At 53.3% G+C, this 57,671-nt stretch carries 53 protein-coding genes and 2 tRNA genes (1 of these 55 running past the window's edge); 35 read left to right on the top strand and 20 right to left on the bottom strand.

The window, feature by feature from the left end:
- Positions 1-196 precede the first annotated feature (196 nt).
- Positions 197-272, bottom strand: a tRNA-Met gene (locus tag GH663_RS14155).
- A 68-nt stretch (positions 273-340) separates the two neighbouring features.
- Positions 341-1,045 (bottom strand): nucleotide-binding protein, encoded by a 705-nt coding sequence (locus GH663_RS14160; protein ID WP_246181592.1) that lies wholly within the window; start codon positions 1,043-1,045, stop codon positions 341-343.
- A 12-nt stretch (positions 1,046-1,057) separates the two neighbouring features.
- On the opposite strand from GH663_RS14160, the gene GH663_RS14165 reads away from it, so the two are divergent.
- Together GH663_RS14165 and GH663_RS14170 are read left to right on the top strand one after the other, a co-directional pair.
- On the top strand, positions 1,058-1,858 hold the full coding sequence (locus tag GH663_RS14165) for an IclR family transcriptional regulator (RefSeq protein ID WP_153132371.1): 801 nt from the start codon (positions 1,058-1,060) through the stop codon (positions 1,856-1,858).
- Between the two features lie 247 nt (positions 1,859-2,105).
- Positions 2,106-3,470 carry a tyrosine-type recombinase/integrase gene (locus GH663_RS14170; RefSeq protein WP_153132372.1) on the top strand — a complete coding sequence of 455 codons (1,365 nt, stop codon included), beginning with the start codon at positions 2,106-2,108 and terminating at the stop codon, positions 3,468-3,470.
- 179 nt (positions 3,471-3,649) lie between these two features.
- Here GH663_RS14170 and GH663_RS14175 read toward each other — a convergent pair whose 3' ends face one another.
- From GH663_RS14175 to GH663_RS14200, 6 genes are all read right to left on the bottom strand, one after another.
- On the bottom strand, positions 3,650-5,134 hold the full coding sequence (locus GH663_RS14175) for a YfjI family protein (RefSeq protein ID WP_153132373.1): 1,485 nt from the start codon (positions 5,132-5,134) through the stop codon (positions 3,650-3,652).
- Positions 5,135-5,519: 385 nt separating this feature from the next.
- Positions 5,520-6,371 (bottom strand): hypothetical protein, encoded by an 852-nt coding sequence (locus GH663_RS14180; RefSeq protein ID WP_153132374.1) that lies wholly within the window; start codon positions 6,369-6,371, stop codon positions 5,520-5,522.
- A gap of 425 nt (positions 6,372-6,796) precedes the next feature.
- A complete protein-coding gene (locus tag GH663_RS14185; RefSeq protein WP_153132375.1) occupies positions 6,797-7,078 on the bottom strand; it encodes a type II toxin-antitoxin system RelE family toxin in 282 nt (93 codons plus the stop codon).
- Positions 7,068-7,316: a type II toxin-antitoxin system Phd/YefM family antitoxin gene (locus tag GH663_RS14190; protein ID WP_153132376.1), complete on the bottom strand. Its 249-nt coding sequence runs from the start codon at positions 7,314-7,316 to the stop codon at positions 7,068-7,070. Before GH663_RS14190 ends, GH663_RS14185 begins: the two co-directional genes overlap by 11 nt.
- Before the next feature lie 156 nt (positions 7,317-7,472).
- The gene (locus GH663_RS14195) at positions 7,473-8,345 is read right to left on the bottom strand and encodes a MobA/MobL family protein (protein ID WP_211371159.1); all 873 of its coding nucleotides are present in this window, start codon (positions 8,343-8,345) and stop codon (positions 7,473-7,475) included.
- A 341-nt stretch (positions 8,346-8,686) separates the two neighbouring features.
- Positions 8,687-8,968 (bottom strand): H-NS histone family protein, encoded by a 282-nt coding sequence (locus GH663_RS14200; protein WP_153132377.1) that lies wholly within the window; start codon positions 8,966-8,968, stop codon positions 8,687-8,689.
- Between the two features lie 190 nt (positions 8,969-9,158).
- Between GH663_RS14200 and GH663_RS14205 the strand changes: the two genes are divergently transcribed.
- Positions 9,159-10,082, top strand: coding sequence for a serine/threonine-protein kinase (locus GH663_RS14205; protein WP_153132378.1), 924 nt, complete (start codon positions 9,159-9,161; stop codon positions 10,080-10,082).
- Positions 10,079-11,266, top strand: a complete 1,188-nt coding sequence (locus tag GH663_RS14210; RefSeq protein ID WP_153132379.1) for a hypothetical protein — start codon at positions 10,079-10,081, stop codon at positions 11,264-11,266. Before GH663_RS14205 ends, GH663_RS14210 begins: the two co-directional genes overlap by 4 nt.
- Here the strand turns inward: GH663_RS14210 and GH663_RS14215 are convergent.
- A complete protein-coding gene (locus GH663_RS14215) occupies positions 11,246-11,791 on the bottom strand; it encodes a MarR family transcriptional regulator (protein ID WP_153132380.1) in 546 nt (181 codons plus the stop codon). The genes GH663_RS14210 and GH663_RS14215 overlap by 21 nt on opposite strands.
- 305 nt (positions 11,792-12,096) lie before the next feature.
- On the opposite strand from GH663_RS14215, the gene GH663_RS14220 reads away from it, so the two are divergent.
- Positions 12,097-12,234 (top strand): hypothetical protein, encoded by a 138-nt coding sequence (locus GH663_RS14220; protein ID WP_153132381.1) that lies wholly within the window; start codon positions 12,097-12,099, stop codon positions 12,232-12,234.
- Positions 12,235-12,343: 109 nt separating this feature from the next.
- On the opposite strand, the gene msrA is transcribed toward GH663_RS14220, so the two are convergent.
- The 4 genes from msrA to GH663_RS14240 all read right to left on the bottom strand — a co-directional run bounded on the left by msrA (position 12,344) and on the right by GH663_RS14240 (position 14,895).
- Positions 12,344-13,006, bottom strand: coding sequence for a peptide-methionine (S)-S-oxide reductase MsrA (gene msrA, locus GH663_RS14225; RefSeq protein WP_153132382.1), 663 nt, complete (start codon positions 13,004-13,006; stop codon positions 12,344-12,346).
- 138 nt (positions 13,007-13,144) lie between these two features.
- On the bottom strand, positions 13,145-13,426 hold the full coding sequence (locus GH663_RS14230; RefSeq protein WP_153132383.1) for a pentapeptide MXKDX repeat protein: 282 nt from the start codon (positions 13,424-13,426) through the stop codon (positions 13,145-13,147).
- 71 nt (positions 13,427-13,497) lie between these two features.
- Positions 13,498-14,286, bottom strand: a complete 789-nt coding sequence (locus GH663_RS14235; RefSeq protein WP_153132384.1) for a molybdopterin-dependent oxidoreductase — start codon at positions 14,284-14,286, stop codon at positions 13,498-13,500.
- A gap of 12 nt (positions 14,287-14,298) precedes the next feature.
- Complete coding sequence (locus tag GH663_RS14240) at positions 14,299-14,895, bottom strand: cytochrome b/b6 domain-containing protein (RefSeq protein ID WP_153132385.1); 597 nt, start codon at positions 14,893-14,895, stop codon at positions 14,299-14,301.
- 146 nt (positions 14,896-15,041) lie between these two features.
- On the opposite strand from GH663_RS14240, the gene GH663_RS14245 reads away from it, so the two are divergent.
- The 4 genes from GH663_RS14245 to GH663_RS14260 all read left to right on the top strand — a co-directional run bounded on the left by GH663_RS14245 (position 15,042) and on the right by GH663_RS14260 (position 18,798).
- On the top strand, positions 15,042-15,614 hold the full coding sequence (locus GH663_RS14245) for a sigma-70 family RNA polymerase sigma factor (protein ID WP_153132386.1): 573 nt from the start codon (positions 15,042-15,044) through the stop codon (positions 15,612-15,614).
- Entirely contained in the window at positions 15,611-16,252 is a 642-nt protein-coding gene (locus tag GH663_RS14250; RefSeq protein ID WP_153132387.1) for an NrsF family protein, read from the top strand. Before GH663_RS14245 ends, GH663_RS14250 begins: the two co-directional genes overlap by 4 nt.
- A 96-nt stretch (positions 16,253-16,348) precedes the next feature.
- Positions 16,349-16,702 (top strand): cupin domain-containing protein, encoded by a 354-nt coding sequence (locus GH663_RS14255; RefSeq protein ID WP_211371160.1) that lies wholly within the window; start codon positions 16,349-16,351, stop codon positions 16,700-16,702.
- Between the two features lie 80 nt (positions 16,703-16,782).
- On the top strand, positions 16,783-18,798 hold the full coding sequence (locus GH663_RS14260) for a PAS domain-containing protein (RefSeq protein WP_153132388.1): 2,016 nt from the start codon (positions 16,783-16,785) through the stop codon (positions 18,796-18,798).
- A gap of 40 nt (positions 18,799-18,838) precedes the next feature.
- On the opposite strand, the gene GH663_RS14265 is transcribed toward GH663_RS14260, so the two are convergent.
- Positions 18,839-20,710 (bottom strand): sensor histidine kinase, encoded by a 1,872-nt coding sequence (locus tag GH663_RS14265; RefSeq protein WP_153132389.1) that lies wholly within the window; start codon positions 20,708-20,710, stop codon positions 18,839-18,841.
- A 139-nt stretch (positions 20,711-20,849) separates the two neighbouring features.
- On the opposite strand from GH663_RS14265, the gene GH663_RS14270 reads away from it, so the two are divergent.
- The 11 genes from GH663_RS14270 to moaA all read left to right on the top strand — a co-directional run bounded on the left by GH663_RS14270 (position 20,850) and on the right by moaA (position 32,654).
- Complete coding sequence (locus tag GH663_RS14270) at positions 20,850-22,256, top strand: sigma-54-dependent transcriptional regulator (protein ID WP_153132390.1); 1,407 nt, start codon at positions 20,850-20,852, stop codon at positions 22,254-22,256.
- A 266-nt stretch (positions 22,257-22,522) separates the two neighbouring features.
- Positions 22,523-22,810 (top strand): hypothetical protein, encoded by a 288-nt coding sequence (locus GH663_RS14275; protein ID WP_153132391.1) that lies wholly within the window; start codon positions 22,523-22,525, stop codon positions 22,808-22,810.
- 508 nt (positions 22,811-23,318) lie between these two features.
- Positions 23,319-26,102, top strand: a complete 2,784-nt coding sequence (locus tag GH663_RS14280) for a molybdopterin-dependent oxidoreductase (RefSeq protein WP_153132392.1) — start codon at positions 23,319-23,321, stop codon at positions 26,100-26,102.
- A gap of 36 nt (positions 26,103-26,138) precedes the next feature.
- Entirely contained in the window at positions 26,139-27,140 is a 1,002-nt protein-coding gene (locus GH663_RS14285) for a 4Fe-4S dicluster domain-containing protein (RefSeq protein WP_153132393.1), read from the top strand.
- A 66-nt stretch (positions 27,141-27,206) separates the two neighbouring features.
- The gene (locus GH663_RS14290; RefSeq protein ID WP_153132394.1) at positions 27,207-27,917 is read left to right on the top strand and encodes a cytochrome c family protein; all 711 of its coding nucleotides are present in this window, start codon (positions 27,207-27,209) and stop codon (positions 27,915-27,917) included.
- 62 nt (positions 27,918-27,979) lie between these two features.
- Positions 27,980-28,666, top strand: coding sequence for a molecular chaperone TorD family protein (locus GH663_RS14295; protein ID WP_218121098.1), 687 nt, complete (start codon positions 27,980-27,982; stop codon positions 28,664-28,666).
- Between the two features lie 79 nt (positions 28,667-28,745).
- Complete coding sequence (locus GH663_RS14300) at positions 28,746-29,594, top strand: chlorite dismutase family protein (RefSeq protein ID WP_153132395.1); 849 nt, start codon at positions 28,746-28,748, stop codon at positions 29,592-29,594.
- Between the two features lie 169 nt (positions 29,595-29,763).
- Positions 29,764-30,339, top strand: a complete 576-nt coding sequence (locus tag GH663_RS14305; protein WP_153132396.1) for a NapC/NirT family cytochrome c — start codon at positions 29,764-29,766, stop codon at positions 30,337-30,339.
- A 53-nt stretch (positions 30,340-30,392) separates the two neighbouring features.
- Positions 30,393-31,253: an ethylbenzene dehydrogenase-related protein gene (locus GH663_RS14310; protein ID WP_153132397.1), complete on the top strand. Its 861-nt coding sequence runs from the start codon at positions 30,393-30,395 to the stop codon at positions 31,251-31,253.
- A 72-nt stretch (positions 31,254-31,325) separates the two neighbouring features.
- On the top strand, positions 31,326-31,490 hold the full coding sequence (gene tatA / locus GH663_RS14315; protein ID WP_153132521.1) for a Sec-independent protein translocase subunit TatA: 165 nt from the start codon (positions 31,326-31,328) through the stop codon (positions 31,488-31,490).
- A gap of 192 nt (positions 31,491-31,682) precedes the next feature.
- Positions 31,683-32,654, top strand: coding sequence for a GTP 3',8-cyclase MoaA (moaA, locus tag GH663_RS14320; RefSeq protein ID WP_153132398.1), 972 nt, complete (start codon positions 31,683-31,685; stop codon positions 32,652-32,654).
- Between the two features lie 477 nt (positions 32,655-33,131).
- Here moaA and GH663_RS14325 read toward each other — a convergent pair whose 3' ends face one another.
- The 5 genes from GH663_RS14325 to GH663_RS14345 form a co-directional block, all read right to left on the bottom strand.
- A complete protein-coding gene (locus GH663_RS14325; protein WP_153132399.1) occupies positions 33,132-34,031 on the bottom strand; it encodes a recombination directionality factor in 900 nt (299 codons plus the stop codon).
- Between the two features lie 75 nt (positions 34,032-34,106).
- Entirely contained in the window at positions 34,107-35,114 is a 1,008-nt protein-coding gene (locus GH663_RS14330) for a YqaJ viral recombinase family nuclease (RefSeq protein WP_153132400.1), read from the bottom strand.
- Between the two features lie 86 nt (positions 35,115-35,200).
- Positions 35,201-36,169 carry a DUF932 domain-containing protein gene (locus GH663_RS14335; RefSeq protein ID WP_153132401.1) on the bottom strand — a complete coding sequence of 323 codons (969 nt, stop codon included), beginning with the start codon at positions 36,167-36,169 and terminating at the stop codon, positions 35,201-35,203.
- Positions 36,170-36,347: 178 nt separating this feature from the next.
- On the bottom strand, positions 36,348-36,686 hold the full coding sequence (locus GH663_RS14340) for a hypothetical protein (protein WP_153132402.1): 339 nt from the start codon (positions 36,684-36,686) through the stop codon (positions 36,348-36,350).
- A 465-nt stretch (positions 36,687-37,151) separates the two neighbouring features.
- Positions 37,152-37,225: transfer RNA gene (locus GH663_RS14345), tRNA-Thr, on the bottom strand.
- A 46-nt stretch (positions 37,226-37,271) separates the two neighbouring features.
- Between GH663_RS14345 and GH663_RS14350 the strand changes: the two genes are divergently transcribed.
- The 14 genes from GH663_RS14350 to GH663_RS14415 all read left to right on the top strand — a co-directional run bounded on the left by GH663_RS14350 (position 37,272) and on the right by GH663_RS14415 (position 54,565).
- On the top strand, positions 37,272-39,032 hold the full coding sequence (locus GH663_RS14350) for a GGDEF domain-containing protein (protein WP_153132403.1): 1,761 nt from the start codon (positions 37,272-37,274) through the stop codon (positions 39,030-39,032).
- Positions 39,033-39,301: 269 nt separating this feature from the next.
- Complete coding sequence (gene rfbF / locus GH663_RS14355) at positions 39,302-40,075, top strand: glucose-1-phosphate cytidylyltransferase (protein WP_153132404.1); 774 nt, start codon at positions 39,302-39,304, stop codon at positions 40,073-40,075.
- Positions 40,072-41,130 carry a CDP-glucose 4,6-dehydratase gene (gene rfbG / locus GH663_RS14360; protein WP_153132405.1) on the top strand — a complete coding sequence of 353 codons (1,059 nt, stop codon included), beginning with the start codon at positions 40,072-40,074 and terminating at the stop codon, positions 41,128-41,130. The genes rfbF and rfbG overlap by 4 nt, the downstream gene beginning before the upstream one ends.
- Positions 41,123-42,523 carry a lipopolysaccharide biosynthesis protein RfbH gene (rfbH, locus tag GH663_RS14365; RefSeq protein WP_153132406.1) on the top strand — a complete coding sequence of 467 codons (1,401 nt, stop codon included), beginning with the start codon at positions 41,123-41,125 and terminating at the stop codon, positions 42,521-42,523. Before rfbG ends, rfbH begins: the two co-directional genes overlap by 8 nt.
- Positions 42,520-43,089, top strand: coding sequence for a dTDP-4-dehydrorhamnose 3,5-epimerase family protein (locus tag GH663_RS14370; protein ID WP_153132407.1), 570 nt, complete (start codon positions 42,520-42,522; stop codon positions 43,087-43,089). Before rfbH ends, GH663_RS14370 begins: the two co-directional genes overlap by 4 nt.
- Positions 43,089-43,994 carry an NAD-dependent epimerase/dehydratase family protein gene (locus GH663_RS14375; protein WP_153132408.1) on the top strand — a complete coding sequence of 302 codons (906 nt, stop codon included), beginning with the start codon at positions 43,089-43,091 and terminating at the stop codon, positions 43,992-43,994. Before GH663_RS14370 ends, GH663_RS14375 begins: the two co-directional genes overlap by 1 nt.
- A gap of 57 nt (positions 43,995-44,051) precedes the next feature.
- Complete coding sequence (locus tag GH663_RS14380) at positions 44,052-44,771, top strand: FkbM family methyltransferase (RefSeq protein ID WP_153132409.1); 720 nt, start codon at positions 44,052-44,054, stop codon at positions 44,769-44,771.
- An 81-nt stretch (positions 44,772-44,852) separates the two neighbouring features.
- Positions 44,853-45,881, top strand: a complete 1,029-nt coding sequence (locus tag GH663_RS14385; RefSeq protein WP_153132410.1) for a radical SAM/SPASM domain-containing protein — start codon at positions 44,853-44,855, stop codon at positions 45,879-45,881.
- Positions 45,878-46,705: a methyltransferase domain-containing protein gene (locus tag GH663_RS14390; RefSeq protein WP_153132411.1), complete on the top strand. Its 828-nt coding sequence runs from the start codon at positions 45,878-45,880 to the stop codon at positions 46,703-46,705. Before GH663_RS14385 ends, GH663_RS14390 begins: the two co-directional genes overlap by 4 nt.
- Before the next feature lie 93 nt (positions 46,706-46,798).
- Entirely contained in the window at positions 46,799-48,448 is a 1,650-nt protein-coding gene (locus GH663_RS14395) for a B12-binding domain-containing radical SAM protein (protein ID WP_153132412.1), read from the top strand.
- Between the two features lie 55 nt (positions 48,449-48,503).
- Positions 48,504-49,790 (top strand): glycosyltransferase family 4 protein, encoded by a 1,287-nt coding sequence (locus tag GH663_RS14400; protein ID WP_153132413.1) that lies wholly within the window; start codon positions 48,504-48,506, stop codon positions 49,788-49,790.
- Positions 49,787-50,950 (top strand): FkbM family methyltransferase, encoded by a 1,164-nt coding sequence (locus GH663_RS14405; protein ID WP_153132414.1) that lies wholly within the window; start codon positions 49,787-49,789, stop codon positions 50,948-50,950. The genes GH663_RS14400 and GH663_RS14405 overlap by 4 nt, the downstream gene beginning before the upstream one ends.
- A 10-nt stretch (positions 50,951-50,960) precedes the next feature.
- Positions 50,961-53,744 carry a glycosyltransferase gene (locus tag GH663_RS14410; RefSeq protein ID WP_170291431.1) on the top strand — a complete coding sequence of 928 codons (2,784 nt, stop codon included), beginning with the start codon at positions 50,961-50,963 and terminating at the stop codon, positions 53,742-53,744.
- The gene (locus tag GH663_RS14415; protein WP_153132416.1) at positions 53,741-54,565 is read left to right on the top strand and encodes a glycosyltransferase; all 825 of its coding nucleotides are present in this window, start codon (positions 53,741-53,743) and stop codon (positions 54,563-54,565) included. The genes GH663_RS14410 and GH663_RS14415 overlap by 4 nt, the downstream gene beginning before the upstream one ends.
- On the opposite strand, the gene GH663_RS14420 is transcribed toward GH663_RS14415, so the two are convergent.
- Positions 54,562-56,988 (bottom strand): tetratricopeptide repeat protein, encoded by a 2,427-nt coding sequence (locus GH663_RS14420; RefSeq protein WP_153132417.1) that lies wholly within the window; start codon positions 56,986-56,988, stop codon positions 54,562-54,564. The two genes, GH663_RS14415 and GH663_RS14420, sit on opposite strands and share 4 nt — an antisense overlap.
- 176 nt (positions 56,989-57,164) lie before the next feature.
- Here GH663_RS14420 and GH663_RS14425 point away from each other — a divergent pair, with 176 nt between their 5' ends.
- Positions 57,165-57,671, top strand: the 5' portion of a protein-coding gene (locus tag GH663_RS14425) for a flagellin N-terminal helical domain-containing protein (protein WP_153132418.1). 306 nt of this gene lie beyond the right edge of the window; the window shows 507 of its 813 coding nt (coding positions 1-507); it begins with the start codon at positions 57,165-57,167; its stop codon lies beyond the right edge, outside the window.

Raw genomic sequence — 57,671 nt, forward strand, 5'->3', positions numbered from 1 at the left:
TTTAATACTTTTGTGCAACTTGCGTTGCTAGCATCAAGGCACCCACACCTATCGGTTGTTCAAGTTGTTAAAGATCAATTCCGCCGCGCCGTCGTTTTCACTTCGTCTGCAGCAGAGAGGCGAGATTATGAAGAACTTCTTACAAACCGTCAAGCTTTTCTTCAAATCTTTCTTGCCACTCTTCACTTCTACTTTCTGGTTGCGGGGGCAGGACTTGAACCTGCGACCTTCGGGTTATGAGCCCGACGAGCTGCCAACTGCTCCACCCCGCGTCCGTCAGAGGGGCGCATTATCCGGAGTTACCGTCTCCACGTCAAGACATATCAGCAACCGAGCTAGCCTACCCCCCCAACCACTCCAACAAAGGTGCCCACTGCTCAACATCACGCTTATGTTTTGCTCGAGGCGGGTCAAATACCGTCTGTCCACGAGCAGCAACGTTTACGTAGTTTTGGGTATTCCGTAGATACGCAACGATCGGGATATCAAAATGCTTGAGAAACTCTTCCAACATGCCCGCCGCCTTGGTCCGCGGGTCGACGCGCATGGCGACAATACCGACCTTGCCCCTACTTGCCCGCATTTCGCTGCGGATGGAATTCAGGAAATCCTCGGTTGCTGCCATGTCAAACACAGAAGGCACCAACGGCACGACAACCTTATCAACAACACGAAGATAGTCAGTAAGCTTATACCCCTGCAAACCGGCCGGCGCATCAACCACCACCCAATCAGCCTCCTTAGGCAGATTCAGTACAATCTGATTTCCCGCAAAGTAGCCAGTAACCGGCGGAAGTACTGGGTCACGAAAGGCCATCCAGCGCAAAGCTGATTGCTGGCGATCCAAATCGCACAGCGTGGTCTTTTTACCCTGATTAGCAAAATAACCTGACAAATTCGTCGCCAGCGTTGTCTTACCCGCCCCACCCTTTGGATTCGCCACCATAACAGCACGCATATAACCCCTCCCCTGAATATTTATGGACTGATTATATTCGGCCGACGCAAGGCCGTCATAGATGCATAGAATGTCGGTTTTGCTCAATCTAGAAAAATCATGATCACCAAAGTCGCAAGCGAGCGGCAGGGCATACAGTCTGTTGAGGTCGGGTTCCGTTTGCTGAAGGTTCTGGCCGCCGCCAACCGCCCAATGATGTTGCGTGACATCGCCAAGGGCGGCGGCATGCCAGCCGCCAAGGCTCACCGCTACATGGTCAGCTTTCTTCGTATCGGTATCGTTGAACAAGATATAAGCAGCGGCCGCTACGACCTCGGCGCCTACGCACTGGAACTAGGGCTTTCAGGACTGGGACGACTAGACCCCGTCCGCCTGGCCGGTCCGATTCTGGAATCCCTATGCGAAGAGATACATGAAACAGTCGGCCTTGCAGTCTGGGGAACTTACGGGGCAACGATCGTCCGCATCGTTGACGCTGGAGCTCCGATCACCATCACCGTTCGCCCAGGAACCGTCCTTTCGCTTTCCAAATCTGCCACGGGACGGGCTTTTGCGGCGTTCTACCGCTCGCCATTCCTCAAAAAAATACTCGATGAAGAACTACGCGAAGCCGCTGAGACTAATGACACCGCAATCACCACATTACGTAGACAGCTTGAAAAAACGCTGACTGAATTCCGTAATCACGGTATCGCCCGCGCCACAGGCAGCCTGACGCCCGGCATTAATGGCTTCAGCGCCCCCGTATATGACCATACCGGCAGCATGGTGGCAGCAATCACCTCGCTGGGGTCCGTCGGGGAATTCAATGTGGAGTGGGATAGCCCGGTGGCTAAAGCAATGATTGATGCTGCACTCGCTCTATCTCACCGCCTTGGTTTTGGCAGCGTAAAGGAGTGAACCGCTGGTGCCCCCGAACGGAATCGAACCGCTACCTGATGATTACAAATCATCAAACACAGACGATTATCAGCATTGATACAGATTGACTCCAGTAGCAAAAAAGCATTAATACATTGTAAATACGTTAATTTTTGTAATCAACAGGTTGCTTTATGTTGAGCTACGTTGATACACTCGGGAGCAATGGGGGAGCAAATGATTTAAAGCACTATTCCATTGCTCCCGCCCCCCAAGGAGTATCGTCATGGCTCGCAATACAGAACGACTGCACCTAACGCTTGAACGCATCCGCAAACTGCAACCGCCACCTGGAAATCAAGCGACCTATGCCTTTGACGACGACCCGAAGCAGCTATGCGTTCGCACTACCCCTGCCGGAGCAAAGTCGTTCGTCTATGCTGGGAAACTGAGCGGCACACCGCTCCGCATCACCATCGGATCAACTAACGTATGGAACTTGGACGACGCACGTGAAGAAGCGCGCCGACTGCAAACGCTGATCGACAAGGGAATCGACCCAAGAGAACTTGAGCGAGAGAAGGCAGCAGCCAAAGCTGCTGAAATCGCTGCCAAAGAAGCTGAGCAAGCAGCGACAGATGGGAAGAAGCAATACACCCTAAAGGCCCTTTGCTGCGCCTACTGTGACCACCTGAAAGCCAAGGGCAAGACAGATAGCGCTCGGCAAGCCCGTTCAATCTTGAATGTGCATGTATTCGAGGCGTTCCCTGACATCGCCACCCTACCCGCCTCAGAGATAGATTCAGATCACGCGGCCACAATGATTCGGAAAGTGATTGAGCAAGGCAAGGAGCGAACAGCAGGGGTACTTCGAAGCTATCTATCAGCCGCATTCAACGCGGCCAGAAAAGCCCGTTTCGACGCCAAGCTGCCATCCGAACTGATCGCCTATGGCGTAAAGGACAATCCCGCTGAAATCATCGCCACTATCGCCGTGCAACGAGGCAACCGTACGCTGAATGCCGAGGAACTGAAAACCTACCTTGCTGCCCTATCTGACACGAACCTATCTGACCAAGCATTAAAGCTAGCCCTGTTCTCTGGCGGGCAAAGAATGGCGCAATTACTACGCGCTAAGGCAAGCGACTACGATCAGGAAACACAAACGCTTCGCTTATGGGATAGCAAGGGAAGGCGCACCACCCCTCGTGAACATCTATTGCCACTGGCACCGAAGGCCGCCGCCATTGTGGAGAAATTGATAGAGCGCGCCCATAGCCTGGAAGCGGCCAGAACCAAGAAGGAAGACAGAGAAGCTGTGCACAGCAAACTTTGGCTATTCTCATCATCCGGGAAGACACAACTGGTCGATACAACTCCAGGTAAACGTGCAGCCGAAATCTGCAAAACCATGAAGGGTGAAGCATTCGACCTGCGTGATATTCGTCGGACTTGTGAAACGATGCTGGCTGGTTTGAAAATTAACAAGGATACCCGCGGCCAACTTCTGAGCCATGGCCTTTCTGGGGTACAGGCAGCCCACTATGACCGATGGGAATACATAGCAGAAAAGCGTGCCGCCTTGGCAGCCTGGGAACAGCGCTTAGACGCTATAGCCAATGGAAAAAAGCCTTCAACCCGAAGAAAATGAAGCACGAAACGTAAAGTATCGTGCAATTGAGCAAATCAGAAACGGCGCCAAGACACAGAAAAGAACAAAACCAAAACATCACAGTTCAAGCGTAGATAAGCTACGGCCATCGCAGGGGAGCGCAATGGCCGTAATATTTGTTAGCACAGGGCTCAGCAGACAAGCCCCACTATCAAGACTCAAGACGCAAATAAATTTGGCGTAACAGGCTTCGCTTGCGCGACCATCGGCATCATGGGCGCAGTCGAGGTGACCTGACCAATCTGAATCCAGCGAACTTTCCCGACGTAGTAGAACCGGACTACGCCCCAGTTCGCCAAGACTTGGAGTGCTGCCGCGAAGCGCTGGTTCCGCAGGCGATTCGGCGCATACTGACGGAGATCGTTCTGGCGAAACTGCCAGCAATTTTGGCGCATTGCCATTTCGAACAAGAAATTGCGAAGCAACTCGGCGTCCTGCTGCCAGCCGGGAACAATATTCACCTCGCCAAAAACGCGCTTGAAACCTCCGAGGTACCAATCGCTGACCGCACATGCCTGCTTCACTGTCGCACTGGGTATTTCGTTTAACTCGGGGTCATTGCAGAGATGGAACAGGCCTGCCAACCGCGCCATGTTGTCGGCGATTTTCGATGCCGCATCACGGACATCGGACAGCAATGCATTCGGTTGCAAGTGCATTTCGATTGAATTGGTGTACTCCCGTGCGCACTCCTTGGCCGAGTAGTCGAATTGGAGCAGGCGCTTCGCGGCGTTCGGATCATGCTGGGCCCCGAAGCCCACTTCTAACAGTTCGCGAATCCTGGTGTGGAACCTTGCCAGCCCTTCGGTCTGAATCTCGGAGGCGCTGTATTCGAAACGCTGGCCCTGTGTCGAGGTCGGCTGGGATACCAAGCACCTTGCCATAAATCCGCTATTGCGTGCCTGGGCACCTTTGTTCTCTGAGAACTGTTTCAGCGGACCTTCTTGAATCATAACGGATAGCGTTAGGCTCGGGTCCTTGACCACCAAGGGTGCTTGACTCTTCCGATCGACCGACAGGCTCCCGGATTCCCATATGATGTTGAAAAGTCCCAAATTGTTAAACGTCCGGGCACTGCATAACGCACCACCTTCGCTGGAGAAGACGCTGATTGTCGGCTGGACGCTGAGGCGCTGGATCAAAGCATCGGGCGTAATATCCCGAAGGATGAGCGAGCGACGTACGGGCTCCACCGGCTGGCGCTCAAGCACGTCCATCAAGCGCCGCCTCTGCATCTCGCAGTCTGAGCCCGCCGCGATGGCGCGTTTCAATGCGATCTTCGCCCCATTGCGCTCAGTCGCCCAGATAGTCATCGCCGCTTGGTATTCTGCGAACGCTTCCCGCCAGCGCGCCAGCAATTGTTCGTCGAACTCCAGCAGCGGAAGGATCGCCAAGTTGTCAGATGACGTCTTGCGTTCGCCAGACTCTGCAATGATGAGAAGGTACAGCGCCAAGCCGGTAACAATGCCATTGAAGCGCTTCACACGATGGCGTCCCGAAACAACCAGGCTCAAGGCAGCCAAGACCGAGGCCACGGCAATCGGGATCGGTGCCTTGATCACCTCATGCAAGTCTAGTACCGCATCGCGGAGCAACGGCGGCAAGGCATCAATCGGAAAATTGTCTGGATTGTAAATAGCCATGGCTTAACCCCCTAACGGCCAACGGAGACGGCCACTGGGCAGTTTTTCGGGAACAACCCCGAAGTAACTGCCCGTCAGGCACAAACGTTTGCGAACGGACTGGGCGCGAACCAATTGGCTGGAAGCGAATTGCTCTGTCGTTCCATAAACGACACTCGGCGTGGAGTGACTGGTATTGCGGCGAAGCATGTGAATCTCCTCGGAAAGTTAAAAAGCACGCCAATGCATCAAGCAACACCGGAAGCGTGCTGCTTACCGATGACTTCTGCGCATTCGCGTGCCAAAACCATAATTTCCGTAACGTTCCAGGCAGCCCTCTACGGATTTGAGATCCCGTGCCAGTCAGCGTTTTCAGAGATTTATTGAAGCAATCTACGGATATTGCCTACGGATTTTCGTCGTACCATCTCCTGTTTTCTTCCACTTCGCGCCACGCTTCCAGCCAAGGCTGCAGTAGTTCCTGATACCGAAACGCTTTACCGAAGTCATCAAGTTCGCCCAAGTCATGCCCAAGAGCAGCCAAGGCAAGTCGGATCGGGCGCCAGAGTGCGGTACCATTGCGTCCCTGCTTCCCCGGTTGAGCCAGAGCACCATCGACTTTCGCCCAGTCGCCTCGTGTAATATTCTCCGACCATTGCTCCGCAGTCCATTCACCAATGCCTTGGAACGCTAGGCTTATTTCTGAGGTGGTTAATGAACCAATACTATCGGGCGAAAGCTTGTCGACTTTAGCCAACAAGGCTTCACTAGATATTATTTCTACGGGATCGATATCCCGCTGTTCATCCGATTCAGGTAAATTTACCGTGATTCGTGCTTTGATCGGGCGCCCCAAATAATTCAGAGGGGGAACAGGATTCTCCTTGAACCATCCGAGAAAATATTCTGGCGAAATAGGCTTGGCAGGGTCATGGGCTTCACACCATTGTTCAAACACATACTTGGCATGGCGCACTCGGACGGCAGGTATATTAGCCACATGGCGCATAACGTCAAATAAATCTTCATCCAATCGACTGCCGCCATCATCCATATTAATTCCAGAAACCAGCAACGCGCCCTCGATCGGTCGCCAGTGAAAGTTTCCCATTTTTTCCATGGGAATATCTCCGGAAAACTGCTGAAACATAAACATGTTTTCTTTAGGAATCTGATAGCCAGGGTTTGGGTTGCTTGAATCTTTTGGTTCGTCCAGAGTCACGGGGGTGTCTGGCAAAGGGGGTATTTTTTTGTTCACTTTAGGCTCCCGTAGTTCCAAACCGAGGTCGGCACTACTCGCTTGACCGAGCCAGTACCTTCTCACAGGCCCCACGATCAAACAACAGGAATCCTGCTATACCTGCTACGAATAGCAGGTATAGCAGGATTTTCTCCATTTACATGAGTAGATTTGCCGCATTGGGCAGTGGTTCTGAGAAGGGCGTCAGCCACCCTGGTTACCGGTCATATCTATGCTCAAAACCAAGACAGTGAATTTCAAGGTTACGTTGAGCGTCAAAATTCCCGAGCATGGTAGTACCAGCGCTCAGATTATTCACTAGTCACTATTCTGTACGTTCCATCCTTGCCACGAGCATCCCGCTCATTGAGGAATGAGGGGCTGACAACAACACCCAGCCGGACCTAGTCCGGCTTTTTCTTTGGCTCGGAATTCGTGTCGAGTCAACGCCCCTCGGCAGCCCTATAGACCGCATTCTTGTCGCGCTTGCCTATGGCAACAACCAGCACGACCAATCGATCATCCTGGACTTCGTATACGAGCCGGTAGCCGATACTGCGCAACTTGATTTTGTAGCGGTCGGGGTGCCCCGAAAGCTTGGCGGATGGTAGTCGCGGCTCAACTAAGCGCTCCGCCAGCTTCTTCTTAAACTGAGCCTTGATTGAGCCATCCAGCCGGTGCCATTCGGCCAAGGCCTCTTCAAGAAACTCCAGCTCATAGCTCATCGAGCTTGACCCTCACTCGCTTCTGGCCTGCGCGAGCATCCGCAACAGCATTCAATTCCAAATCCTCCAGTCGATCCATCATGCTCTCGAATGCGCGAGCCGGAACACAATAGAATGCTGGCTCGTTCCTATTCAGGATCGCCACAGGGAAGCCCTCTCCAGCTGCAACGGTGCCCATGGGGTTGCGTTTTAGCTCGGAAATACTTGCTGCCGTTTCAGACAATATTTGGTGGGCCATAATCGCCTCCTGTTTTCATTAGCACCAATGGTAGCACTTTTAACAATACCATTCCGTGTGCTTTGAGTAGCATCACATACAGCTGGTTCCACACAACTACCCGAAGAGTTTTTTCCGGAGAACACTCGAGCGATCAAGGCAGATGTCGTTAGGCACTTAAGCAGAACGACGCTTGCTTTGATACCCCGACCGCTCCTCTGGCGTCATCTTCTTAATGCCGACATGCCCCAGATGACGTTCTGCCGTAGCCTGAATGCCGCGATCCTTATTGCTTCGGTGATCAACGCTCGCTGGATGGCCATTGGCTTCGAGAAACTCATTTTGGAGATTGGCCCACCTTTCGCGCCTGGAGATCAGTTCATTCTTCAGTTCTTCAGGCGCTTTACCGCCACTGTCTTTCTTACAGCCACCCCGCTCTGGATTCGTCGGGTTGTGCCGTTTGAAATACTGACTTGGGGTTCGCTCGATGCCATCGGGTTTGCGATCGGAAAACATGATGTGAGCGTGTGGTTGTTTCACCCCACCCAGCGCAGCGATAGGCTCGTGTATGGCTAACTGATAGGGTTTCCCAGGGAGTTCAGCATTTACAAACGCCTGAAGAAGCGCGACCTGTTGGTCCGGGGCGAGCTCTGCCGGCAACGCAACCTCCAGTTCTCTATAGGCAGCCCCATTTTTCCGCTCGTTTTGATCGGCCATTTTCCACAACAACGACGGATTGCCATATGCCCAATCAGGTAGGTTGCCGTGCTCAGTGGCAATTAACTCTTCTTTCTTGTCAGCACGTCCATGCTTCCCTTCACGGGCAATATAAGCCGCATGTTTAGCGGCCTTACCACGCTTGCCGCTCTTAATGCTTAAATGATAACTAGCCATGATATTTACTCTACATATAAAGTTAATTTGAAATTGCGTTGAACAAGCGCAATCATCGATTTGTTGTAGAGGGAAATGGCTAGACTTCAGGCAGACATTGAGTGTTCTTTTATTCAATAAATTAGAAAGGGTAAGTGCGCCTCCCTTATTATCCATGTCTTCTTAGCTCAGTGAAGGTAACTAGCTAATCATCTCTACATACCATAGAGTGTATGTAAGAAAATACTTTATCCAACAGAACAACGATCATGCAATGAACAGCATGTCGTTAGTCGTCAATATCAGATACAACACAGATGCTAATCACCAATCAGCATCTGTTTAATTGATCTATCAGCCTAAACAAATTTTGACAATTGAAGCCGATTAATCATAGACTGCCTAGCTCTAATGGGTGAGCATTATGCTTATTAACAGACGTAAAAAAATCCGTTTCTTGTTAAGGAAGCGGATTGTTGTCTTAGCTTATAAGCAGGGTCTTTAAGACCCCGCTTACCTCAGACTGAGAAGTCGTCTTTATTCTTGCCCTCTAGCCACTTTGGACTACGACCACGTCCTGTCCATTCACTACCACTAACTGGATCGCGATACTTTGCTTTTATAGGGGATGTCTTACGGGATTTCTTGGTAACACCTTGAAGGTCTTCGATGGTAATTCCATGTTGATCCATCAGCGCTTTGACCTGGGCAATGGCTGAGGTCAACTCTTCTTTTCGTACCCTTTCAGCCTGAGCCTGTAGCTCTGCGATCTGTGCTTGGATTTCTGCGTATGATGCCATTGAAGCTCTCTCCCCTAATGAATCGAACTGCCAGTATATCTCTACCGAAAGGATGCTCCTGCTTTCTGGCAACTTTCGCAGTCTAGGCATAGCCGCCAGAACATGAGATTGGAGCAAGACTGTAAGAGCCCTCACTAGAAATATGCAAATGCGGTAGAATTATTAGCTCGACACCTTATTTTGATCGTATATGCCTGCCACAAACTGGGCCACAGAACTACTAACCGCGATTTTTCCAGAAATCAGCGTGCTAGATATCGCAAAAGCATCAGGGCAACGTGTCGTACTTTATTGCGAGATTGGCGATAAAAAATCTAGGCTGGCAACAAAATATGGCTGCCCTCAACAAATAGTCGCGAAGCTGACTGCAAATGTTAGCCACACCGCAATCGCCTACTATGAACGTGAAGTAGAGTTTCTATCGACGACGGAGTCAATTTCGTTTCCAAAACTCTACCACTACAGTCTAATTACGGAAGACCCGAGGACAGAGACGCCGCTAAGCGCCAAGGTTTTCCTAACAATTGAAGAGTTTTTGGATGGGGAGCCTCTTTCCGCGTGTCCAGAAAAATACGGTGACCCCGAGACTGTAATTGATCTATTGGCGGACCTGGTCACTGCTCTAACGCCGCTTTGGGACCACCCGAAGCGTTTCGTTCATAGAGATCTAAAACCTGACAACATAATAATCAAAACTGATGGCTCTCCAAGCATCATCGATCTTGGAATAGTTCGCGAAGCTGGAGCCACAGGGGTTACAGCAACTGTGTTTCCGCATGGGCCGATGACACCTCGCTACGCAAGCCCAGAGCAAATTGCAAACTTAAAGCGCGATATCTCGTTCAAGAGTGATTTTTTTGCGCTTGGAATCATTGCCTACGAACTGCTTGCAAAGAGGCACCCGCTTGTCGAGGGAGACGAGCCCTTTGACGAGACTCTTTCCAAGATGGTTAGTGCGCAAGCATCGCCGCTACATAAGGTAACAAGCGCAAGCGAAGAGTTTTCTGCTGTGATCGGACAAATGATTGAGAAAGCCCCCTACAAAAGACAACGAACAATCGAGATGTTGGCCCAGCAAATCCACAATTGCAGAAAACAGGGAGAACAGATATGAGTTTTTACGTATTTCACCAAGCAGGCCATAACGCCACTTGGAGCGTTGATTCGTTAGAAAAAGACCACACCGCTCAAGGGCTAATAATTAGCCCCGTCCATCAATCAGCTGACTCCGTAAAACGACTCAAAGCGAAAATTCGCGAATGCTCGCTATTCGACCCGCAGTTTTATCTTCCAAACTCTCAAAAAAACAAGTTCAAACAGTACTCTTTTTTTCCAGAGACAGCGACGGATGGGTTTTCAACCATTGACTATTCAGCAGTAGCTGACCACGCTGCGACTGAATGCGTAAAGTTTCAGATTGAACAAAATTTCGCTGCAATCGTTATACCAACCCGATATCTTGATCAAATGTATCCGGACTACAGGGAGCGACAAGATGCATTCACTGTAGCACCATTTGTTAAGGCAATTAATAGCTCAGGCTCAAAAAAAGCGGTCTTCCTCACGTTAGCGGTTACTCCGCACATGATCGAAGCCGGTGCCTTTCGAACACAATTACTAAATTGGATAACAAGCTATCCCGAAATAACAGGGGTGTACTTGATCACAACGCTGGAGCGGCCAACTAAGCAAATTCAGAGCGATGCTTTCTTGGTTGAAAAAATGACATTCATACAAGAACTGCAAAATTCCGGCATGGACGTAGTGCTTGGATATTTGAATACTGAATCACTTCTGATGACAGTATTCGATAACGCAACATTGACAATTGGAACTTTCGATAACACTCGTATATTCTCGATTGACAAGTTTGTTGCAAATGACGAAGACAAGCGCGGTCCGCGTCCAAGAATTTATCTCAATGGATTGATGAACTGGGTGCGCTTCGATCAAGCAAAAGCAATTCGCGATGCTCTACCAAAAGTTTGGGCTGAAATATACGAAGAGACTGACTATGGCAACGGCGCATTAACGGCACCTACAGATCCTCATTTTTCTCAGGCACCACTTTACAAACATCACCATGTAGCCATCTCTCGGCAATTTGATGCTCTAAAGGGAATTACAGCGTCGGACCGTGTCGAATTGCTAAATGAATGGCTAGATAGCGCTTCTGCCGCCTATCGATCCATCTCAAAGGCAGGTATCGAACTTGACCCACACGGTGCCGGAACACACATCACACCTTGGAGTAAAGCGCTCAACAAGTTTGCGAAATTAGGAGGCCTCATTTCTTAGCAGGCGCTGCGCAACTACCGTATTTGCATACCAAAAACGGAGCTCCGACCGAGGGCTCCTTAATGTTGGTTTTGCATGAATTTTTGCATCTCCGGCGGTAGCTATCGACGCTAGCCCTATATTCAATCTGGAAAATTCCGCCAAATTCCGAAGCGCTGGGGAGACATCTCGGTCATCCATAACCACCCAAGCTTGGTGTGCAAAATCTCTATACCGAGATGCTTGATACAGTGCGCGACGCCAGTTTTTAAGCTTCGTTTCAATGGCGCAAAATTCAGCAACCAAGGCCTTAGGGCTTTCAAGCTTTTTCCAGTGCTTTCTCTCAGAATTAAAGTTACAAAACCCTGCTTCCTCGTATGACTTTAAAACTCGCTTTGCTGTTGCTTTTGTAACGCCAACAAACGAAGCAAAATCCTCTGCTGAGCAACCTTCGTCGGAGAGTTGCAATAACGCATACGCCCAAGCAGGCTTAATTCCCCCAAGTCTCAGCCTATCTTCCCAACCATCTGTAAGGGTGGCTAACACAACATCTGCAATCCCATTTGGGGACTCAAACTCTATTTGGCAAACCTTCCCCCCGCTGTCAATGCGAGGCGCCAGAATGCCTAGCAGCCGCTTACGGAGTTCTTCTTCAGATTCGAATCGCACAACTAACCTTGTTTCTTTTGAGCGGCGAGTTTAGCTAGATCGGGCCTTGAAAACTACTGTTTCAGATATTGATGAAGGGGCAACACAAGCTCCGTGCAGTGGAAACGCGGGGCCGTCCTCGGCAACTCATGATTCAGGGAGAGAAGGTCTCTGGGCTAAGCTCCCAGGAAAGCATGCAACCAATGGCGAGTATCGCCCTGGTTCTCCTGGTCAACACCCAAATGCTCTATCACGGCATGGATCAAAAGTTGGTTGGCATGCTGATGGCTTTCCCCTCGGGGGTTTTGCAAGATGGGCAGTTTTCCCAATCAGCAAGCTGAACTTGATATCTCTCAAGCTGTGCATTCAGTGTTGAAGCAGAATCACCTCCAGATGACTGAGCAGATTGAAAGCCACCCTATAGCGGTCAACATAAGATTTCCAACTTGCTTATTGATACAGGGCCGGGAACTGTTTTCGGAGATGCTCGATCTTGGGCTGGTCGTTGATGACAATGTAGGGCTGGGTAGGATGCAGGGCCAGATAGTTCTGGTGGTAAGGTTCGGCGAGATTGAACTGTTGCAACGCGGTGACTTGCGTCACGACGGGTTTGCCATACGTACGATCGGTGGAGAGTTGCTGGATCTGCGCTAAGGCAAGTTTTTGCTGTTCGGTATCGGTGAAGAAAATCGCCGAACGATATTGGCTGCCAACATCCGGGCCTTGCCGGTTGAGTTGCGTCGGGTCATGGGCGACGATAAAGAAGACTTGCAGCAACTGCGGATACGTGACCTGCGCCGGATTGAAGCGCACGCGCACGGCTTCGGCATGACCTGTCCGTCCGCTGCTAACCGCTTTGTAATTGGCCTTGCCGGCGCTGCCGCCAGCGTAGCCCGACTCGACGCTGGCCACGCCCTTGACGTGCTTGAACACCGCATCGACGCCCCAGAAACAGCCGCCAGCGAAAACGGCGGTCTGCAATCCCGTCATGGCGCTCTCCGCCTTGCTCTCGGCCAGCGCCGAAACGGCATGGGTGGGTATCAAGACAGCGAGAACCAGCCTTGCAACCAGCGCCAGGATGCCGAACTTCGTTGATCTGGACTTAAAAAACATATTTCACTCCTGATTCGCCTTGCGCACCCGCTAGGCTTGGCATCGTTTTAACAGCAGGCCAGGCTTGCCAACGCGATGGCGGGGTCAGTTGCTTACCATGTCGCTAGGCAAACCTGTTCTGACCCCCACCTTCGGCGCCTACTTCTTCATTTCGTCCTTGCCCATCGCGTCTTTGGCCATCGGGGCCTTCTTCATGGCGTCCTTCTTCATGACATCTTTGGCCATCCCATCCTTGGTCATCGCATCTTTTTTCATACCGTCCTTGGCCATGTGGTCCTTGGACATCGGATCTTTCTTCATGCCATCCTTGGCCATGCCGTCGGCAGGCATCGCGTCTTTTTTCATCATATCGTCGGCAAAGGCGGTGGTACCGGCAAGCATCAAACAGGCGGCAAAAATGCTGGAAATGATCGTTTTCATGGTGGACTCCGTTGTGGTTGATAAGTGAGCGGCAGAAATGCCGGGTATTCAGGACAGTTGTGCGGGATTGCTCAACTGCCGCCGAACCAGTTGTACCCCTGATCTTCCCAGTAGCCCCCGGGGTAGGTATTGGTAACAAAAATGGCTTGAATGTGTTTCGGGTTCTTGTAGCCGAGCTTGGTCGGCATGCGCAGCTTCATCGGGAAACCGTAACGCGGTGGTAGCGGCTGGCTGTCGTAGGTCAGCGTCAGCAGGGTTTGCGGATGCAGGGCCGTCGGCATGTCGATGCTGGTGTAGTAGTCATCGGCGCATTTGAAGCCAACATACTTGGCACTCAGATCGGCGCCGACCCGACGCAGGAAACTGGCAAACGGCACGCCCCCCCATTTGCCGATGGCGCTCCAGCCCTCGACGCAAATATGGCGGGTGATCTGGTTGGTTTGCGGCATGGCGCGCAACTCGGCAAGTGTCCAAGCGTGCTTGTCGGCGACAAGGCCAGTCACTTCCAGGCGATAACTTTCCTCCTCCACCTCCCGGATCTCGTCCTCGCCGTAGTAGGCGTTGAACGGGAAAGGGCGGGCAATCATCGAATCCGGATAGGTTGGGGCCAGCCGGTTGGGGTCGAACAGCCAGGCCTGGACCTTGTCGTTGAAACGGGAGACTTTCATCAGTGCTTCTTCGACGCTGCTTTCATCGACCACGGCGCAACCGCTGAGCAATGAGAGTCCACCGAGGCTCAGCGAACGTTGCAGGAAGACGCGCCGGGTCGGCTGGTCGAGATGACGCCCCATATCCTTAATAGCGTCCTTGAGCAGAAGCTCGCCATTGAAGCCGAGTTGCCGGGAAGGTTTCTTGATCATGTCGATTTCTCCCTAACGACCGCGGATCATGGCCAGCAGCGTGCGCGGAACCAGCGCCACCATGAGCAGATGGATGCCGGCGAAGGCCACCAGCGCAGCCATCGCCAGGAAATGTTCCCGCCGCGCCGCTTCGTAGCCGCCGAGTAGTTCGCGCAGGAAAGGGAACTGCACCGATTTCCAGAGCACCAGGCCGGACAGCACCAGCAGTACTGAATCGAGTATCACGAAAAGATAGGCGGCCCGTTGCACCATGTTGTAGTGACTCAGATCGTCATGCGACAGCTTGCCTCTCAGGGCGGCCAGAACATCGGCCAGAAAGGCGCGCGGCGACCACGGCAAGAACTTGCGCCACAGGCGTCCGCTGACTATGTTGCACGTCAGGTAGATCAGGCCATTGCCGACCAGCAGCCACATCGCCGCGAAATGCCACTGAATTGCGCCGCCCAGCCACCCGCCCAAGGTGATCTGCCCGGAAATGACGAAGGGAAAAAAGGGCGAGGCGTCGTATATGCGCCAGCCGCTCATCGCCAGAATGACTACTGCGAGCGCATTGACCCAATGCGTGATGCGTATCCAGAGCGGGTGAATGAGATTAGTGTTGTTGGCCATGCTAACCATTTCAAGGCTTGCCCGTTTGCTATCCTGTATGCAAGGTAGTTCGGCAGAAGGTGGCGAACGGTTACAAGCTCAGGCAAAATTTGTTTCCCCAAGACATCGGCCGGTATTTTTTCCGGCTGCTGTAACCAAAGGCATCGATGCAACGAATAAATAGAGAAGTAGGGTTTCGTGCCAGGGAAGATCGCCTGAAGGATCTGCTGGTACGGGGTCTTGCCGGCGACAACGCCGCCTATCAGGTGTTTTTGACGGAATTGAGCGCGCATCTGCGCGCCTTTCTGCGACGACGCCTTGTTCGCTTGCCAGACGAAATCGAGGATCTAGTGCAGGAATCTCTCCTTGCCGTGCATAACCAGCTCCATACCTATGATGCCGCTCAGCCCTTGTCGGCCTGGGTGCAGGCCATCGCCCGCTACAAGCTGATCGATCTGCTTAGGCGGCGGGCTGCGCATGACCTGTTGAACGATCCGCTGGATGAGGAAATGGAACTATTCACCACGGCTGATTCGGAGGCCGCCGAGGCACGTCGGGATCTGAACAAATTGCTGGCCGATTTGCCCGATCAGTTCCGTCTGCCGATTGTGCACACCAAGCTGGAAGGATTGTCGGTCAAGGAGGCGGCTGATTTGAGCGGGATGTCGGAATCGGCCATCAAAGTCGGCGTCCATCGCGGCTTGAAGGCGCTCGCCGCCAAGATACGAGGTGTCCTATGAAAACTGAAGACCTGATCACCATGCTAGCTACTGGCGCCGATGCCGTCGAGGCACCAGCCGCCGCGCAGCGCTACGCGGTGGCCATCGCCTGGGGTGCTGCGGGCGCCATGCTGCTCATGCTCGCCCTCTTGCAAGTCCGTCATGATCTCGGGCAAACGCTTCTGATGCCAATGTTCTGGATCAAAGTCGGATTTGTCGCCTGGCTTGCCGCTGGGAGCCTGTTCGCCGCGCTCCGCTTGTCGCGGCCGGGCGCAGAAATCAACTGGGTGCCAGTCGCGCTCGGCCTCCCTGTCCTGGGTATCTGGGCCATTGCTGCCTTCTCGCTGATCGAGGCCGAACCGATGGAGCGCTCGAAGCTTTTCTTTGGCGATACCTGGAAATCCTGCCCCTTACTGATTGCCATGCTCTCAGTGCCGGTGTTTGCCGCCGTGCTGCGCACCATGAAGGACCTCGCCCCGACCCGACCGCGGCTGGCCGGTTTTGCTGCCGGTCTACTTTCCGGATCCGTTGCTGCCGTCGTTTATTGTTTGCACTGTCCCGAACTGGGGGCACCCTTCGTCGGTTTCTGGTACTTGTTGGGGATGCTAATTCCGGCAGGTGCTGGAGTTTGGGTGGGAAATTCATTGCTGCGCTGGTAGCCTTTTTGAAACAATGGATACCGATTTAAATGTGACACTTACGTTACCGTCCGACGATACCCTTCAAAATTTGCTACTTTGTTAAAGGAATCTAACGTGCCCCTTAAACGCATCTTTCAATCTTCTGATTTTGTGCAACCCACGATGGATGAAGAACCTAAGCGATCGATCATTACCGAATCCGCCGATGCTGTCGTTGTTATGTGGCACCTGCTTCCGGGGCAGCGCATTCGACCTCACGTTCATCCTGACGGACAGGACACATGGATTGTTATTTCTGGTAGCGGAGAATATTCATTCGACGAGGGAAAAACGACCGCGCCAATATCCCGTGGACAGATTGTGGTGGCGCACTTAGGGCAAGTGCACGGTGTCCTCAATAACACCAACGAGCCACTTCAAATTCTTTCGGTTGTTTCTCCGGCGGATGCAGGTTATTTTTTGGTCTGAGGTGCGGCTAGCATGAATTTAACTTGTGAAGCCAAAATTCCATTCTATGTTCGGTTTTGATTGAACACAGAAAATAGAATATGAAAATAGATCGGCCCGCTCTGCAAATTGCCGGAATATATGCCCTGATTGGAATCAGTTGGACTATCTTTTCAGATCAAGTCCTTCTCGCAATGACTCCGGATTTGCTTGTTTTCTCATGGATAGGCACTTGGAAAGGTGTTGCGTTTATTTTTGCCACCGCGTGCACTATTTATTTGATTTCAAAGCCACGAGTGCGTATTGAAAATCGAGCCTCTTGGAATGGCATCAATGAGCCAGGAACAGGCTCGCTAGTTCTTGTTTTTGCGGTCTTGGCCGGAGTAATTTTGCTCGCGGGTTTTGTGCTAGTGGCTCAAATGACTACCAAACAAAGGAATAGTGAGATTGAACGTCTGCAAGCTATTGCCGATCTCAAGGTGGGGCAAATTTTAGCTTGGCTTACGGAACGTGATGCTGACGCCAAAATGATTCTCAGCGATGATTCTCTGGTCAATTTGTATCTGGATTTGAGACAGTCCGAGTCAACTTTAGCCCGACGCCGTCTTATAGAGCGGCTCCACGCTTATAAGACATCTAAAGATTATATTGAGGTTGTTTTGCTCGGGATCGATGGTGATCAATACTCGACTAGTGCAAATTCAGAAATATTGACCAAACTTCCTGCTGTGCAGGCAGCAGTGAAAGAAGCACACACGACAGGACAGTTGTTGAATACGGACATCTATCGAGACGAAGAAGGAAAACTGGGGCGAGTGCATCTGGATTTCGTGGTGCCGTTACGCTCGGGGAGCATTAAACAAGAACTGACGGTGGTGATACGTACCGACCCCAATCGGTTTTTATTTCCATTTATCCAGTCCTGGCCCATACCAAGTGCGACTGCTGAAACGCTGTTATTTCGCCGTGAGGGTAACAACGTTTTGTTTCTGAATGAGTTGCGACACCGTTCGGATACATCTGTGCGCTTGCAGGTTCCCGTGGATGAAAAAAATTTGCTGGCATCTCAAGTTCTTCGCGGAGATGCACTTCCAGATCAGGCAGTTGAAGGTATGGACTACCGAGACATTCCTGTATTGGGCGTTGTGAAAGCCATTCCCGGAACCCCATGGTTTCTCGTTGCAAAACTCGATAAAGGCGAACTCTATGCCGGGGCAAAGCGCGATGCCGGCTGGATTGCCTTGGCTGACATCTTGGCATTAATCGTAGCCGCAGTAGCCACTATTTTCATACGTCAGCGTGACGAACTTCGACACGCTGCAATCCAGCGTAAGGATCAGGTGGAAAAACTTCAAGCTTTGCAGTTGCTTGAAGCGATTGCCGAAGGCTCAAGTGATGCGATATATGCAAAAGATTTCGATGGGCGCTATCTCTTACTTAATCGTGAGCTTTGCCGTTTTCTGGGTAAGAGTCGCCAAGAATTATTGGGGCGAGATGATCGCGAAGTCTTCCCCTCCGAAGATGCTCAAAGAATCAGGAGCGACGATCAGAAAACCATGCAAAACGGGCTCATCGAGAGTGCCGAGGAATCATTGCCGACAACAGGAGGTCGTCGTACTTTTCTTACAACCCGAGGTCCATTGCGCGACCAGGAAGGAAGGGTAATCGGTGTCTTTGGCATAGCGCGCGACATCACCGAAAGAAATTTCCAGGAGCGAGAAATTAGAGCAGGAGAGTCTCGTTTTCGGGCCATCTTCGATGGAGTGAACGATGGAATCGTTCTCCACGACTTCAGCAATGGCATGATCCTGGAAGGCAATGTCAAGGTTACTGAAATGTTCGGCTATGGTCGTCAAGAAATTAGGCACCTCACCATTGTCGATTTAAGTTCAGACACGACTCCATTTACGCGAGACGTGCTTTCCAAATGGCTTGAGCGGGTTAATCAAGGAGAATCACCCGTTTTCGAATGGATGGCCAAGCACAAGGACGGACATCTCTTTTACGTTCAGATTAGTATGCGAATGGCTGAAGTATCAGGTAGATCGTGCGTGCTAGTGCTGATACGCAAACTGCGCGATCGGGAAGAAACTAACCAAATACCTATTCTCCTGTAATTGGATAAGTCAACAACCCATGTCGCCCAAGGTGGTGAAATTAGCTAAGTTCTGCACTTTCGGGTGAGTCATCCGGCCCTTCTTGGGTTAGCGGGAGAACGACAACAACTGTAGTTCCGTGGTCTCGTTCCGAATCCAGATATACCTGCCCTCCGTGTTGAGCGACGATACGCTGCACTATTGCCAGTCCCAATCCGGTTCCTCTGGCGCTAGTTGTGAAGAAAGGATCAAATACCTTGTCAGCAATTTGGGGGGAAATACCCGGACCATCATCTTCAAAGCGTATTTCTACAGATGGCTGTGATTCATGTAGGAGGCAGCGAGTCCGAATTGTTATGAGCCCCCACTCAGGTACGGCATAAATAGCGTTCCCGAGTACATTCTGAAACAGCTGTAATAATTTATTTCGGTCAGCCATGATCGTGGGCAGTTTTTCTTCCCCTTCCATACGGACCTCTACGGATTTCCGCGTTATTTCTGGCAACAGGGATACCGACGCTGCCCTGAGCGTATCGCCCAGATCTACCCAGTCGAATTCTGCAGTACCTGGGCGCGCATAAGTCAGCATGTCATTCAGAATTGTCTCCATGTAACGAACCTGCCCGAGGGCGATCTCGCAATTCTCTATTTGCATATCTCCCTCCTTGCGATGGTGTTCGTCGAGTATCTGCAGATTCATTTTTACCGATGACAGCGCGTTACGTAGGTCATGAGCAATCATTGAGGCCATCTGTCCCATGGCGCTTTGCTCGGAGTGTTTTCCGGCTAGGCGCAATTGTTCGGCCATCCGCATCATTGCCCGACTGAGCGTCCCGATTTCATCATTGTTGTTCGTCGGGATCACAATATTTTGGTCACCTGAGGCAATGCGGTTAGCCGCCTTGGTTAGAACATCAATGGGCCTCAGGAGTCGGCCTGTAGACACGAACAGCGTCAATACCATCAGGAGTCCGATGCTCGCAACCGCAATAGCAAGTTGCCTTTGAAGCGCAGCGGCTTTGATCTCCAGTTCAACTAGAGATATCACCCCTCCTACCACCAATACATTCTCAATTTCATTCCCTTCACCAACATTCAAAGTCGCACGACGAATACCCAACATCGTTGCGATCGCGGGAAACTCCATAATTAGTTGAGGCTGAGCCCCAGACAAAACTTGATCCCAGGAGTGACTCAACTTGAAATCGCGGATTGCATTGGCAGCCTTTTGAGTATAGCTACCCGACGCCTCCGGACGGGACTGGTAAAGGTATTGACCGGCACTATCGGCAATCCAGTACGCAATGCCATCATGGGTTTTACCTAATGTTCTAAACACTTGATCGATAGCAACAACCACAGCGATTGCACCGATTACATTGCGGTCCTTGCCGCGAACTGGGATGCTGACAAACAACACCTTTTCTCCACTTGTTTCATCGGTCAGGTTTCTGGTTTGTTCGTTGAAATTTCTTAGCCCCTGCTTTTCTGCCAATAATGACTCAAAATTCCAATTTGCAACTGGCGGATCCACCATGGTGTGAACTACGTTATCGTTCCGCAAACTGACCAGTACGCGATGCGTTCCAGTGGCAGAGTCCAATAGCATCTTCACCTGTCGATAGGCATGCCGTTCCCGCATCATGATGTCGAGTTGGTCAGCAACTTTTTGAAGGCCGTCAACACTAGGCTCGGTGTTTTCCTCAATCATGTATCGCGCACCTCCATCGGCGAGCATGGATAGATCGCTCTTCACCATGTCGATGGTGCTCTGGAGTATTCTTGCCTCCCGCTCCACGCTATCAATTACGCGCTTACCCTCTAATCCGTGAAGCGCATCAGTTGCGGCGCTCCAGGTCAGAGCAATAGTGATAACCACAGAGAGTCCGGTGACCAGTAGCGTGATCAAAAGAAGTTTTTTTGCAATACTCATGGCGAGGAAGGCCGCATCAGAAAATTGAGATTCATCAATCTAGCTCACAGAAAGTTAGTTCTACTCATCCAGCGGTTCGAGCAACTGTCCATCCCGAGGGGCGTTCGCTTAGGGGTTCGGAGGATGTTCTGGAGCAAAAATGGCGGGAGATCGTGAATTGATACACATACTTATTGTCGATGATGACTTGGCGATATGCCAGACACTGAAATCTCATTTCCAAAAAAACGCTTTTCAAGTGTCGCTGGCAAATACTGCGGAAGCAGGGATTACTATCGCCCTATCCAGCAATATTGATGCCATCATTTCGGACATTCGCCTGCCGGCAAAGGGAGGCCTTGACCTTTTGCGAGAGGTCAAAGCAGAAAAGCCAGAACTACCGATCATCATGATTACAGCGTTCCATGATATGGAGATGACTGTGGCGGCGATGCAATGCGGGGCTATGGACTACGTTCCAAAGCCGATCGATCTGCCTGAATTGGACGCAGCGGTTAGTCGAGCGCTCTTTGCTTCCAGTCGTTCAGATCATGTGACTGGTGAGCCGCTGATCATTGGAGCGACCGATGTAACCCCAACACAAATTGTGGGTCAATCATTTGCCATGAAGGAGGTCTTCAAGAGTATCGCTCTTGTGGCGCAGAGCAGGGTGACCGCTTTAATTCTCGGGGAGTCCGGCACGGGGAAAGAGTTGGTTGCCAGAGCAATACACAATGCAAGTGCCGAAAGAGATATGCCTTTTATTGCAGTCAACTGTGCAGCTTTGGTTGACTCCCTCCTTGAGAGTGAACTGTTCGGCCATGAGCGAGGTGCTTTCACTGGCGCCGTCAATGCGCATAAGGGAAAAGTCGAGCAAGTAGGAGAGGGGACGTTGTTCCTGGATGAGGTCGCCGAATTGACCCCCCTTATTCAAGGCAAACTACTGCGTATCCTGGAGGCACGGGAATACAGTCCGGTAGGCAGTGCACAAGTTAAAAAAAGCAAAGCCAGATTCATAGCGGCAACAAACGTAGACTTGCAAGCAAGGATTGCCTCAGGTGAGTTTCGCGAAGATCTTTTTTACCGCCTCAACGTTGCTTCCATCAACCTACCACCGTTGCGAGAGCGACAAGGAGACATGCCAAGATTGATCGATTTCCTACTTCGGAAGATCAATCGTGATCTACGTAAAAACATACGTAGAGTGTCTGGTGAAGCCATGGCTTGCCTCAACGCCTTTGCATGGCCTGGCAATGTTCGGCAACTTGACAATGTGCTCATGAAAGCAGCGGTAATGGAACGCGGCGACACTCTCACCATTGACCGCCTTCCGCCGGAAATAAAGTGCTCACGAATGCCCACATCAGCATCGGAGATCGATACTTCCGTGCCGAAAAACCTTCTTTCCCTTCGGGAAATGGAAAAAAATCATATCGTGCGCGTACTGGAAAGAACCGGTTGGCATAAAGGTCAAGCCTGTGAAATTCTTGACATTTCTCGACCTAAGCTTGAGCGACGTATTCATGAATTTAATCTCAGCCCTCCCGATCGTACTAGCGGCAATTGAGTGAGTTGCATATTCCGAAGACTTTCTAGTGTTTGGATATTTTCAGGCTCTTCATCGCTTTCACACGGGAAGAATCCGGCTTTGTGAAACCGGCGCCGGGACATTGGCATACCGAAACGACAGCGCACCCGGGGTGTTGAGTTGGTAAATCTTGAGTTTGAGGTAGTCGGTGTTACGAGCCCCGTGCCCGACGTCGCTACAGGGCAATAGAGACGTCGCCGGCCTCACGCCTGGCCGTCGTAATCGGGTGGTCGGCGTAGGCGCAAATGCCGTCGCGGTGCGACTACAAAGTCTTCACGAATTTCGCCAAGCCGGTGATTTTGGCGGCCGTGGCTAGGCCAGTCCTCAAGGTGGGCGGCCATGTCAGCGGAAGAGGTGGGTTGATGCCGCAGGAGCAGCAACTGCTCTTTGAGGGTGTAGAGCGCCGGGAGCGGCTGGTTCTGGATTGGCAACTGGTCAAGCTTGGTCTGGTCGGAGTTCTTGTGCGTGCGGCGATTGACGAGCGCCAGCCACAGGTCCCCCTCTTTATGGTCTGCAGACCGGTCAGATCATAGAGATTTTCCCCTCCTTGACTGCGTCCGCCGACAATCGCGGATCACCTTGCTGAACATCTGCATGACCTGGAATCGGTCGAAGATGATGGCGGCTAATGGGGTAAGCATCTCGATGGCATAGAACCCAGTTGGGCACTAGGTTTCATGGATACCAGCCATCTATTTATACCGCCCTCAAATGACGAAGAGCACATTTTCAACGGGTGCTCAGGCAGGCAAGGGATTTAACGAAACGTTAAATCTCATTTCGTTAAATTGAACGAAATGAATCCCCCTGATTTTTTGGAACTTGATACCCACTCAGAGGTTTTGTTGACCTAGGTCAATAAACCCCAATTTAAATAGGGGTTTTGACCTGATCTTCGAGCTGCCAACCATTGGCATGCTCATTGCTGTTATCCCTTCGAAGTTGCATACGACCGTATTCCAAATCTCAGGGGGTTTCTGAGCGCCGCGCAAGCGAAGTACGGTTTCGGCACTCGGTCAAACAGTAGATAAGGAGATGACAATGGTTCAAATGACTCGTAGAGGCTTCTTGCTAGCCTCTGGCGCTACGCTCTTGGGAAGTTCTCTAAGTTTAAGAACCTTAGCTGCGGCTACAGATCTTAGTGGGGCTTTCGAATATTCAGGATGGGAAAACTTCCATCGCACCCAATGGTCCTGGGACAAAAAAACGCGCGGCGCTCACCTCGTCAACTGCACTGGCGCCTGCCCGCATTTCGTCTATAGCAAGGACGGCGTGGTCATGCGCGAGGAGCAGTCAAAAGATATAGCTCCCATGCCTAACATTCCCGAGTACAACCCGCGCGGATGCAACAAGGGAGAGTGTGGTCACGACTACATGTATGGGCCGCATCGTATCAAATACCCTTTGATCCGCGTCGGCGAACGCGGCGAAGGAAAGTGGCGGCGCGCGAGCTGGGAAGAGGCGCTCGACATGATTGCCGACAAGTGCGTCGATACCATCAAGAACCATGCACCGGATTGCATCAGCGTTTTCTCGCCGGTACCGGCGGTATCGCCTGTGTCGTTTTCGGCAGGCCACCGCTTTGCCCACTACATAGGCGCCCACACCCATACTTTCTTCGACTGGTACGGTGATCATCCGACTGGCCAGACCCAGACGTGTGGTGTTCAGGGCGATACCGCGGAAACGGCCGACTGGTTTAACTCCAGATACATCATTCTCTGGGGATCGAATCCCACCCAGACGCGAATTCCGGATGCGCACTTCCTTTCCGAGGCACAACTCAACGGCACGAAGATTGTCAGTATTGCGCCGGACTTCAACTCGTCGGCAATCAAGGTCGACAAGTGGATTCATCCGCAGCCAGGGACCGATGGCGCATTGGCCTTGGCGATGGCGCATGTCATCATCAAGGAAAAGCTTTATGACGCACATAACCTGAAGGAGCAGACGGATCTTTCCTATCTGGTGCGCAGTGATACCAAGCGCTTCCTGCGTGAAGCGGACGTCGTCGCCGGAGGCTCCAAGGACAAGTTCTATTTCTGGAACGCGAAAACCGGCATGCCGGTGATCCCGAAGGGATGCTGGGGCGACCAGCCGGAGCAGAAAGCGCCGCCCGTCGCTTTCATGGGGCGCAATACCAACACCTTCCCGAAAGGCTATATCGATCTGGGCGATCTTGATCCGGCGCTTGAGGGGAACTTCAAGATCCAGTTGTTGGACGGCAAGAGTGTTGAAATCAGGCCCGTTTTCGAAATTCTCAAGTCACGTATTTTGGCAGACAACACGCCGGAAAAAGCCGCAAAAATCACCGGTGTACCGGCCAAGGCCATTGTTGAGCTGGCGCGGGAATACGCCAACGCCAAGCCTTCGATGATCATTTGCGGCGGCGGCACGCAGCACTGGTATTACAGCGATGTGCTGTTGCGCGCCATGCATCTGTTGACGGCGCTGACCGGCAGCGAAGGGAAAAATGGCGGCGGGATGAACCACTACATTGGCCAGTGGAAACCCACTTTCCTCCCGGGCCTTGCCGCACTGGCTTTCCCTGAGGGGGCTGGCAAGCAGCGTTTCTGTCAGACCACCATCTGGACCTACATTCACGCTGAGGTAAATGACGAAATCATCAAGGCCGATATCGATACCGAAAAGTATCTGCGTGAGGCTATCAGTTCCGGTCAGATGCCCAATCTGCCTCGTGAAGGTCGCGATCCGAAGGTTTTCTTCGTCTATCGCGGCAACTATCTGAATCAAGCCAAAGGTCAGAAGTACGTTCTGCGTAATCTATGGCCAAAGTTGGAACTGATCGTGAACGTCAATATCCGTATGGATTCGACGGCGCTTTACTCGGACGTCGTGCTTCCTTCGGCGCACTGGTATGAAAAACTCGATCTGAACGTGACCGGAGAGCATACCTATATCAACATGACCGAGCCGGCAATCAAGCCGATGTGGGAGTCCAAGACCGATTGGCAAATTTTCCTGGCCTTGTCGAAGCGCGTCGAAATGGCCGCAGTCCGGAAGAACTACACCAAGTTCAACGATGAGCAGTTCAAGTGGGTGCGCGACCTTTCAAATCTGTGGAATCAGATGACGATGGACGGAAAGCTGGCCGAGGATGCGGCTGCCGCCCAGTACATCTTGGATAACGCCCCTCATTCCAAGGGCATTACGCTGGACATGTTGCGCGAGAAGCCGCAGCGCTTCAAGGCGAATTGGACATCGGCCATGAAAGAGGGGGTGCCCTACACGCCGTTCCAGAACTTCGTGGTCGACAAAAAGCCGTGGCCCACATTGACCGGACGCCAGCAGTTCTACCTTGACCACCCGACTTTTTTCGAGATGGGCGTTGAACTGCCGACTTTCAAGGCGCCGATAGACGCTGACAAGTACCCGTTCCGCTTCAATACACCGCACAGTCGTCACGCGATTCACTCGACGTGGAAGGACAACATCCTGATGCTCCGTCTGCAACGCGGCGGGCCGTCGATTGACATCTCTACTGTCGATGCAAAAGCGCTTGGTATCAAGGACAACGACTGGGTCGAGGTCTGGAACGATCATGGCAAGGTGATCTGCCGGGTCAAGGTTCGCAGTGGCGAGCAGCGTGGGCGGGTGTCCATGTGGCACACCCCCGAGCTGTACACGGATCTCATCGAAGGCGGATCGCAAAGCGTTTGCCCGGTGCGCATCACGCCGACACATCTGGTCGGCAATTACGGGCATCTCGTGTTCCGCCCCAATTACTACGGCCCCGGCGGAACCAACCGCGATGTGCGCGTCAATGTGAAGCGCTACATCGGCGCCACGCCGATGACCCTCTAGTCAGAACCGCTGATCAGCAGAACAGGAATATCAATCATGGCTAATGTGATTAAGGCGCCTAAGCGCCAACTGACCTATGTAACCGATTTGAACAAATGCATCGGTTGCCAGACCTGCACGGTAGCGTGCAAGAAATTGTGGACGACGGGGCCGGGCCAGGACTTCATGTACTGGCGAAATGTCGAAACCGCGCCGGGCCTGGGTTACCCAAGGAACTGGCAGACCAAGGGCGGTGGCTACAAGAATGGCGAATTGCAAAAAGGCAAAATCCCGCCGATGATCGACTACGGTATCCCGTTCGAATTCGACTATGCCGGTCGGCTTTTCGAAGGCAAGCCAGGACGCGTGCGCCCCAGTCCGACCCCCCGCTCGGCACCCAACTGGGACGAGGATCAGGGGGCCGGGGAATATCCGAACAACTCGTTTTTCTACCTGCCGCGCATGTGCAACCACTGCACCAAACCGGCGTGCCTGGAAGCCTGCCCGAACGAGGCAATCTATAAACGCGAGCAGGACGGGATCGTCGTGATCCATCAGGACAAGTGCAAGGGCGCCCAAGCTTGTGTCCAGTCTTGCCCCTACGCCAAGCCCTATTTCAATCCGCTGACCAATAAGGCCAACAAGTGTATCGGCTGTTTCCCGCGGATTGAAAAAGGCGTGGCGCCCGCCTGCGTTGCTCAATGCGTGGGTCGCGCGATGCACGTCGGCTTTGTCGATGATGTCAGCAGCTCGGTGTACAAGCTCATCAAGCAATACAAGGTGGCTTTGCCTTTGCATCCTGAATTCGGCACCGAACCTAACGTCTTCTACGTACCGCCTGTACTTGGGCCGCGCATGGAGCTGGCGAATGGCGAACTGTCGACCGACCCGAAGATTCCGCTAGCTCAGCTGGAAGGCCTGTTCGGCAAACAGGTACGTGATGTGCTGGCGATCCTTCAGACCGAGCGCGAGAAAAAAATGAAGGGACAGGCATCGGACTTGATGGATGTTCTGATCGGTCGTCGTAGCGCCGACATGATGATTTCTCCTTTGACCTGATGTTGCAGTGGAGCGGCCGCACGGGCCGCTTTTTCCTAACTGTCGTTTCTATCCAGACTGCTCGCCATGATAAAAACTCTTGCTCTCGCCATCCTGTTTTTCGCAGGTTTTCTTCCAGGTATCACGGTGGCACAACAAGCGGAATACCTCGGTTTTCGCGCTTGCACAAAATGTCACGACTCCCAGGGGGAGACGTGGCGCGCTTCGGCCCATGCGAAAGCCTTCGATTCGCTTAAGCCGAACGCAAAATCAGAGGCGAAAACCAAGGCAAAACTGGATCCAAAAAAGGACTACACGCAGGACAAAAACTGTGTCGGTTGCCACGTAACGGGTTACGGCGAACCGGGTGGATTTGTCTCGGGGGCTTCTCTGGACGATATGAAGACCTTGGTCGGCGTCACTTGCGAATCCTGCCATGGTGCCGGTGGGAAATTCCGCAACTTGCATGGCGATGGAGGGGACAGGCTCAAGAAACAAGGGGAAACCAGCGAACGGAAGCCACTGGTGGATGCCGGCCAGAACTTCGATATGGAAAAAGCATGTGCGCGTTGCCATCTCAATTACGAAGGCTCGTCGAAGTATGAAGCAAAGGCACCATTTACACCTTTCTCCCCGGCCGTTGATAGCAAGTACCAGTTCGATTATCTCAAGTCGGTAACGGCGACTGGAAAAAGCAACCCTGTGCATACTCACTTCAAGCTGCGTGGCGTATTCAAGGGCGATCCAGTACCGGCTGTTCGCGCAACACTTCAGGAAGATGCGCCTGAGCCTGAATAGCGATGAAAGTTACGCGAGGACGTTTTAACAGCCTGGATCCTGTTCAAGAAATGAGGAATCAAATGAATAGTCTTATCGACGAAGCAGTTGTTGGAAGAATCGACCAGTCATTGGCAAGCAGCCGTGTATATAGCTTGCTTGCTATTGGATTGGGATTTCCTGATCTTGAAAGCTATGCCGGCTTTTCGGACGGACGGCTAATCATTGAGATGCAACAGGCACTAGAGGTCTGTATGCCCGATCTGGCTGATTATTTTAGCGAGCAGATTGCTCCTCGCCTTACGTTGACATGCTCGTTCGAGGATTTCGAAGCATTGTTTCTTACTGCTTTCGAGACAAACATGCCGGTACCCAGCGCAGCCTTGTATGAGGGTGTGCATGTTCAGCAGAGTAACCGTCCGGCATTGATTCTCGAACTAAAAGGCTTTTATCGGAATTTCGGACTAACTATGGACGCCCGAGGGAATGAACTCGAAGACACGCTTACCGCTGAGCTTGAGTTTATGCATTTTCTTACGGCAAAACAGGCACAGGCAGAATTGGAAGGCCTGCCCCCAAATGCATACCAACGGGCTCAACGAGATTTTCTGGAGCGTCACTTGGTGGTCTGGTTACCTCTTGTGCGTGAAGAGGTAAAAGCAAAGGTGGCAACCCAGTTTTTTGTTGCTTTGACAGAGCTGGCTGAACAATTTGTGACGGCCCATCTGCAACACGTGTGCTGCGGGAAATTGATTCATAGATTCAGTTAGCCAAGAGTTTTTATGTATGAAAACACCAATTTTTTAGATTCTAGAATTTCATTTATTCATTTCACACAAGGGGATATCCATGACCAACATGTCGATTCGCAGTTTCAAATTGAGTCTCGCTGCCACTGCTATCGGGGCAGCCATAGCGATGGCTTCGTCACCTGTTGTTGCTCAGCAGGCAATGCAACCCATGCAACCGATGAAAATCGAGCGGGGAACCATCCTGACCCAGCCCGGGGTCTTCGGCGTTTTTACAATGTTCAAATTGCGCCCTGATTGGAGCAAGGTGCCAGCAATGGAACGCAAGAGCGCCGCGGAAGAAGTTAAGAAACTAATTGAAAAACATAAGGATAACGTTCTGGTTGATCTCTACCTAACACGTGGCCTAGAAACCAATTCCGACTTTTTCTTCCGCATCAACGCCTACGACTTGGCAAAAGCCCAGACCTTCATGCGCGAATTCCGCTCGACAACGGTCGGGAAGAATGCCGATGTTTTTGAGACCCTTGTCGGTGTAACAAAGCCCTTAAACTACATCAGCAAAGACAAGTCTCCAGGGCTGAATGCGGGACTTAGTTCGGCTACCTATAGCGGGCCGGCACCAAGATATGTGATCGTAATCCCCGTCAAGAAAAACGCGGAATGGTGGAACATGTCGCCGGAAGAGCGTCTGAAAGAGATGGAAGTTCACACGACACCTACCTTAGCCTATCTCGTGAACGTCAAGCGTAAGTTGTACCACTCAACTGGCTTGGATGACACCGATTTCATCACCTATTTTGAGACCGATGATCTGACAGCATTCAATAATTTGATGCTGTCTCTGGCGCAGGTCAAAGAGAATAAATTCCACGTTCGTTGGGGCAGTCCGACAACGCTCGGAACCATTCACTCTCCGGAAGACGTGATAAAGGCGCTTGCCGAGTAAACGGCAAGGCTGTTCCTCCCATGCGCGCCTGGAACAGCCTTGTCTCGCGATCCTTGGGCCAGACCCAAGGATCGCCATACCCCAGTATTTGAGCATTTGAGAGTCTGAAGCTCACCTTGCTCGTTTCAGATCGCCGAGTAACCGACTCGCTATTATGCATGCCAATTAAATGACAAACATTCTCAAATCGCTGCGCCAACCAAGCACTAAATACTCACTATTGGGTTTGCTCTCGGTCGGCTTTATCGCAGGCATCTTCTTTTGGGGGGGCTTCAATACTGTAATGGAAGCAACCAACACGCTTGAGTTCTGTATTTCATGTCATGAAATGCGTGACAACGTATATCAGGAATACAAGGAAACCATCCACTTTACCAACCGAACCGGCGTCCGTGCCACTTGCTCAGACTGCCACGTGCCCAAGGACTGGGGCCACAAGATGATGCGCAAGGTTCAAGCGAGTGGCGAAATCTACGGCAAACTCATGGGAACCATTGATACCAAGGAAAAGTTTGAAGCCAAGCGCCTTGAGCTAGCCGAGCACGAATGGGCACGTATGAAAGCCAGCGATTCGCGCGAATGCCGCAACTGTCACAGTTTCGAAGGCATGAATACGGAAAAGCAAAAATTACGCGGCGCCAAAATGCACAAAATCGCTCAGGACGATAAAAAGACCTGTATCGATTGCCACAAAGGTATCGCCCACCGCAAGCCGAAAGGTATGAAAGAGGAAGATGACGAGTGATCGCCACACCTATCACTGACACCAATCACCGACAAATCGCCTGGAGAAATTTAATGAAAAAAAATGCCATGTCAGTCGCCATTTTTGGCGCCGTATTTTCCCTTGGGTTTCAACTCGCTTATGCCTCACCGGACTGGAACAAGATTCCCAAAAAAGATATTCAAGTGTTCCATCCTGGTGTAACTCCGATTGAGTGGATTACCAAGAAATCTGATCACAGCGGCCGGACAGGACTGGCTAAAGGAGAAAGCTGTGTTGGCTGCCACGAAGAAAAAGGTGGGCTTAATTTTGACATGAAGCGCTTGGCGAGCAAGGATCTGGAGCCGCTCGGCGCTCCAAAAACGATGAACTTCCCGGTCTCAGTGCAAGTTGCATACGACAAGGAATATGCCTATATCCGCCTATCTTTCAAGGCTCCCGCCGGAGCGGCCAATGCCGCCGACAAGGAGAATGATGTCAAGGTCGCTGTTATGTTTGCCAACGACAAAGTTACGGCGGCCGCCGGTGAAAAAGCGATTCCGGGCGACCTGGTTGGTTGCTGGGCGACCTGCCACGCCGATGCCCGCACCATGCCCGGAGCCGACGACAAAAAGACGAAGTACGTAAAGGATGGCGCCTATGAACTGATGCAGTGGAAGAGTTCTAAGGGGGCCAAGGTTGTTGATGGATCTGTGAGCGACAAGCGCAATATGGAAGGTGGTACGACCAGTGCGAAGGCTGAAGGTGCGAAGACGGGGGACATATACACCGTCACCTTTACGCGCAAGCTTTCGGGCGCTTTGGCTGAGGGCAAAGCAGTGCCGTTTGGCGTTGCGGTTCATGCCGATCATTCAACGGGTCGCTTCCATCACGTTTCGCTTGGTTACAAACTTGGCTTTGGCGCTGATGGCGATATTAAAGCCGTCAAGCAGTAAACCTGCAGTTGCGTGTTTGAGCGCGTCAGCGCTTTCTCAAGATGAAACTCAGAGAAAGATTTAGGTCAAATGATGGGAGCTCTTAGCATTTGGCATTGGTTGCTCGTTCTTGTCATCGTTCTGCTAATTTTTGGAACTAAAAAGCTGCCCAATATTGGCCAAGATCTAGGTGGCGCAGTAAGGGGTTTCAAGGAGGGCACAAATAAGGCGCACTCCCACGATGGGGACAACGCCTGAGACGATCTGCTTAACCGGTATGCCATACAAGGCGATGTCTAGCCAACTTGCAACGGTGGAAGGCAAACCGCCCACTCCAGACAAAAGGCTGCCAGCGTTTCCGTTGGCAACACTATGCAAAGTAGTCTTATTGCATATTTCTAGGCGATGGCGAGTAAGATTTTTCGCCTATTTTGGTAAAGTCATGATTCGATGTTAATTGATGGTTGTGGTCGCCAGATAGACTATCTCCGATTGTCGGTGACTGATCGTTGCGACTTGCGATGCGCTTATTGCATGCCGCCGGAGTTTGATGATTTTGAGATTTCCGATCAATGGATGAATTTCAATGAGATTGTCCGGATATGCAGGATATTCATAGATCTTGGTGTCTCAAGAGTGCGACTCACTGGCGGTGAACCCTTGGTCAGGGCCAGAATCGTCGATCTTGTCCACGGTATAGGGCAGCTCCCTGGACTGTACGACCTATCACTCAGCACTAATGGCACACGATTGCAGGAATTTGCGCCTAAGCTTCAGACTTCCGGTGTACAGCGACTGAATGTTAGCCTCGACACGTTGTCGCCACATCGTTTTCTGACGTTGACTCGGCGCGATGCTCTGCACAATGTCCTCGCAGGACTCGAGGTGGCAAGAAAGAGTGGATTTCGCCTGATAAAGATAAACATGGTTTGGTTGCCCGAATTCAACGGTGACGAACTGGATGCAATGATCAAATACTGCATGGAACGCAACTTTGTGTTGCGCTTGATCGAGAACATGCCAATGGGGGATGCTGCACGTCAACTTGGTTCGTCGTCCCTCCAGCCCTTAATAAGCGAACTTAGAGAGCGCTTCCATCTGGTCGATCAGATTGTTGCTGGTGCTGGCCCGGCTCGTTACCTTGCAACACCGGATCAGTCCTTCTCGGTTGGCTTTATTACCCCTATGTCTCAACATTTTTGCGAAGCATGCAACCGCGTCAGGGTTTCGGTAACCGGCACGTTGCACCTATGTCTTGGTCAGAATCACCGCCTCGAACTATTGCCTATGTTGCGTGGAGGATCGACAGATCAGGAAATTGCACTTCAAATTCGGGAAGCAGTTATGCAGAAGCCATTGAGCCACGAATTCCAGACAAATCCCAAAAAGATCGTACGTATTATGGCCTCGACTGGCGGATAGTTAGCGCTATGGCATCTATAAATGTCTGTTTCATGCTTGGGAATGAGCAGCGGTTCAAAGCATCAGTTTCCTGCCGTTGTTGCCGGCCACAAGAAGGTCGACGCCTGGACGATCAGCAGCGCCTACAAGTTCTGATCCAATAGACGCCAGTTTCCAATGTCATATCCATACAGCCCGACACACGCAGGATGGGATGAATCAATCGCCAGCTCAGCCCGGTCAAAACGCGCGCTGATCAGCGCCTCGGCACTCAGTCACCAAAAAAATACTGAGTCAGAACAGGAAGGGGCCAAAGCCCCTTCCTGTATGTTCAAGCAATATGCCGCTTATCAACCGACTCTGCTTATGGGCGGCGCCGAACGTCCCGGAGACCGGACCCATTTCCCGTAGGCCGAAACGATCACTACAGCGAGGGCGCCGGCGGCAAACGCGACCGCATACGAGGCCAAGGTTTCCATCGGAGAGGGCTGGAACATGTCATTTCCCTTCAAGCAACGTCGCCGCTTTAGCCGCCAGCTTGTCTGCTAAAGACAGATTCGCCGGAACACTAGTCTCTTCAGGTTGCCCCATCCCAATTTCCTCGGGGTAAAACTCTTCCATCAATGTTGCGTCGCCCTCCTCGCTCTCCTCGAACACTCCATTGCCCAGACCCTGCCGGGCGGCCGCATCTAGGGCATATTGGTCAAACCCCGCTTCCCGCCTAGCCTCATCCAACTTTTGAGCCACCGCCAGCATCTCCTCAGTCACCATCCCCGTTCTCGGGGTGATATCGACGTAGTAGATTGGTGTGCCATGGCTTTGCCGGGTCGATTTGCCACGTAGCCGCAGTTCCAGCGGCAGACAGGACAGCCGATCACCGGAAATGGCCTGGAAGTACTGCAGTCGGGCGGCCAAAGTGCGGATACTGTTGAACCCCGTCGTCCGGAAAACAAAGCTGCCCAGCGGATCGTCGTCAGCCAGCGCTACGTTCAGGCGGCCATAGGGCTTGCATGCACCGCCCTTTGCCAATGAACAGCCATCCGGTGACGGACAAGGCAGGCTCTTGATCCCCTCTTCGCTCTGCCGTTTGCACGTACAGCCATTTCCAACGCACAAAGGGCGCCCGGTGTTGCGGTCGAATAGGTTGTACTCAGCGCGAAAATTCAGATCCGGATCATTGAACAGTAGCCGGATCGGAATGCTCCGTATTTTGCCGCCCTGCTCCTTGCGCAACCCTTCATCAAGCGGATGGACGAGCCAACCGTCTTTGTTCTGCACCTGGGAGGTGATCGTGAATTGATCATCTTTTTCCGGTAGACGCTTGCCGGCTTTTTCGACGATCTTGCCGATTGAAATCCTGCCCAGTACGGGCGGAGTGATAGCAAGTCCCTTCAGCATGATTTGTGGCTCCTGTAAAAATTGCCAATTGCTCACGCTGACCAAGGTCGGCATGAGCAACGTGTGGGTTGAAATTCAAACGATGAGAAAGCGCCGGCTACCGGTTTTGGTCGCGGCATAGCGTTGCTGCAGATCGGGTTGGTCCTTGAGCAGACGCGTCATATCCATGACCACGCTGTCCTTGGACTTTTTCCAGGTCACGCTGCCGGTTTCGAAGTCGGCACGACTGGCATCGCCCATGGCTTGCTGCAGGGTTTGCTTTAGCTGGGCTTCAAGCTTTTCCTGTTCGGCAATCGACTGACGCACGGCAATCAGATCGGCAAAACAAGCTGACAGATTGCGTTCATCCTTGAAGTCCAAGGTTTGACCTTTGTCTTCTGGATAGAGGCAACGCAATGCGGCATCGGCCGAATCGGAACCGTCGGCCGGTGGTGGCGTATCGGTTTCCACGTAGTGCCAGAACTGCCGCTCCAGTTCGATCAGCCGAGTGATCAGGGTTTCGTCACGCTCGATCCGATGGATTTCCAGATGTTGTCCTCCCAATAGCACCGCGACATCTGCAGCCTGCTTGCCGGTGACTGCCAACTGGTGATGAACTTGAAGTTGCACATACTCAGGAACGCCTTCCTTCCAGAGGCGCGCACCATTGATGCCAGCGGTTTTGCATTCGAGAATCTGGACATCCGGTGCGCCAGTCACTTCGCGATCAATATTGGCGAGCATCCACGGCAGGCTCGGATCAGGATGCTGCAGGACCGCGTTGATGCGCCGTACCCGATTGCCGGTGCGCTTGGTGTAGTGGGCTGCGACGATTGGCTCAAGGATATTTCCCCAATACATTGGGGACTCTTCATCGTGCGGATCGGCCTTGGGCAATCCACCATCACGGCCAGTTTTAATGAGCCACAGTTCGAGTGGCGACTGATAGGGATTAAGGCCAATCGACGTAGCAGCGTCGCTGCTGCCGATACCTTGCTTGCGAACGGCCAGCCAATCGTCTCGGGGGAGTTCTTTTGTCTTGACCAGACGGAGCGCCGGACGCGGTTTGGCGGTCGGGAGAGTGGAATTTGCTTCGGGTTGCATGTTCTACCTTTCAGAACGAAAAATGCCCAGTCAGCCGAAGCTGTACTGGGCATTCATCAGGGCGAAGAAAAACGAGGTTCGGTATGTCAGGCGACGAGTTGCAGGGCCGTATCGAGTGCTCGCTGTTTGAGCACTGCGCCTTGGCCAAACCATGCTGAGTCAATGCGATATTCCGTGCTGCGAGCACGACGTTCATGGTCAACGTATTCCGTCACGGCGTTGAGCAACCCCCAGGCAGTTCCCTTGGCGGCATCGAGCTCAGCACCTCGACCTTGCCCGCCGTAGAGCGCCTGGACGCGTTTCAAGGCGCGTTCGTTGGCGAGACCTGCCGGATCGATGGTACCGGGCTGGACATCGCAGAGCACTCGGAGGAAGTAGTTCATGGCTTCATGCGACTTCACCTTGCGTTCGGCCAAGGTGCGCATGCGGTACATAAAAGCATCCCACTGCGCGACGGCAATACCCAACTGTTGCTTAACCGCTTGCGGATCGAAACGAGTGCTGTGTGGCACCTTGATCGCTTGTGTAGCACCGTTGACCGCAATGGTCAGGGTGTTGTTGCAGACGACGCGGATGGTGGTCGGGGTAGCAGTGGTTGCCAAACTACCGTCACAAGAGGTGGCCAACAACAAATAGCCATTGACTTGATCGTTGCCCTTGAGCGCTGTCGATTGACCGGTCTTGGCCAAGGCCCAGAATTTCTTGCCCCCTTTAAGTACACCGGCCGTTTCCAGCTCGTAGCCGGAAACGTCGGTGAGATCACGGTAGAACTCCAGCACCTCGCGGGGCTGCACTACTTGATACCGCTGAGAAACGACCGACAGCGCTTCCTTGGTGTCAGACCGATAGAGCACTTTCTGATCTTCGAAGGAATGAATGCTGCCCAGACTGCCGATGCTGTCAGCCATGAAGCGGACTGGACTTTCCTTGATCTGCCAGTCCATGCCGGCTTCCCTGGCCCAGACTTCGATGGATTGTTTTGCGGGGAGATGATTGCCGAGACCATGCCAGGGTTCGGCGCCTACATAGGCCATTTGGGAAACGAGGTGTGCCATGGGATTTCCTTTCAAGAAATTTTGGGCGTGACAAATCTGCTGAGAACAAACAGCAAGAGTCAGTACGAGTGGAGATGGAGAAACTACGGGAAGCGAAGAATCAAGACTGCTCGGGACGAGACAGTCGTTTGCCAATCAGGCGGAAAGGCCTTGCTGGCGATATTGCGGGTTACTGAACTTAGGCATCAGCCGGTAGGCTGCTGAAGGTATAGCGGCATGCCAGGCAGAGATAGTTGTCGAGAATCCGCTCATCAACGACCTCGCCTAATTTGGCACCGGCCAGAGCACCGGTCGTGCCGCCCAGCATTGCACCGATAACAGCACCAAGGAAGCTGCCGACGATCATGCCGGGCGGACCAGCAACTACGCCAACGGTCATGCCAATTTCACTGCCAGAAAGTGCGCCGACAGCACCGCTCGCTGCACCACCGAGTGTGCCGATAACGCCACCAGCCTTTTTGGCACGATTTCGGGTTGTGATACGCGCAGAGTGACAGTTTGGGCATTGAATGTTCATTGTCTGACTCCTGTAGATGGAAAGGACGAACGAAATCAGCGAACACCATCTCTGGTATTCGCTGATTTGAACGTGATTAGGGGTGAGGTACCGCAAGGCTAAATGCTTTGATTTGGCCGATTTGCCATGTTTTAGGGCAGACGATCACCTTCTCGATGAGGTGATATGTGATTGAAAAAATCTAAAATCCACAGGATCTTGCTTGGGATCACGCACCATGATCATCTCAAGACATACACCGCCGGCTCACAAAACTGGGCTCGCAGATAGTGGGAATGCGTGGGCAGTTCCCTGCGTAGGAGTCGCTTGCAAATACTTCCTGCCCTACTCCACCCCAAGTTATCATGGGGAATTGATTAACGGGCGGCCAGAAAAGCGTTGATCGCCACCGGAGCAACCAAGGAGCAATGGAGAATGAAAAACAAAAAAGCCATTCCGAAGAATGGCCTAACTGTTTGATTTTACTGGTGCCCCCGAACGGAATCGAACCGCTACCTGATGATTACAAATCAACTGCACGACCTTCATGCTACGGGGGCGCCTCACAACGGGGCCGGATTATAGCGTGATCGCCCGAAGAACAACATGACAACACTCACCAACCCTTTCGAAATCGCCCGCGAGACCCTTCGCCTGCTGGCCACGCGACGCATACCACCGACGCCTGACAATTATTTGACGCTGTACCATGAGATAGCTGGAACCAAACCCAGCACCGACAGTTTTCCCGAGAAGCAAATGCGTTCGCTGGCTGCTGCGCTCCCCAAAACCTCTCCTGAACAACTGCGTCTCGCCCGCCAACTGGATGAAGCAGTCAAGGCGGAGAACTGGGAGGATTACAAAAATCGCCTAGTCGATTTCATCAACGCTCTCACCGAAGCCCAGAAGCTAGCGTGGTCCGACGTCATTACCGACCTTGTTCGCCAATGGGATGCCAAGCATGTCGGACTCACCATCGCCCGCAAACGAGAGTCACTTGAACATGTGCTAACCGCCAGCGGCGCCAATCCGGAAACACTGTTCAATCGCCTGCAAAACCTGCTGCGCTCCTGGGGGCAAGGCAAGGAGGATCTGACTTCTACAGGAGAAGTCATTGCGCCAGAAATCCATCCTTCGACGATGTCGACCGCAAGCCTTGCCGACCAACTACTCCCCGAACTACGTCAGTTATTTGCTTTCACTCTGGAAACGGCAATTGCTACTCAACTGCTTGAAAGCCCCCAACTGTCCGGTGACGCCAAGGCGCTTGCAACGGATATCCGAAGCGCCAAGAGTGTTGAAGAGATGCAGGGCTTTCTGACCCGGCTTAAACGCTTCGCCTTTAAACTTGAGCTACTGGCCGAAGACCAAGCCGAGCTACGGCACAGCCTGCTTGGCCTGCTCAGCCTCCTGGTCGACAACATCACCGAACTTGTCCTTGATGATCGCTGGCTTCATGGTCAACTTACCATTGTTCGCGACATCATCGAAAAACCGCTCTCCCAACGCACCCTTGACGATGCCGAACGGCGACTCAAGGAGGTTCTGTTCAAACAGGGGCAGCTCAAAGCAGGCCTCTCCGAAGCAAGAGAAGCCATCAAACACATGCTTACTGGCTTCGTTGATCAGTTAGCTGACTTTGCAGAGGCGACATCAGACTATCACGACAAGATCGAAGACTATGCTGGCAAAATTAGCGCAGCTCAAGACATCGCTGCACTTGAAACAGTTCTTGGGGAAGTCATGCGCGAAACGCGCAACATTCAGTTCAACGCCCAACGCTCACGCGACGAATTGAGGTCGACTCAGAAAAAAGTCCATGAAGCCGAACAGCGCATCCTGGAACTGGAGCGCGAACTGGAAACCACCAGCGATCTTGTCCGCCACGATCAGTTGACCGGCGCCCTCAACCGGCGCGGCCTGGAAGACATGTTCGCCAAGGAGATCGCACGTTCGAAGCGCCACGAAACGGTGCTCTCCGTTGGCCTGCTCGACATCGACAACTTCAAGAAGCTGAACGACTCACTGGGTCACGATGCCGGAGACCAGGCGCTGATGCATCTCGCCCGTGTCTGCCGCGAAACCTTGCGCCCGCAGGACACAGTGGCACGCTACGGCGGCGAAGAGTTTGTCATCCTGTTGCCGGAAACCCCGCTCGACGACGCAGCTGTCGTGCTCAGCCGCTTGCAACGGGAATTGACCAAAAAATTCTTCCTGCACGACAACGAAAAAATCCTGATCACTTTCAGCGCCGGGGTAGCACAAATGTCTCCTGAGGAAACACCAGCCGTCGTGATAAAACGTGCCGACGAAGCTATGTATCAGGCAAAACAGACAGGCAAGAACCGGGTTGTCAAAGCACCATGAATGCAATCAAGAGACCGGGCTCTTAGAAAGCCTGCGGAGAGACCCTCTGCAAGAAGCAGATTATGCAGATTCGTCTGCGCTGATTTAGCTCCCTGAATTCGTCGGCGAACAAAACATTCAAGAAATACACGCAATCGACGATAACAACCTCGGGGCTAGCTGACTGGAGCACCACGGCACCGTATGCGAAAAATACGGTTGTGTGTTTAGGGTTGGCGACGTGACGAATATATTCGATGAATCAAGCAGTAAAACGGAGGAGTCAAAGATTGAAGGCTGTAATCCTAGCTGGTGGCCTTGGCACCCGGATTTCTGAAGAGACCCATCTGAAGCCCAAGCCAATGATCGAAGTTGGCGGCAAACCGATCCTCTGGCACATCCTCAAGATGTACTCCCATCACGGCATTAACGATTTCATCATTTGCTGCGGCTACAAAGGCTATGTCATCAAGGAGTACTTCGCCAATTACTTCTTGCACATGTCTGATGTAACGTTCGACATGGTGAATAACCGCATGGAAGTACATGAACGGCATGCCGAGCCCTGGCGGGTAACGCTCGTCGATACCGGCGAACACACCATGACCGGCGGTCGCCTTAAGCGGATTGCGGATTTTGTCAAAGACGATGAGGCCTTCTGCTTTACCTATGGCGACGGCGTTTCCGACATCAACATTTCCCGCCTAATTGCCTTCCACAAAAGCCACAATAAGCTGGCGACCATCACTGCCGTACAACCGCCGGGACGGTACGGTGCGTTGAACATCACAGCAGGTGCTGTCGCTGAATTCATCGAAAAGCCACGCGGCGATGGAGGCTGGATCAACGGCGGCTTTTTCGTTCTCTCGCCCGAGTGTCTTGACTATATCGACGGCGATGCCTCCTCCTGGGAAGGCGAACCGCTGGCCGCACTGGCCAGGGCAGAACAACTGGCAGCCTTCGAACACCCGGGCTTCTGGCAGGCGATGGACACCTTGCGTGATCGCATCCATCTTGAATCGCTCTGGGAAAACAACCGCGCCCCGTGGAAACTCTGGAAATGATGGCCAGCAGCTATTCCGGCAAGCGCGTTCTGATTACCGGCCATACCGGATTCAAGGGAAGCTGGCTAAGTCATTGGCTCAACGCCTGTGGCGCCCAGGTTTCCGGCCTGGCGCTCGCACCGGAAACCCAACCCAACCTGTTTGACGAGTTGGGGCTCGCCCAGCAGATTGACCATCGCATTTGCGACCTGCGCGACCGCGATGCGCTGGCCCGGCAGGTTGCGGCAATTCAACCGGAAATCGTCTTCCATCTCGCGGCCCAGGCACTCGTGCGGCGGAGCTATCAAAATCCGGTGGAAACCTTCGCAACCAACGTGATGGGCACGGCGCACCTGCTGGAATCCTGCTTCGCCACCTCTTCCGTCCGTGCGATCGTAGTCGTCACTTCGGACAAATGCTATGCCCCGAGCAGTTCAGCCTGTGGCTATCGCGAATGCGACCCGCTGGGGGGCCACGACCCTTACAGTGCCAGCAAAGCTTGCGAGGAATGGGTTGCCACCGCCTGGCAAAAGAGCTTCGGCGGTAAAGCCGACGCCCCACTGATCGCGACTACTCGAGCCGGCAACGTCATCGGCGGCGGCGACTGGGCGGAAGATCGCCTGATTCCCGACTTGGTCCGCGCCCGACAGGCACGTCAAAGCGCCCAGATCCGCAACCCCAATGCCGTTCGTCCCTGGCAACATGTTCTCGAACCGCTTGCCGGCTATCTGCAACTTGGCGAGCGCTTGCTGACCGGGGATAGCAAGTACGCATGCGCCTGGAACTTCGGCCCGGAAATCGGTGCTATGCGCCCAGTGGCTGATCTTTGTGCCGCCCTCTGCCCCGCCCTCGGCCTTGATTGGCAGATCGACACAACAACCGAACACCCCCACGAGGCGGAGTTCCTCAGGCTGGATAGCAGCCGGGCCAGGCAGCTGCTCGACTGGCAGCCACGCTGGTCATTCGATGAAACCATGTTGCTCACCGGGCAGTGGTATGACCGCCATGCCGCGGGCGAAACAGCCTGGGATCTGTGCAACGAACAACTGCAGAAATACCGGAACAGCAATGGATAATCCCCCGAGCCGCGATGCAATTCATCGCGCCGTCAGCCAGTACATCGCCGGCGCGGCGCAAGCCAACACCTTCATCCCAGGCCAAACGCCCATCCCGCCATCGGGCAAGGTCGTCGGCGAACCCGAAATCCAGGCCATGATCGACGCCTCGCTTGATGCCTGGCTAACCACCGGTCGATTCAACACCGAGTTCGAAGCCCGCCTGACGACTTTTCTTGGCGTCGAGCGCAGCATTACCGTCAATTCCGGATCCTCGGCCAATCTCGTCGCCGTTTCGTCGCTCTTTTCCCCACTGCTAGGGAAAAACGCGCTGCGCCCGGGGGATGAAGTTATCACGGTTGCCGCCGGCTTTCCGACCACCGTCAATCCGGTCATCCAAAACGGTGGCTGCCCTGTTTTCATCGACATCTCCCGCGACACCTACAACATCGATGCGAGCCAGCTCAACATTGCGCTCTCGCCCAAGACGCGGGCCGTCGTTCTCGCCCATACGCTGGGCAACCCCTTCGATCTCGCGGCCGTGACGCGCTTTTGCGCCGAACACAACCTGTGGCTGATCGAAGACTGCTGCGATGCCCTCGGCGCCCGCTATACGCTGCCCGCCGACACAACCGGCTGGCGGGCCACCGTACCGGAAAATGGGGGCGACGCCCTGTGGCGGCGTGCCGACCCATCCGAACACAGCGGTAAGGTCGGCAGTTTTGGCCATTTCGGCACGCTTTCCTTCTACCCCGCCCACCACATCACGATGGGCGAAGGGGGCGCGGTATTTTCCAGCAATTCACAATTGATGCGCATTGCAGAATCCATCCGCGACTGGGGCCGGGATTGCTGGTGCCCGCCGGGAAAAGACAACACCTGCGGCAAGCGCTTCTGCTGGAAACTGGGTGACTTACCTGAGGGTTACGACCACAAATACGTCTACTCCAATCTCGGCTACAACCTGAAAATCACCGATATGCAGGCCGCCTGCGCCCTGGCTCAGATGGACCGCCTCCCCGGCTTCATCGAGACGCGCCAGCGTAATTTCACGTACCTGAGCGAGCGCCTGGCCCCGCTCGAAGAATTCCTGACCATGCCCCGTGCCACCCCCGGCAGCCAGCCATCATGGTTTGGTTTTCCGCTGACGCTGAAAAAAGACACCGGGACGCGTCGCCTGGATTTGCTGCGTTATCTTGAGCAATACCGTATCGGCACCCGCCTGCTGTTTGCCGGCAATTTGACCCGGCAACCCTATTTCGCGACGCGTCATTTCCGGATTGCCGGCGCCCTGAGCAATACCGATACCGCGGCCGAAAACGCGTTCTGGGTCGGAGTATGGCCGGGTCTGAGCGAAGCCCATCTCGATTACGTGGCAGACCGGATTAGCGAGTTTTTCGGAGTCGGCTTTTGAGCCACCCGGCCTTCCGTATTCGCAGCACGGCATTACCGGGCTGCCTTGAGCTATCCTCCCCCCGGCAGCAGGACGAGCGGGGCAGTTTCGTCAAAGTCTTCCACCGAGATGCCTTTGCCGCGATCAAGCTGCCGGTGGACTTTCCCGAGGTCTATTATTCGGTTTCGCAGCGAGACGTCGTCCGTGGACTGCATTTTCAGACCCCCCCCACCCAGCATGCCAAGCTGGTCTATTGCCCCCAAGGCCGGGTCCGGGATGCCGTCCTCGACCTCCGCGCCGGCTCCCCGACCTTTGGCCAACACTTCGTTGTCGAGCTATCAAGCGAAGCCGCCAACATGCTCTACATTCCGCCCGGCCTGGCGCACGGTTTCCGCACGCTGAGCGACACGGCGATCATGGTCTATCACGTCAGTAGCCAGTATTCCCCCGAGCACGACCAGGGGATTCTCTGGAATTCGGCCGGAATTGCCTGGGGCATCGAACAGCCCATACTTTCCAAACGGGATGCCACCCACCCCGCCCTGGCCGACTTCGCAACCCCTTTCCACTATGAGGGGGACGCGTGATGCGGGTCCTGGTTACTGGCGCCGGTGGTTTTGTCGGTCAACACCTGGTACCTCAGCTACTTGCCGAAGGGCATGCGGTAGCCTGCCTGACGCGCGACCCGGCAAAACTACCGGAGGCCTGGGCCAATCTCCCCCGGGCCGGAACGGACCCCGAGGGCCAGGGCATCCGCACCCTTTGCCAGCAATTTCGCCCCCAGGTGGTCATCCACCTGGCCAGCCATTACATCACCGAGCACAGTTTCACCGACATCACCACTCTCGTTCAAGTCAATCTGCTGCTTGGCACCCACTTACTGGAGTCGATGCGGGAATCCGGTTGCGATGCCTTGGTCTATGCAGGTACGTCGTGGCAGCACTATCGCAATGAAGAATACTGCCCGGCCAATTTGTATGCAGCCACCAAACAGGCCTTATCAACCTTGGCAGAATACTACCGGGATGCCTTTGGCATGCGGATATTGGAACTTCATCTTTACGACAGTTACGGTGAAGATGACCCAAGAAAAAAGTTGATCAATCTACTTGAGCTTTCCAGCAAATCTTCCGATAAATTAAAAATATCGGAGGGTCGCCAGTTGCTCCACCTAGTCCACATTGATGATGTCTGTCGCGGTTTTGAGCTGGCTTGCCAGCAAGTACGCAATTTCGCGGCTAGCGAAAGAAAGGTATTTCGACTGCCGGCAGGTGAACGCCTCAGCCTTAGAGAGTTGGTTGCCCGCTTTGATGCTGCAGCCCCCGCTTACCCCGCACAACTTGAGTGGGGAGCCAGACCTTACCGGCTACGAGAGGTCTTTGAACCTTGGGAAGACGCCCCCGCGCTTCCCGGCTGGCAAGCAGAGGTTTCAATCGACGAAGGCATGCGGCGTCTTCGATGCCCTGACTTGAATCGCTCAAAGAAATCATAGTTTCGCCAAAGAATTCCCCAAAGGGCAACGCGACACTTTTAATAGAAGGCTTAGGTGATGGTTCAGCATAAAACAATCTTTGATCTAGGCATGAACAATGGCGACGACACCGCCTATTATTTGCATTGCGGTTACAAGGTCATTGCCATTGAAGCAAATAGTGAGCTTTGCAAGGCTGCATCCATTCGTTTTCAGCACCAAATCAAAAACAAGCAATTGAAAATAATAAATCAGGCCATTTCAAATGAAGAGAAGGAACTTACGTTTTACGTAAACACTCAAAACTCCCACTGGAGCAGTCTCGACATCAACTGGGCCAGTCGAAACGACAGCCAATTTGTTGAATTTAAGACGCAAGGGATTACTTTGTCATCGCTTTTCGAAAAATTTGGTTGCCCTTACTTCATGAAGGTAGATATTGAAGGGGCCGATCTGATTGCCATTCAACAATTAATTGGTCAGAAATCAATCCCTGAATTTTTAAGCATCGAAGATTGCCGGTATGGCTTTGAATACATCGATACTCTTCGAAAAATCGGATATAAAAAATTCGCACTATCCAACCAGGCACTCGTTCCTCAATTTCCAGACGTTAAGAGAAATTATGAATTTCCGGCGGGGGCATCGGGAATGTTCGGCGAAGATCTCAAAAGTGCCTGGCTTGAGCATGATGACTTTGTTGAAAACTATAGCACTCAGGTTAGAAACCGTACGACCCTACAGAAGATTGCCGACGATCCAAATTCAATCTGGTGGGATATCCATGCCCGCGTTTAATCGCTCCATAAAACTGCCGACCGGTGATTTGGCCACCGGATACTGCACCAAGAAAACCTGGCCAGAACCAAGGAAAACCCCATGAAGGCTCAATTAAAACCCCGAATTAATCTGGAAAACAGGACACCACTGGAGCAGGTAATTCCCTTATCGACCCCATACGTACTGTTTGTGGACCCTGCCAACACCTGCAATTTCCGTTGCTCGTTCTGTCCGACAGGTGATCGTGATCTCATTAAATCGACAGGCCGTTGGCAAGGGCGCATGGATTTCGAGGTATACAAGAAGGTCATCGACGACCTGGGCGATTTCGACAAACCGCTCAAGGTGCTCCGCCTCTACAAGGAGGGCGAACCGTTATTGCACACACAGTTCGCGGACATGGTCCGCTACGCCAAGAACAGTGGTCATGTTGAATATATCGACACCACGACCAATGGCTACTTGCTCACCCCCGACCGCGTCGACCAGATCCTTGATGCAGGGATTGATCGAATCAACATTTCCGTTGATGGCATGTCCAAGGAGCAATACTGGGAACTGACCCGCACCAAGGTCGATTTTGACGACTTTGTCAGCAAGGTCCGCTATCTCTATGAGCACAAGGGAAATTGCGAAATTTGCGTAAAGATTCCAGGCGACATTCTCAACGAAGCCGACAAACAGCGCTTTTTCGACACGTTTGGCGACATTGCAGACCGTGTTTCAATTGAGAATTTTGCCCCCTGCTGGCCGACATTCGATATTGAAGAACGTATGGGCATCCAGATCACCGAGGGAATTTACGGCAATTCCATCATGGATACCCAAGTCTGCCCCTACATATTCTATTCAGTTGCTGTCAACTCGGATGGTAGCGTCAGCCTGTGCTTCCTTGACTGGGCTAGAAAACTGGTCATCGGCGATACACGCTCAAAAAGCCTGAAGGACATATGGAATAGCGCAGCTCTTCAGCAGCATCGTATCGCTCATCTTGAAGGACGCCGCAAGGAAAATCCGACTTGCGCGGCCTGCGGCCAATTGAGCCACTGCTTGCCCGACAATATCGACGCCCATGCCCAGAACCTGCTGGCCAAACTTGTAGATAACCAGGCCATAATAAAAACATGAACATGGAGGTTTTTCCGGGAGAAGAGGTCTACCTCTGGCTATTCGATGATGTCGCCCAACAAGTAGCGGAAGGCCGAACCCAATCTGGTCGCGAGCATTTCGAAAAAACCGGGAGTAAGGAAATACGCGACGGCGTCAGGCAGTTGACAATTCGAAAAATCCTTGCTTACCGGTGGTTGCGAGGCAGCGGAATAGAAATTGGCGCCTTGCATAATCCGCTCCAGGTGTTTTCGTCGACAACACAGGTCCGCTATGTTGATCGTCTCAATGAAGCCGATTTGCGCAGCCACTATCCTGAGTTGAATGGGCTGAATCTGGTCCCGGTAAGCATCATTGACGACGGGGAAATCCTTTCGTCCCTGCCTGATAACTCCCAGGATTTCGTGATCGCCAATCATGTTATTGAACATACCGAAGACCCGATTCGTGCCTTAAACACCTGGTTCAGGGTGCTCCGACCGGGCGGTACGCTTTACCTGGGCGTCCCGGATAAACGATTTACCTTTGACCAGAACAGGGTTAACACCCCCTGGATTCACTTAGTCGCGGATCACACTTGCGGCCCTGAAGGTTCACGCAAGCAACACTACGAAGAGTGGATCAGGTATATCGGTAAACATACTGAATATGCCGAGGTTGAAGTATTGGTACAGCAACTGATGACCCAGAATTACTCGATTCATTTTCATGTCTGGGATGCTGAAAATTTTACGGACTTCCTCAACAACTATCGGGAAAGCTACAACCCTCGTTTCTGCCTGAATGAGTTTCAGCAAAATCTGGCGTATCAGGAAATGATATACGTCCTCAAGAAAGACGAATAACGGCGAGCAGTGAAAGATTCAAAAATTTAAGGGGGCGACAAGACAAGCCCTAACGGCCCGTTTTTCCCCACAAGCAGAGAGGAAGTTATTACCATGAACCAGGCAGCAAAAAAAATCCTGTTCGTTATCCCGCCCTATTTCAATATCGATGATTTTCTGAATCAGCATCACAGTTATGTGCTGCCCTCGTTTACCGTTCCCTATGGCGTACTATCGCTAGATGCTTACCTGAAGGGTAAATGTACCTCTTCCGTAGAAACCAGAATTCTTGATCTGAATATATTCCTCAAGGCACTAGTCGACAGCAAACGGACAGATGTGGACTGCATGGCCTTATTTGCCGAGCAGGTAATGGAAAGTATCGAGGAATTCAAACCAGATTTCGTCGGAATTTCTGCGCTGTTCAACTCCTCTTTCCGTTACATGGAAGCACTGGCCAGCGCGGCAAAAAAGGCGAATCCGACAGCCCTGGTCGTTGCCGGCGGCGGCCTACCATCCGCCGCATCCTACAAGATGCTGGACTCCTGCCCGTCGCTGGATGCGATCTGCAAAGGAGAAGGCGAGATCCCGCTCCGTGAGTTGCTGGATGCCGTCCTGCCGCAGGATATCCTCGAAAACCATGCCTCTTGGATCACCCGCCAGGGTTGTGACAAAGGCAAGATTGCCGCACATACGTTTGTCCAGAATCTCGACGACATTCCACCGCTGAATTACGGAATCGTTAACCTGGACAACTACAACTCCCGCTCGATTGACAAACGCTTTGTCGGCCAACCCAAGCGGGAAATGGCAATCCACACCTCACGCGGTTGTCCATTCCTCTGCGTCTTTTGCTCAAATCCTTCGCTACATGGTCGTGATGTCCGAATGATGAGCATTGACCGGGTGATTGCCGAAGTCCAGCGAATGAAGGATCTGTTCGGCCTAACCGTGCTGATGATAGAGGATGACCATTTCTTCCACGACGTTAGTCGCGCCAAGGAGATTCTGCGCCGCGTGATCGATCTCGACATCCGGATCGAATTTCCGAATGGGGTAGCGGTCTACGCGATTGATGACGAGGTCGCTTCGCTATTCAAGCAGGCCGGCGTTTCGACGGTTGCACTTGCCGTCGAATCGGGTTCTGACTATGTCTTGAACCACATCATCAAGAAACCGCTAAAAAAGAAACTAATCCGGCCAGCGGTTGAGGCATTACGGCGGCACGGTGTGCTGAGTCACGTTTTCATCGTTATTGGCCTGCCCGGTGAAATGCCGACCCATCGCCAAGAGACGCTCGAGATGCTGCTCGATGTAGGCTTTGATTGGGCACATATTTTTTGCGCAATCCCGATCTTCGGTAGCCGGCTCTACGATATCTGTGCTGACAATGGCTACATCGAAAACGCCAACCAGTTGGACTACATTGCGACCAAATCCTTGATTCGGGCGCCAGGCGTGGATCCGGAGGAAATTGAGAAGCTGGCCTACGAAATCAATCTTCGGGTCAATTTTGTCGACAATCACAACGTAAAACTGGGCAATTACGACACCGCACTGAAGTACTTCAAGAATGTTTGCGACAAGTATCCAGACCACGCCTTCGCCCACTATTTCATCGCAGAAGCTTATCGCCGTTCTGGCATCGACCCTGCAAAGGCAACGGCGCACTATAATTTGTTTGCGGACATCATTGCCCGCGACCCTTGGTGGGCGGAACAATCAAAAAAACACAATCTACATCCTGAACTGGCCACAGTCTGATTACACGGGATCGACTGCTCCATTTACCTTGCCGAATTTATATTAAGCCTATCCTTTGCCTGAAATACTTCATATCACCGCGCATCTGGGCGGCGGCGTCGGCAAGGTTCTGTCACGACTGGTCGAAGAGTCCTCGCGCCGGTGCGATGGCTTCCGACATGTGGTGGCCTGTCTTGAAAAGCCGGAAAAAGATGTTTTCAGCACGCATCTGGCAAGCCATGGCGGTGAACTGCTGATCTGCCCGAGACCCGAGGAACTCGACCGCAGAATCCGCGCCGCCGACATCGTGCAGATCGAGTGGTGGCATCACCCAATCGTAGCCCGCTGGCTTGGTGAAGCAACGCTGCCACCAAGTCGGCTGATCGTCTGGAGCCACGTCTCCGGCTTGCACCCGCCGACCATCCCAGCGGATTTCGTGACGCTCCCCCACCGCTTTTTGCTGACTTCGCCCTGTTCGCTCGAATCGGCTGAACTAAAAACCTTGCCGGCGGCAGTCCGGCAACGCGTCGATGCCATTTTCAGCTCAGGCGGCTTTAGCGACCTGCCGCCCCCCAATCCGCGCAGTTTCACCGGACTACTGCGCGCCGGCTACGTCGGCACCCTGAACTTTGCCAAACTGCATCCTCGGATTCTCGACTTTCTCGGCGCCCTCAAATGCGACAACTTCAGGCTCGACCTGATCGGTGACCTCGACAATGGCGATGCCCTGCAACAGGCCGCCACCGCGGCCGGGCTGGGGGACTGTCTCAAGCTGCTCGGCTACTGCCACGACGTCGGCAATGTATTGAAAAATTATGACATTTTCGTATACCTGCTCAATCCACTGCACTACGGAACGACCGAGAATGCCCTGCTGGAAGCCATGGCCATGGGCGTCGTGCCCATTGTCCTGAACAATCCGGCGGAGCGGAACCTGGTACAACACATGGAAACCGGACTGATTGTGAACACTCCGGACGAATTTGCCGATGCCGTCGCCTGGATGTCTTCCCATGCGGAAGAATGTCGAGCCATGTCGATGCAGGCGGCCACCCTGACCCGCCAACGCTTTGCCATCGGCCACACGCTGGACCAACTGACCCGGCACTATCGCGCCGTACTCACCGAAGACAAACGCCCGGTCGACTTTCGCCCGGTTTTCGGCACACAGCCCGGGGACTGGTTCCGCCGTTGCCAAGGCGAGGAATCCTGGCGATTCACCGACCAGCCGACCAGCCCGAACGCCGAGGGACCGCACTTCCTGTTTGAACGCAACAAAAGCTCGGTATTTCATTATGCCCGGACCTTTCCGGATGATCTGCGGCTGGCCCGCTGGGCCCAGGCCTTGGAGACCCCGCAATGAATTTCACCGCACTCCCCGACGCTCAGCACAGCATCGAAATATTTCGCACCCTGCTCAGCCATGGTCAAGCTGGTAGCCCGCGCCACGTCGACAAGCCTCTGATTCTCTATGGTGCAGGGAAGCTCGGGCAAATGGCGGCTGAACTGTTTGCCAAGCTGGACATTCCGGTGCGCTGCGCCATTGATCGCCACCCCCCGGCCAGCGGACTACTGAATGGGAGCATCCCCGTTCTCACCCCGGACGACATTCCCGCAACCGATCGGCGCAACGTTATGATCGCCATCTGTATCGTCACCGCGCCTTACGAACCGATCCGCAATTTCCTGGCGGAGAGTGGCTGGTCGGACATCGTGCCGGTTTATGACGTATTTGAAGCGTATACCGCCCGCCTGCCGATGGCGAATGGCTGGTTTGCCGAGGCGCCGGAAGAGGCCGAATGCACAGCGATCGAAAAAGTGCTGGCCACCTGGTCGGACGACGAATCGCGTGCCGCCCATCTACAGTTCATGGCATGGCGCCTTGGCCGGCAGGAATGGGGTTTTCCAGACGCTCCGGTCAGCCTTGACGATCGTTATTTCATCCCGCAAATTTGTTGCGCCCTGCGTGACAACGAGTATTTCCTGGATGCTGGGGCCTATCACGGCGAAGTCTCGCAACGAGTGATCGACCTGCTGGCGGATCGCTGCCAAGGCATCCTGGCCATCGAACCCGACCACGAAAATTTCAGGCAATTGGATAGCTGGTATCGCGCCCAGCCAGGCTTCTGGCAAGAGCGCATCACCGTGCTTGAGAAAGCCCTCGGTGCGACGGGGGACGACCGGCCATTTCGGGATGGGCTCGGCATGGCATCGCGCAGTAGCGGTGCCTCAGGCAGTCACGTCGATGCAATACGCCTCGACGATCTGGAGTTCCCCGTTACTTTCGCCAAGATTCATGTCGAGGGCGATGAATTGGAGGCGCTCAAAGGTGCCACTACGACCCTGCAACATCGGCGACCTCTGCTGTCCATCACCGTTTATCACAACGCTGACGGACTCTGGAGAACGCCCGCCTATTTGATGCAAGCATTACCAAACTACAATTGGCGGATGAGACTGCATGCTTGGTGCGGCACGGGGGCTGTCGTGTACGGCATTCCGGCCGAGCGAAACGACCATTAAGAGAAAAAATATGTTCAACGAAGTACGGCCCAAAGTGTCGGTTTTCATCCCAACCTACAACTATGGACAATTCATCGGCAAGACGCTGGCCTCAGTTGCAGCCCAAACCTTTCAGGACTATGAAGTCCTGATCATCGACAACGCCTCCGAAGACGACACGACAAATATCGTCAAACGCTGGACGGAAAGCGACACTCGTTTCCGCTATTACCGCAATGCAACCAACCTTGGCTTGTTTGCCAGTGCCAATATCGGCTTCGATGCTGCCAGAGGAACCTATCTGGTTATGCTATCAGCCGACGACTATTGGGAAGACAGCTTTCTCGCCAAGTCTGTTGCCGCACTTGATGCCAATCCGGAATGCAGCTTCAGCTATAGCGCCTGGCGGAATTTCAACACACTACCGGGGTCGGAAGAAACCAATACCGTCGGCTATATCGCGCCGCCGAAAGCCAGCGGAATCTACAACGAAACCGCCCCCCTGCTGGCCCATAACTGGATAACCAATTCGATTGCCCTTATCCGCAAGGATCTTTGTTCGAAGATTGGTGGCTATGTCCATCCGCGGCTATATCATCTCGGCGACTGGTTCCTTTGGTTACGCCTCCTCACTCAGGGCCCCGCCTACTACATCAACGAGTCGCTGGGCAATTACCGTCTCCACTCAAGCTCTGAGAGCGCCCGATTGATTAATAGCAATCTTTCGGGCTTTGACCACATCGTCTGTTTCGATCTGTTGACCACGGAAGACTACTGGACGATGCCCATTAAATTGCTGGCCAAGGCCAATCAGATTCGCTGGCTAACCGGTCGTCCGCTCTGCGCGATTGTTCTGGAACTCGGTGGAAACGAAGCTCCACCATTAATCCAGGCATTCTTCGCACATTATCAAGCAGAACTGTTCACCGAAGCGGCCCATTGCATTCTCGATCAGCCCGTTCTGAAAACAGACTCCGACGAAAATGCGTTGAACTTGCTGCGACGAGCCTTGCAAATCAATCCAAATTTGGAATCAGCCCGGAAACTGGCGCTCCGCTTCCTCCCGTCAAGCGAAATATCACAGCTGACCGGCCAGCACCTTGCCCCCCAGCTCGACTCGGTAAATCCGCTGAGCAAGGGAATTGAGTATTTCGAGAAGGCCGACTACGAAACGTCGATCGAATGGCTATCGAAGGCGCTGGAGGCAACCCCGGAAGATCCGATGCCGGCCGTTTACATCGCACTGATCTCGGCCACCCAGGGACTGGAAGAAAATGCCGACGCGCTCATTTCACACGCACTGATACTGACGCCCAACCGCAACGACTTTCTCGCCGCACTGGGTGAAACCTTCCTCAAGGCCGGGAACTCTCGTGCAGCGCTCAGATATTTGCAGCAAGCCGTGCGCAATCAACCTGATTTATTCCTGGCCTATCCGGCCATGGCCGAGGCCTTGCGCCTTGAAGGCGACCCCGATGCAGCGATCCAGTTATTGAGCAGTGCCGTCCATATAGAGTCGGATAGCCAAGAAAACATCTTGTCGGTACTGATCGAATTGCTCACTCGGCGCGGCGATATTGCCGGACTTGCCGAAACCTGCATCCGACTGCGCAATCGCCCTGCTTACCATAGCCTCGCATTGCGCCTGCTCTCGCGCACCGGAGGCAATGCCGAAAGAATTCTCGAGGAAGCTTCATGGCATTTCCAGAAATTCCTGGCCAGCCCACCTCCGTCATTGCCTACCATCAGTCGCCCGGACAAGCCAACGATTACGCTAGCCTTCATGGTTAGCGATTTCCGGCGCGAGGAGCAAAGCGGACGACTGGAATCGCTGTTGATGCACCTTTCATCGCAGCGATTCCGGACACTCGTCATCGACAATGACGCCATGGCCTCGGAGAGCGAGACTGCGCAGCGTTGCTCCTTGATCAGCGACCAATGGCTTTCAATCAGCAGCAAGGACGACCATATCGTGGAAGCAGACCTCGCTCAGCGCGCCCCCGATATTCTGATCGATCTTGATGGGCATGGGCCGAAGCAACGCCTAAGCCTGATTCAAGCTGCCAGTATTCCGCTCAAGGCATCCTGGAGTGACGTCCCCATCGGCGATGCCTCGGGTATCCATCAACTCATCGGCCAAGCTTTGCTGCCAAGTAACTCGACAATCGACTCGTCCCGCCAGATCACCCTCCCCGGGCTTGGCGAGACATTCAGCTTGCCCGAATTAGCATGTACCTCCGATGACAAGGCTCAGGCAACAAGCTTTGGCTGTCTGACTGCCGCCATTCACATCGACGCCAAAACTTGGCAGGTTTTCGCCGCGCTGCTCAGCGAAATCTCCGGCAGTCGCTTGAGAATCAACCTGGCCGAACTGGGGTCTCCTGCCGAAGCGTTCATATCCGGAATATTCGCCACAGCAGGGGTCGACTCGACTCGGCTCGAGTTTATCCATGCGACAACCCGGGAAGACGTCTGCCATTACTGGCGCGACATCAAAGTAGGCCTCGCTCCTATTCATTCCTCGGGAGACCAGGCTTTGCCGGCTTGCCTCTGGATGGAGACTCCATTTGTCGCCATCCGTGGACAAACCCCTTGGGCTAGTCGCCCATCGGCGCTTCTCGATGCCATCGGTTGCGAGACATGGATTGCGGAAGACCTTGATGGCTACCTGGCGATTGCAAAATCCTTGTTTTTGGCGAGTCCACCGCAGGGATTACGTCAGCGCCTCAAGAATGCCGGACTTACCGATGCCGCCGGGTTCACTCATCTATTCGAAACGGCACTCAGCCGTGCCTTGTCCGAAGGCCGCCCATGAACACTCAGAAAATCTCCGTCATCATTTGCAGCATCGAAGCGGGAAAATTCGCCCGTATCAGTGAGTCCTACAAGCACCTGCTAGCCGGTCATCCGCTGGAAATCATCGGCATTCATGATGCGAAGTCACTGGCCGAGGGCTACAACAGGGGCATTCAACAATCGAGTGGCGACATACTGATCTTTTCCCACGACGACATCCTGATTATCGACCCCGATTTTCACGAAAAAATCGTCAGCCGCCTGGCAACCTACGATGTACTGGGTTTCGTTGGAACCAGCCGGCTGATCACCGGCACCTGGTTTGGCGCCGGCCAGCCCTATTTGCACGGCGTGATTTCGCATGCCCGCCCCAAGGAAGCCAAACTGACTATCGACATTTTTGGCGTCGCGGACTGGCCAATTATCAGTGACATAAAGGCGGTGGATGGGCTGTGCATGATCACCAAGCGAGAAGTCGCGGTGGATATTGGATTCGACGCAACCACCTTCGATGGTTTTCACCTGTACGACCTGGACTTCAGTTTCTCGGCCTATCGCGCCGGATACAAACTCGCTGTGTGCTGTGACATACCGATCATTCACGAATCGACCGGTCAGTTCGACAGCAAACATCAGGAGTTTGCCAACCGCTTCATCAGCAAGCACGGTGATTTTCTCGACGCAGGAACGCCCGCCGACAATCGCCGAGGCCAACAAAAAACCCCGGCTGGCCGGGGTGCCTTGTTACCCGATTACCATGCCCTGCTTCGGACCTGGCAACCTGAAGTACTGAAGCGGACAACCGCGGCAATACACAGGGAAGCACTCACGGCGCGTTAAGCGTCAGCGGCTTTAGTCGACGCCACCCAGCGCTGCCACATTTCGCCGAAAGCTGCTTCGAGCCCCCGAGCCAGGCGGGACGCATCCATCAACGGGCTGCCTTGCATTTTTTCCCGCAGGCCAGCCCGCATGCCTTTCAGCCGCTCCCGGTCATTGGCCAGCGCCACCGCCAGGCCGACATAGGCCTCGGCACTATCGGCGATCAGTTCATTCAGCCCGACATTTTCCAGAATGGCTTTGCCCATGCGCGAAACCAGCATGTCGCCAGGCCAGGTAACGTAAGGCACCCCCATCCAGATCGAGTCATAACCAGTCGTCCCGCCGTTAAAGGGGAAGGGGTCCAGACCAAGGTCGATATCGTTGTATGAATTGAAATACTCCAGTTGCGGCTGGATGCCTCGAATCTCCAGTCGTTCCGGCGCCACCCCGTAACGGGCAAACTGATCATGAATATAGCTGGTTAGCCCGCCCTCCGTTCCCCCGCGGGCAACGACGACAAGCCGTGAATCCGGGACCCGGTTCAAAATCTCCGACCACAACTTGATCGCCTGCTGACTAACCTTGCGAAAGTTATTGAGGCAACCAAAGGTAAATGGCTTTCTGCTTCGCTCAGCGGGTAGCCCTGGCATGATTGGCACATCGGGAATCCCGGTTCGCACCCCGTAGCAGTCCGGCAAAGGCCACGGCGTTTCACTGCACCAACTACCTTCCGTCAATACGGGGTCCGGTGGGACAAAAATATAATCTACTGCCGACATCCCGCTCGTACCGGGAAACCCCAGCCAAGTCACGACAATTGGCGCCGGCTTGCAGGCGACAGCGAGCAGACGATTACCTTCGGTATTGCCGTTGAGATCGACGAGGATATCTATTTCGTCCGACTCGATCAGGTTCGCCAGGGCTTCGTCGCCAATTGCCAGCACATCCCGCCACTGATCGACCGCCGCCCGGCAACGTGCCGTAATGTCGTCAGCCGCCTGCGAGTTGTAATAAACGACACTTTCAAGCTTTGTTCGGTCAAGTTTGTTCAAGAAGGGCAGTACGAATGCGGCCACGGGATGCGTCCGAAAATCGGAGGTCAGCCAACCGATCCGCAATCTGCGCTCGGGAGATTTATCACGCGCGGCAAAGTTTGGCTCGCGCCAATGCGTCGAACAAAGATTGCGGTCAAACTCCCGTGCCAGACTCAGCACATCCTGGGCCGAAGCCTCGCTGGAATGCACCAGCACCCACAACGAATTGATGTAAGCAGTTGCCGATTTGGGGTTAACCGCCAGCGCCTTGCGATACTGTTCAAGCGCCTCATCGTTACGGGCTTGGTCACCAAACCAACTCCCCAGATTGAGCAAGGCATTGACGTGATTAGGGTTGATCGCCAGGACATGTTCGGCGGCCTGCCGAGCCTTCTCGCTTTGTCCAAGCTTGGTGTAAACCACGATCAGCGTATTCCAGGCATTCAGGTTTTCCGGATGCCGCTCGACGGCCATTTCCAGATTCTCACGTGCAATCTCCATCTGGCCACGTGTTGTGAACAACAGGCCCATATGCTCGTAGATCCAGTCGTCGGGAACACCGAGGGCATGTGCCTTTTCCAAGGCGTCAATGGCCGGCAGCGTGTTGCCGCATTGAACCAGCGCAATGCCGAGCTTGGCCCAGAGTTCGGCCGATTCAGGATTGAGATCCAACGCTCGCTCGAAATAGCTGGCGGCTTCGCGCGAATTAGCCTTCGCCAGTTCAATATCACCACATACCGTAACGATGGCGGGAGATGCCGGATTCAAACTCAGGGCTTGCTGGGCGCAAGGCGCGGCTTTCTCGAGTTCTCCCCGGGCCCGATAGAGATCGGCCAGCGAAAGCCAGGCGTCGGCATAGCCGGTATCCAGACGTGCCGCCGCCTTGAAGTCAGCCAGGGCGTCGTCCAGTTCCCCGAGGTGCTGCGAAGCCATGCCACGCAAACAGTAATGCCCCGCAAGAGCGCCTTTTCGCTTGATCACCTTGTTCAATATCTTTTTTGCCCCGGCCCAGTTGCCCTGTGCCACATAGGCCCCACTCAAGGCGCAGGCGATATCGGAATCATTGGGCTCAAGTGCAACCGCCCGCTCCAGTTGAGAGACTCCTTGCTCGATAAGGCCAACCCGGCAACAAGCCTCTCCCAGGCGTTTTTTGTATTTTGCCGCCCCGGGGAAAAGGGTTACTGCATGTTCAAGCAGGGACAGGGCGGACTCGTTATCACCAATTCGAAAGGCGAGATCCCCCAAGCCGAACCATGCCCGGTGATTCTCCGGCTGTGCCGAAACGACTGCCTCAAAAAGACTCCCAGCCTTTTCATAATCGCCCGCTTTAACGGCGACCTCGGCCAAGCCCAACTCGTGCATCCGCCCCTGTTTCATAAATGCCATATTTCCGAAAACGAGATTGCGCAAGTTTAACGTTTTGCCTGCTGTTCAAAACGCCAGGAACAACGAATAGGACGGATGAAAAAAATTGCTAAAGTTCCAACACAGGCATCCGTTAATGAATTCAAGCGGCGAAACTTCTTCCCAGACGAAACGCCGAAGTAAGTTGAACCATCGAACAAGCCCTTTCAAGGAGATCGAAAATGGCACAAATTATCAACACCAACGTTGCATCCCTGAATGCTCAGCGCAACCTGGATACTTCGCAAAATTCTCTGAAGACCTCCCTGCAACGTCTGTCTTCCGGTCTGCGCATCAACAGCTCCAAGGATGATGCTGCTGGTTTGGCCATTGCCGAAAAGATGAGTTCGCAATCCCGTGGCATGACTGTCGCGATGCGTAACGCCAACGACGGTATCTCTACTGCCCAAACAGCTGAAGCCGGTCTGGCCACCGTCGCAACCCACCTGCAACGTATGCGCGAACTGGCCACGCAAGCCGCGTCCGGCCAATACGACTCGACCAACCGTGCAGCGCTGGACAAGGAATACCAAGCACTGGGCAGCGAAATCACCCGCGCCGTAGCCGCCACCAACTTCAACGGCACCAAGCTGCTTGATGGCAACTACTCCAACGTTTCCTTCCAGATCGGCTCGACGACTTCGAGCGAATCGCAGATCACGATTACCGTCAGTTCGGTGAACACCGCC

The sequence above is a fragment of the Dechloromonas hortensis genome (assembly GCF_009469765.1).
Classification (GTDB): Bacteria; Pseudomonadota; Gammaproteobacteria; order Burkholderiales; family Rhodocyclaceae; genus Azonexus; species Azonexus hortensis.

Bases quoted from the DNA above. Each gene is read 5' to 3' on its own strand.
- GH663_RS14200 (WP_153132377.1), bottom strand. From the start codon at position 8,968: ATGGCATCATACGCAGAAATCCAAGCACAGATCGCAGAGCTACAGGCT.
- GH663_RS14325 (WP_153132399.1), bottom strand. From the start codon at position 34,031: ATGCTGAAGGGACTTGCTATCACTCCGCCCGTACTGGGCAGGATTTCA.
- GH663_RS14235 (WP_153132384.1), bottom strand. From the start codon at position 14,286: ATGATCAAGAAACCTTCCCGGCAACTCGGCTTCAATGGCGAGCTTCTG.
- GH663_RS14260 (WP_153132388.1), top strand. From the start codon at position 16,783: ATGAAAATAGATCGGCCCGCTCTGCAAATTGCCGGAATATATGCCCTG.
- GH663_RS14340 (WP_153132402.1), bottom strand. From the start codon at position 36,686: ATGAACATTCAATGCCCAAACTGTCACTCTGCGCGTATCACAACCCGA.
- rfbH (WP_153132406.1), top strand. From the start codon at position 41,123: ATGGATAATCCCCCGAGCCGCGATGCAATTCATCGCGCCGTCAGCCAG.
- GH663_RS14185 (WP_153132375.1), bottom strand. From the start codon at position 7,078: ATGAGCTATGAGCTGGAGTTTCTTGAAGAGGCCTTGGCCGAATGGCAC.
- GH663_RS14390 (WP_153132411.1), top strand. From the start codon at position 45,878: ATGAACATGGAGGTTTTTCCGGGAGAAGAGGTCTACCTCTGGCTATTC.
- GH663_RS14230 (WP_153132383.1), bottom strand. From the start codon at position 13,426: ATGAAAACGATCATTTCCAGCATTTTTGCCGCCTGTTTGATGCTTGCC.
- GH663_RS14350 (WP_153132403.1), top strand. From the start codon at position 37,272: ATGACAACACTCACCAACCCTTTCGAAATCGCCCGCGAGACCCTTCGC.
- msrA (WP_153132382.1), bottom strand. From the start codon at position 13,006: ATGTTTTTTAAGTCCAGATCAACGAAGTTCGGCATCCTGGCGCTGGTT.
- GH663_RS14385 (WP_153132410.1), top strand. From the start codon at position 44,853: ATGAAGGCTCAATTAAAACCCCGAATTAATCTGGAAAACAGGACACCA.
- GH663_RS14285 (WP_153132393.1), top strand. From the start codon at position 26,139: ATGGCTAATGTGATTAAGGCGCCTAAGCGCCAACTGACCTATGTAACC.
- GH663_RS14195 (WP_211371159.1), bottom strand. From the start codon at position 8,345: ATGGATAATAAGGGAGGCGCACTTACCCTTTCTAATTTATTGAATAAA.
- GH663_RS14240 (WP_153132385.1), bottom strand. From the start codon at position 14,895: ATGGCCAACAACACTAATCTCATTCACCCGCTCTGGATACGCATCACG.
- GH663_RS14210 (WP_153132379.1), top strand. From the start codon at position 10,079: ATGAGTTTTTACGTATTTCACCAAGCAGGCCATAACGCCACTTGGAGC.
- GH663_RS14395 (WP_153132412.1), top strand. From the start codon at position 46,799: ATGAACCAGGCAGCAAAAAAAATCCTGTTCGTTATCCCGCCCTATTTC.
- GH663_RS14170 (WP_153132372.1), top strand. From the start codon at position 2,106: ATGGCTCGCAATACAGAACGACTGCACCTAACGCTTGAACGCATCCGC.
- moaA (WP_153132398.1), top strand. From the start codon at position 31,683: ATGTTAATTGATGGTTGTGGTCGCCAGATAGACTATCTCCGATTGTCG.
- GH663_RS14205 (WP_153132378.1), top strand. From the start codon at position 9,159: ATGCCTGCCACAAACTGGGCCACAGAACTACTAACCGCGATTTTTCCA.
- GH663_RS14270 (WP_153132390.1), top strand. From the start codon at position 20,850: ATGGCGGGAGATCGTGAATTGATACACATACTTATTGTCGATGATGAC.
- GH663_RS14405 (WP_153132414.1), top strand. From the start codon at position 49,787: ATGAATTTCACCGCACTCCCCGACGCTCAGCACAGCATCGAAATATTT.
- GH663_RS14415 (WP_153132416.1), top strand. From the start codon at position 53,741: ATGAACACTCAGAAAATCTCCGTCATCATTTGCAGCATCGAAGCGGGA.
- GH663_RS14245 (WP_153132386.1), top strand. From the start codon at position 15,042: ATGCAACGAATAAATAGAGAAGTAGGGTTTCGTGCCAGGGAAGATCGC.
- GH663_RS14300 (WP_153132395.1), top strand. From the start codon at position 28,746: ATGACCAACATGTCGATTCGCAGTTTCAAATTGAGTCTCGCTGCCACT.
- GH663_RS14375 (WP_153132408.1), top strand. From the start codon at position 43,089: ATGCGGGTCCTGGTTACTGGCGCCGGTGGTTTTGTCGGTCAACACCTG.
- GH663_RS14280 (WP_153132392.1), top strand. From the start codon at position 23,319: ATGGTTCAAATGACTCGTAGAGGCTTCTTGCTAGCCTCTGGCGCTACG.
- GH663_RS14190 (WP_153132376.1), bottom strand. From the start codon at position 7,316: ATGGCCCACCAAATATTGTCTGAAACGGCAGCAAGTATTTCCGAGCTA.
- GH663_RS14305 (WP_153132396.1), top strand. From the start codon at position 29,764: ATGACAAACATTCTCAAATCGCTGCGCCAACCAAGCACTAAATACTCA.
- GH663_RS14265 (WP_153132389.1), bottom strand. From the start codon at position 20,710: ATGAGTATTGCAAAAAAACTTCTTTTGATCACGCTACTGGTCACCGGA.
- rfbG (WP_153132405.1), top strand. From the start codon at position 40,072: ATGATGGCCAGCAGCTATTCCGGCAAGCGCGTTCTGATTACCGGCCAT.
- GH663_RS14275 (WP_153132391.1), top strand. From the start codon at position 22,523: ATGCCGTCGCGGTGCGACTACAAAGTCTTCACGAATTTCGCCAAGCCG.
- GH663_RS14175 (WP_153132373.1), bottom strand. From the start codon at position 5,134: ATGGCTATTTACAATCCAGACAATTTTCCGATTGATGCCTTGCCGCCG.
- GH663_RS14290 (WP_153132394.1), top strand. From the start codon at position 27,207: ATGATAAAAACTCTTGCTCTCGCCATCCTGTTTTTCGCAGGTTTTCTT.
- GH663_RS14295 (WP_218121098.1), top strand. From the start codon at position 27,980: ATGAATAGTCTTATCGACGAAGCAGTTGTTGGAAGAATCGACCAGTCA.
- tatA (WP_153132521.1), top strand. From the start codon at position 31,326: ATGGGAGCTCTTAGCATTTGGCATTGGTTGCTCGTTCTTGTCATCGTT.
- GH663_RS14165 (WP_153132371.1), top strand. From the start codon at position 1,058: ATGATCACCAAAGTCGCAAGCGAGCGGCAGGGCATACAGTCTGTTGAG.
- GH663_RS14310 (WP_153132397.1), top strand. From the start codon at position 30,393: ATGAAAAAAAATGCCATGTCAGTCGCCATTTTTGGCGCCGTATTTTCC.
- GH663_RS14380 (WP_153132409.1), top strand. From the start codon at position 44,052: ATGGTTCAGCATAAAACAATCTTTGATCTAGGCATGAACAATGGCGAC.
- GH663_RS14250 (WP_153132387.1), top strand. From the start codon at position 15,611: ATGAAAACTGAAGACCTGATCACCATGCTAGCTACTGGCGCCGATGCC.
- GH663_RS14330 (WP_153132400.1), bottom strand. From the start codon at position 35,114: ATGCAACCCGAAGCAAATTCCACTCTCCCGACCGCCAAACCGCGTCCG.
- GH663_RS14410 (WP_170291431.1), top strand. From the start codon at position 50,961: ATGTTCAACGAAGTACGGCCCAAAGTGTCGGTTTTCATCCCAACCTAC.
- GH663_RS14220 (WP_153132381.1), top strand. From the start codon at position 12,097: ATGGCGAGTATCGCCCTGGTTCTCCTGGTCAACACCCAAATGCTCTAT.
- GH663_RS14335 (WP_153132401.1), bottom strand. From the start codon at position 36,169: ATGGCACACCTCGTTTCCCAAATGGCCTATGTAGGCGCCGAACCCTGG.